Annotated in this window: 37 protein-coding genes, 1 pseudogene and 1 riboswitch; of the genes and pseudogenes, 17 read left to right on the plus strand and 21 right to left on the minus strand. The window is 46.6% G+C overall.

The window, feature by feature from the left end; all coding sequences use genetic code 11:
- On the plus strand, nt 1-535 hold a 535-nt coding region (locus NC796_RS21250), incomplete at its 5' end, for a histidine kinase dimerization/phosphoacceptor domain -containing protein (RefSeq protein WP_310687553.1).
- 360 nt (nt 536-895) lie between these two features.
- Here the strand turns inward: NC796_RS21250 and NC796_RS21255 are convergent.
- Nucleotides 896-1195 (minus strand): SOS response-associated peptidase family protein, encoded by a 300-nt coding sequence (locus NC796_RS21255; protein ID WP_310687554.1) that lies wholly within the window; start codon nt 1193-1195, stop codon nt 896-898.
- A gap of 624 nt (nt 1196-1819) precedes the next feature.
- Between NC796_RS21255 and NC796_RS21260 the strand changes: the two genes are divergently transcribed.
- Nucleotides 1820-2260 carry a response regulator gene (locus tag NC796_RS21260; RefSeq protein WP_310687555.1) on the plus strand — a complete coding sequence of 147 codons (441 nt, stop codon included), beginning with the start codon at nt 1820-1822 and terminating at the stop codon, nt 2258-2260.
- A gap of 13 nt (nt 2261-2273) precedes the next feature.
- Here NC796_RS21260 and NC796_RS21265 read toward each other — a convergent pair whose 3' ends face one another.
- Nucleotides 2274-3287, minus strand: coding sequence for a YhdH/YhfP family quinone oxidoreductase (locus NC796_RS21265; protein WP_310687557.1), 1014 nt, complete (start codon nt 3285-3287; stop codon nt 2274-2276).
- Nucleotides 3288-3619: 332 nt separating this feature from the next.
- Between NC796_RS21265 and NC796_RS21270 the strand changes: the two genes are divergently transcribed.
- Complete coding sequence (locus NC796_RS21270) at nt 3620-5383, plus strand: DUF2339 domain-containing protein (RefSeq protein ID WP_310687558.1); 1764 nt, start codon at nt 3620-3622, stop codon at nt 5381-5383.
- Nucleotides 5384-5898: 515 nt separating this feature from the next.
- Here the strand turns inward: NC796_RS21270 and NC796_RS21275 are convergent.
- The 5 genes from NC796_RS21275 to NC796_RS21295 form a co-directional block, all read right to left on the minus strand.
- On the minus strand, nt 5899-6288 hold the full coding sequence (locus NC796_RS21275) for a type II toxin-antitoxin system death-on-curing family toxin (RefSeq protein ID WP_310687559.1): 390 nt from the start codon (nt 6286-6288) through the stop codon (nt 5899-5901).
- Nucleotides 6285-6506 (minus strand): AbrB/MazE/SpoVT family DNA-binding domain-containing protein, encoded by a 222-nt coding sequence (locus tag NC796_RS21280; RefSeq protein WP_310687560.1) that lies wholly within the window; start codon nt 6504-6506, stop codon nt 6285-6287. The genes NC796_RS21275 and NC796_RS21280 overlap by 4 nt, the downstream gene beginning before the upstream one ends.
- 434 nt (nt 6507-6940) lie before the next feature.
- Nucleotides 6941-8983: a hypothetical protein gene (locus tag NC796_RS21285; RefSeq protein ID WP_310687562.1), complete on the minus strand. Its 2043-nt coding sequence runs from the start codon at nt 8981-8983 to the stop codon at nt 6941-6943.
- 286 nt (nt 8984-9269) lie between these two features.
- The gene (locus NC796_RS21290; protein ID WP_310687563.1) at nt 9270-10730 is read right to left on the minus strand and encodes a SusD/RagB family nutrient-binding outer membrane lipoprotein; all 1461 of its coding nucleotides are present in this window, start codon (nt 10728-10730) and stop codon (nt 9270-9272) included.
- 32 nt (nt 10731-10762) lie between these two features.
- Complete coding sequence (locus tag NC796_RS21295; protein WP_310687565.1) at nt 10763-13957, minus strand: SusC/RagA family TonB-linked outer membrane protein; 3195 nt, start codon at nt 13955-13957, stop codon at nt 10763-10765.
- 592 nt (nt 13958-14549) lie between these two features.
- Here NC796_RS21295 and NC796_RS21300 point away from each other — a divergent pair.
- Nucleotides 14550-15749 carry a hypothetical protein gene (locus tag NC796_RS21300; RefSeq protein WP_310687566.1) on the plus strand — a complete coding sequence of 400 codons (1200 nt, stop codon included), beginning with the start codon at nt 14550-14552 and terminating at the stop codon, nt 15747-15749.
- Nucleotides 15750-15967: 218 nt separating this feature from the next.
- Here NC796_RS21300 and NC796_RS21305 read toward each other — a convergent pair whose 3' ends face one another.
- The 3 genes from NC796_RS21305 to nadC form a co-directional block, all read right to left on the minus strand.
- Nucleotides 15968-16849: a YihY/virulence factor BrkB family protein gene (locus tag NC796_RS21305; RefSeq protein WP_310687568.1), complete on the minus strand. Its 882-nt coding sequence runs from the start codon at nt 16847-16849 to the stop codon at nt 15968-15970.
- Between the two features lie 14 nt (nt 16850-16863).
- Nucleotides 16864-17973, minus strand: coding sequence for a quinolinate synthase NadA (gene nadA, locus NC796_RS21310; RefSeq protein ID WP_310687569.1), 1110 nt, complete (start codon nt 17971-17973; stop codon nt 16864-16866).
- Nucleotides 17974-18099: 126 nt separating this feature from the next.
- On the minus strand, nt 18100-18930 hold the full coding sequence (gene nadC, locus NC796_RS21315) for a carboxylating nicotinate-nucleotide diphosphorylase (RefSeq protein ID WP_310687570.1): 831 nt from the start codon (nt 18928-18930) through the stop codon (nt 18100-18102).
- A 113-nt stretch (nt 18931-19043) separates the two neighbouring features.
- Here nadC and NC796_RS21320 point away from each other — a divergent pair, with 113 nt between their 5' ends.
- The 9 genes from NC796_RS21320 to thiE (NC796_RS21360) all read left to right on the plus strand — a co-directional run bounded on the left by NC796_RS21320 (nt 19044) and on the right by thiE (NC796_RS21360) (nt 26764).
- A complete protein-coding gene (locus NC796_RS21320) occupies nt 19044-20186 on the plus strand; it encodes an IscS subfamily cysteine desulfurase (protein ID WP_310687571.1) in 1143 nt (380 codons plus the stop codon).
- 26 nt (nt 20187-20212) lie between these two features.
- Nucleotides 20213-20800, plus strand: coding sequence for a thioredoxin domain-containing protein (locus NC796_RS21325; protein WP_310687572.1), 588 nt, complete (start codon nt 20213-20215; stop codon nt 20798-20800).
- Nucleotides 20801-20937: 137 nt separating this feature from the next.
- Nucleotides 20938-21039, plus strand: a riboswitch (TPP riboswitch).
- A 50-nt stretch (nt 21040-21089) separates the two neighbouring features.
- On the plus strand, nt 21090-21923 hold the full coding sequence (thiD, locus tag NC796_RS21330; protein ID WP_310687574.1) for a bifunctional hydroxymethylpyrimidine kinase/phosphomethylpyrimidine kinase: 834 nt from the start codon (nt 21090-21092) through the stop codon (nt 21921-21923).
- Between the two features lie 76 nt (nt 21924-21999).
- Nucleotides 22000-22671: a thiaminase II gene (tenA, locus tag NC796_RS21335; RefSeq protein WP_310687575.1), complete on the plus strand. Its 672-nt coding sequence runs from the start codon at nt 22000-22002 to the stop codon at nt 22669-22671.
- 62 nt (nt 22672-22733) lie between these two features.
- Nucleotides 22734-23858 (plus strand): glycine oxidase ThiO, encoded by a 1125-nt coding sequence (thiO, locus tag NC796_RS21340; RefSeq protein WP_310687577.1) that lies wholly within the window; start codon nt 22734-22736, stop codon nt 23856-23858.
- 14 nt (nt 23859-23872) lie between these two features.
- A complete protein-coding gene (thiS, locus tag NC796_RS21345) occupies nt 23873-24076 on the plus strand; it encodes a sulfur carrier protein ThiS (protein WP_310687579.1) in 204 nt (67 codons plus the stop codon).
- Nucleotides 24077-24742: 666 nt separating this feature from the next.
- Entirely contained in the window at nt 24743-25531 is a 789-nt protein-coding gene (locus tag NC796_RS21350; protein ID WP_310687580.1) for a thiazole synthase, read from the plus strand.
- Entirely contained in the window at nt 25524-26150 is a 627-nt protein-coding gene (thiE, locus tag NC796_RS21355; RefSeq protein WP_310687582.1) for a thiamine phosphate synthase, read from the plus strand. Before NC796_RS21350 ends, thiE (NC796_RS21355) begins: the two co-directional genes overlap by 8 nt.
- Nucleotides 26123-26764: a thiamine phosphate synthase gene (gene thiE, locus NC796_RS21360; RefSeq protein WP_310687584.1), complete on the plus strand. Its 642-nt coding sequence runs from the start codon at nt 26123-26125 to the stop codon at nt 26762-26764. The genes thiE (NC796_RS21355) and thiE (NC796_RS21360) overlap by 28 nt, the downstream gene beginning before the upstream one ends.
- 180 nt (nt 26765-26944) lie before the next feature.
- Here thiE (NC796_RS21360) and NC796_RS21365 read toward each other — a convergent pair whose 3' ends face one another.
- Nucleotides 26945-27187, minus strand: a complete 243-nt coding sequence (locus NC796_RS21365; RefSeq protein WP_310687585.1) for a hypothetical protein — start codon at nt 27185-27187, stop codon at nt 26945-26947.
- Nucleotides 27188-27568: 381 nt separating this feature from the next.
- Here NC796_RS21365 and NC796_RS21370 point away from each other — a divergent pair, with 381 nt between their 5' ends.
- Together NC796_RS21370 and hemW are read left to right on the plus strand one after the other, a co-directional pair.
- Nucleotides 27569-28117, plus strand: coding sequence for a gamma carbonic anhydrase family protein (locus NC796_RS21370; protein ID WP_310687586.1), 549 nt, complete (start codon nt 27569-27571; stop codon nt 28115-28117).
- A gap of 68 nt (nt 28118-28185) precedes the next feature.
- Complete coding sequence (hemW, locus tag NC796_RS21375) at nt 28186-29325, plus strand: radical SAM family heme chaperone HemW (RefSeq protein ID WP_310687588.1); 1140 nt, start codon at nt 28186-28188, stop codon at nt 29323-29325.
- A gap of 522 nt (nt 29326-29847) precedes the next feature.
- Here hemW and NC796_RS21380 read toward each other — a convergent pair.
- Together NC796_RS21380 and NC796_RS21385 are read right to left on the minus strand one after the other, a co-directional pair.
- Nucleotides 29848-30480 carry a sterol desaturase family protein gene (locus NC796_RS21380; RefSeq protein ID WP_310687590.1) on the minus strand — a complete coding sequence of 211 codons (633 nt, stop codon included), beginning with the start codon at nt 30478-30480 and terminating at the stop codon, nt 29848-29850.
- Between the two features lie 193 nt (nt 30481-30673).
- Nucleotides 30674-31738 carry a serine hydrolase gene (locus NC796_RS21385; RefSeq protein WP_310687591.1) on the minus strand — a complete coding sequence of 355 codons (1065 nt, stop codon included), beginning with the start codon at nt 31736-31738 and terminating at the stop codon, nt 30674-30676.
- Nucleotides 31739-31900: 162 nt separating this feature from the next.
- Between NC796_RS21385 and NC796_RS21390 the strand changes: the two genes are divergently transcribed.
- Nucleotides 31901-32302, plus strand: coding sequence for a hypothetical protein (locus NC796_RS21390; protein ID WP_310687593.1), 402 nt, complete (start codon nt 31901-31903; stop codon nt 32300-32302).
- Nucleotides 32303-32326: 24 nt separating this feature from the next.
- Here NC796_RS21390 and NC796_RS21395 read toward each other — a convergent pair whose 3' ends face one another.
- The 4 genes from NC796_RS21395 to NC796_RS21410 all read right to left on the minus strand — a co-directional run bounded on the left by NC796_RS21395 (nt 32327) and on the right by NC796_RS21410 (nt 39197).
- Nucleotides 32327-32737 carry a hypothetical protein gene (locus tag NC796_RS21395; protein ID WP_310687594.1) on the minus strand — a complete coding sequence of 137 codons (411 nt, stop codon included), beginning with the start codon at nt 32735-32737 and terminating at the stop codon, nt 32327-32329.
- A 969-nt stretch (nt 32738-33706) separates the two neighbouring features.
- A complete protein-coding gene (locus NC796_RS21400; protein WP_310687595.1) occupies nt 33707-34393 on the minus strand; it encodes an ABC transporter ATP-binding protein in 687 nt (228 codons plus the stop codon).
- Between the two features lie 185 nt (nt 34394-34578).
- Nucleotides 34579-37011, minus strand: a complete 2433-nt coding sequence (locus NC796_RS21405) for an ABC transporter permease (RefSeq protein ID WP_310687597.1) — start codon at nt 37009-37011, stop codon at nt 34579-34581.
- Between the two features lie 1025 nt (nt 37012-38036).
- The gene (locus NC796_RS21410; protein ID WP_310687599.1) at nt 38037-39197 is read right to left on the minus strand and encodes a hypothetical protein; all 1161 of its coding nucleotides are present in this window, start codon (nt 39195-39197) and stop codon (nt 38037-38039) included.
- Between the two features lie 607 nt (nt 39198-39804).
- On the opposite strand from NC796_RS21410, the pseudogene NC796_RS26890 reads away from it, so the two are divergent.
- Nucleotides 39805-39849: pseudogene (locus NC796_RS26890) on the plus strand (hypothetical protein); the annotation flags it as partial.
- Here NC796_RS26890 and NC796_RS21415 read toward each other — a convergent pair.
- The 4 genes from NC796_RS21415 to NC796_RS21430 form a co-directional block, all read right to left on the minus strand.
- A complete protein-coding gene (locus NC796_RS21415) occupies nt 39831-42179 on the minus strand; it encodes an ABC transporter permease (RefSeq protein ID WP_310687601.1) in 2349 nt (782 codons plus the stop codon). The pseudogene NC796_RS26890 and the gene NC796_RS21415 sit on opposite strands and share 19 nt — an antisense overlap.
- Before the next feature lie 60 nt (nt 42180-42239).
- Nucleotides 42240-44624 (minus strand): ABC transporter permease, encoded by a 2385-nt coding sequence (locus NC796_RS21420; protein WP_310687603.1) that lies wholly within the window; start codon nt 44622-44624, stop codon nt 42240-42242.
- Nucleotides 44625-44695: 71 nt separating this feature from the next.
- Nucleotides 44696-47095, minus strand: a complete 2400-nt coding sequence (locus NC796_RS21425) for an ABC transporter permease (RefSeq protein ID WP_310687605.1) — start codon at nt 47093-47095, stop codon at nt 44696-44698.
- A gap of 191 nt (nt 47096-47286) precedes the next feature.
- A partial coding sequence (locus tag NC796_RS21430; protein WP_310687606.1) for a hypothetical protein occupies nt 47287-47545 on the minus strand: 259 nt, incomplete at its 5' end.

Genomic DNA, 47545 nt, shown 5'->3' on the forward strand with positions numbered 1-47545 from the left:
TCATCTGGAGATCACTTCACTCGAAACAACCCGAAACCGAATTTTTACTATTGCTGAAATTCACGAGATACTCTATCAGCAGCAAAGCCTAAAAAAAATTCCGTTCCATGAGTTTGTCAAACGACTGCTTGGTATTTTGTCCTCCAATAAGGATCAGAATGGCCACCCTAAAGTCAAACTTCAACTTAATTCATTGGATCTTAATATTAACCAGGCGGTACCGCTGGGCTTAATGCTCAACGAAATATTATCGAGATTACGAAATGGAAATGGACATATTACCTGTGAAAGTGTGAAGCTATCACTTGAGATGGATAAACAAAATGAGGTGAAATTTAAATTTTATATTCATCAATTCAATGAGGCAGTAAAGGATAAGATTACACAGAAAGAGAAGCATTTACCAGCAACACTTATCGAAGTACTTAGCAGGCAGCTTGGAGCTACCGTGAAATTCGACAAACTAGATAAAACCGATTTGATCAATATCCAATTCAAAAAGAAGAAAAAACTAGGTTCATCAAGCAATATTTGACCCAAACTTAGGCTTCAACATGAAATTATTACTTGAAAAACCATAAGTGTATAGCATAGCCATTATGCTCATGATGAACAACTGGCTCCGTTTCGTTTAGTGTTATATCCACCCCTTCTAGATTAACACTGTTTTTATTCATCAAGGAACTCGTTTTCCACAATTTACATTTAAATATTAATGGGTCCTTTATTAAGGACTAATCCCTCCCATTATAATCCCTATATTCAAGCCTCGATCGCTTGATAGGGTCGGGGCTTTTACCTGCCTTCCATGACTATTAAAAGATTGTTTATAATAATTTATCTTGAGAGTACATGAATTAAATCGAGAGGTGGTATTGCTGGGGAAAGGAATTGATCACTCCGGGAGTATGGTTGCCATACGTTGTTTAGAGTTGTGGATTTTTCCCACTGATTTATTGGGATCTGTGGTAATGATCGCATGGCTTAAGATTACCTCTCTCGTCTCTGGATCGGTCCACTTGTTCCACATTCCAGCAAAACCAAATACTTCTGCAGATTTCAGACTAATGCGGTAAGGGACTTTATTGGTTGGTTTCTTACCCCCTTCAATTGAAATATCGTCTTTCAGAGTATGGTGTTCATAAAAGCCTGCAACAGGAATGATGCACCGCTGAGTCTCAAAATAATTTTCCACATTCCCCTTTTACTTAAGAGTTTATCATCCCGGGCATCTTAGCTCATCCACTACAAATCCCACCATTAGAACTCACCTAAGTTCATTAGGTCTCTCTAATAATCAAGCAGGTTATTGTCGGAGTTAACATATTGCCATTGTATTATCTACAGACGACACAAATAACGGTCGGTTAGACGATCCAAAAATAAAAGAGAGATGGAACTAACCCCGCTACAATACTTTTGGCTTTCCATCTGCCTGATCATATTAATTTATGCTCTGTCCATTTGGGGTGTAAGCAAAAGATTTCAATAAGATTATATTCATCTGATGAGAGTGTGCCCCGGCCACTTGTCTGTGGCCGGGTTTTTTAATTCTGTACATGCCAATCTACCTCTTTTTTGAGTTTACCCTTTCCACTCAATTTTAAGGATTCCAAGAACTAAGCTGCATTGGAGCCTCAAGATATAACACCGCAAGGCCATCTCGATCCGCTTTTTTAATAAATCTGCACAATTTTAACAAGAAGTTTCGCAATGGGCTTTGTAACATTAATTTTTTTTAATACTTTAAAATTAAGAAGATTTAACGGATGCAAAGTTGGTTGCAGGCTGGCAGGTACAATCTAAAAGTGTTATTGATATGAAGGATACCCCAAAAAAGATTCTCATTGTTGAAGACGATATGCTGCTTTCACTGGTGGAAGAGCGACTCATCGAAAAATTAGGTCATCAGGTAGTGGGCAAGACAGGCACTGGTGAAGAGGCAGTAGAAAAGTTCATGGAATTAAAACCTGATCTTATTCTGATGGACATTGTATTAAAAGGTGAAATGGATGGCATACAGGCCATGCAGGAGATCAGGGAAATATCAGATGTGCCGGTCATTTATTTGTCGGGTAATTCAGACAGGTATAATTATGAGCGAGCGAAGCAAACACAGTTCACGGATTACCTGGTAAAACCGGTCTCCAGCAGTGATCTGGCAGCGCCTCTTGATCGGGTATTTAGCAAGAACAACAAGAATTCAAAGACCCCAAAAAGAAGCATCAAAAACCTAAATACACATAAATTAGCCAACTAATCTACTACACGGCTTAAGATTGTGCATTTATGTTAAGGTTTACCACAATCCTTCCGGCTTGATCGCCGCGAAGGATTTTTTTTATCTCTCCATCCAATTCTGAAAGGGAAACCTCCTGTGCTATCTGTTCCAGCATGGTAGGCTTCCATTCATTGGCCAATAGCCTCCAGATTCTTTTGCGCAACGGCATCAGGCAGCGCCCGGAATCCAGCCCTATCAGGCTTACACCACGAAGAATAAACGGGTAGATATTCGTATTCAGCTCTGCCCCCAGTATGTTCCCGCAGCAGGTTACAGCGCCGTTTGGCTTGGTCTGCCTGATGGCGGTGTCAAGTATGGAACCGCCCACCGTATCCACCACGCCGGCCCACCGGCTCTGAAGCAGCGGCTTTGAGGATTGTCCCTTAACCTTGTCACGATGGATAACATCCCGGGCTCCAAGCATCATCAAATAATCTTTCTTTTGAAGCTTGCCCGTTGCCGCTGTTATGTTATATCCCAGGCGTCCCAAAATTGCCACGGCCAGGCTCCCCACCCCGCCGGTTGCCCCAGTCACAAGAATTGGTCCGTCCTCGGGGAAGACATCATTCTGCCGTAACTTGTAAACGCCCAGTGCTGCAGTAAACCCTGCCGTGCCAATAACCATGCTTTCAAATGGTGTCAGCCCCTCAGGCATCGGGACCAACCAGTCGCCCGGCACGCGGATATACTGCCCATATCCACCGGGTGTGTTTTCTCCCAGGCCAAAACTTGTCACAATTACGTTTTGCCCCTCCTTAAACCGGCGATCGTCACTGTGCTCAATGACGCCCGCCGCATCGATGCCAGGGATATGGGGATAAGAGTTGGTGATGCCCTTGTGACCGGTGGCAGACAGGGCATCTTTATAATTCAGAGAAGAGTAAAAAACACGGATCAACACCCCATGTTTGGGCAGATCATCCACGCGTTTCTTTTCAATATTACCCTTGTACTTTCCCTGGTCATTCTCATGCACTACATACGCCTCATAAATACGATTACTCATCGACTTAATGATTTAATTGGCTTTATAATTAATCATAAGCTGTCTCATAACCCGGAATTAGTGGTCACGGCAGAATCTTTTCCCTATACCGATTTCAAGTCACCTATGCTCAATAAAACAACATTTTGTCCATAAATTAACAACTTGTCATATGAATTCTTATCCCAATTACACTAAAACAAGGAATCCATGCTGTGGTATCAACCAGCCAGAAACATTTCTTATATTCCTGTTTTTCTAGAAAAGATGGCTGCAGATGTTATATTTGTTAGGCTATTGGGATAGCGGTTGATAAAGGAGTGTGTCGTTTTAAAAAATTATAAGCCCCTTTCATGGCAAAGGAGAATCAACAAGAAAACCTGGAAAAGCGTATTGCCCGTCTGGAGCAGAAAGTTGCAGCCCTGGAACGCCTGCTGTCCCATAATAAAACAGCACCGGGCCGCAGCGATAACTCCACTCCAGAGCCGGGGGAACATGCTGAAGAACCGAAAGTCCATATAAAAGAGGATCCTGCATCTTCTGAAAAACCGAGCCGATGGCTACCCGATGAAACAACACTCGGGAAAAACTGGCTCAATTGGCTGGGCATTTCCCTCCTGCTCTTGGGGGTGGCTTTCTTGTTCAAGTATTCTATCGACCAGGGCTGGCTGATTCCACCCATACGAAGTGCTTTTGGACTGGCGATCGGGTTTGGTCTGCTTGGTAGTGGATTCGCTTCTGTAAAAGGGACCACCCAGCGCCAAATTCTGTTGGGCGGGGGAATCGCATCATTTTACATCACCGGGTTTGCCACGTTCCAGCTCTATTCCTTCATCTCCCCACAGATAGTTTGGATTTTCATGGTTGGGGTTACGTTGCTGTCCCTCTACCTGGCATCACAGCACAATGAAATGATACTTTCCGTACTCGGCACAGCCGGGGGACTCGGCACTCCATTCATGCTTTATTCCGGTGACGGCTCCTTGCAAATGCTCATTCTTTATACCTGCCTTATTTTAAGTGGCTCCGGGGCGCTATACCTCTTAAAAGCGTGGAAACCGCTGCTTTGGACCACCATCATCGGCGGCTGGCTGGTATTGATGGTGGGGTGGGCAAATAATATTTATAATGTGCTGGAGCCTACACTGGCCGACAAGTGGACACTCCAGCTGGGCGCCCTGTTTTCTGCCGGCATTTTCTGGATCATCCCCGTTGTTCGCGAGGTACTGACGGCTAAAAACCCTTCCCGCTGGTCCGACGGTCCCCGGCATAAACCTGGAACTGAACCAAAGAAATTTGTGGCCCACGTCCACGTGCAGCTGCTCTCCGTAGTCATCCCCGTACTATTGCTTTTCTACTCATATTCCGTCTGGTCAATTGGAAACCGGGTTTGGGGGGTCATAGCTTTGATCAGCTCCCTTATCCTGGGGTACAGCTACCTGCCACTACGCAAAGAAGGCCTGCAAAAACTATCGCTGGTGCACGGGTTCTCGGCTCTTATCATGATCACCATCTCTCTTTTCCTGCTGCTGGAAGGAGAAGTACTTCTGATCTCCCTAACGCTGGAGGCGCTCTGCCTGCGCATCATCTCAGCCAAAACCGGCGACCAGAATATCGCCCTCTCTTCACACGTCCTGTTCGGGTTCCTGGCACTCTGGATGCTGGATCGATTGATGACGCCCTCCACCGCCGATCTCGCCCTCCTGAACCTGGATGCACTCACAGAACTCTTTATTATCGGGATAGCCGGCATCATGGTTCCCCGCTATCTTGATTCCCGGGACCGCAATATCATCGCCATCTACCGACTGGCGGCACATATCGGTCTGCTCGGCTGGTTTTTGAATGAACTTCTGATCCTGCAGGACGGCCAGGCCTATGTTACCATAGCATGGGGCATCTATGCGCTCTTGATCTTATTTCTCGGATTTTACCGCAATAGCAGCCGCATCAGGTTCTTGGGGATGCTCACAATACTACTTGTGGTAGGCAAGCTCTTTTTGGTTGACCTTTCACAGATCAGCACGCTGCTGCGAATTCTGCTGTTCATAGGTTTTGGAGTGGTATTCCTGGTGGTGAGCTATCTGCTGCATCAAAAATGGGGCGACACAGATTAGTTATGATACGATCATTACTATAGTTATCGCGTTTCCGGTTAGTCATCTTCACAGGCGTCCTATAAAGATGGATGTACCAGATAATCTGCGGGGCCTGTCGTTCTCCCGCTGATTACGCAGATCGCGCAGAGACCGTATAGCAGCTCTAAAATTCAACCGGTAAATACGTTATAGCCTCTTATCCCTATAGGGCTAAGAGGATTAACCCTGTAGGGTTGATTGAATTAACCCCATAGGATTTTGATGTTTAGCCCTATAGGGTCCGGACAATAAACCCTATGGAGTTCAGATGTTTAACCCTATAGGGTTTCTTCGCTGAACCCTGTAGGATTTTAAACATATACCTTTTAGAGGCTTTAAACGGTGATTTAGTCAGATTCCTCCAAGGTGGTAGCTCACCGTTTGGCTCCACTTTCTATTTTAAGTTATCGTAGTACATTTTATAGCAAGTCTAACACAATTTTGCATACCCCTTAAGCACCAAGTCGTTAGGAAAACGAAGCTACAAACTCCCGCTACTTTCTCTCTTTGGTATTTTCTTCCAAGAATTCAGCTAACTCCTCTTTTTCAAAATTCCCACCTGCTAAATCAATGATCACAGCATAAAGGTTTTTTTTGTCTGCTTGTAAACGATAGCCATTTACGTAAAGAAAGGTATAAACCGCAACCAATGCTGTTCTTTTGTTTCCATCAAAGAATGGATGATTCTTACAAATATGAAATCCATAGGCAGCAGCCATCTCAAAAATACTGCTATGGACATATTCTCCTTCAAAACTTGCTTGTGGTTGAGCAAGTGCTGATTCTAATAATGCTTCATCCCGAACTCCTTGTTTGCCGCCATAAATTTTTACTTGATCCTGATGAAAAGCCAGAATAGTCTTTTTATCTAAGAACTTTATCATTTCGCCAGTTCTTTCAATACCTCCTTATAATCTGTATTTGCCTGACGATATGCTTCTGCCCATTCTTCGAACTCTGGATCCACAGGCTTGAGTACTAAATTAGGTCCATTTTTTTCAATGGTTAATTTATCTCCACTTTTGAGGTGAAGTTCTTCAATCAATTGCTTCGGAAGAGTAACTCCTAAGCTATTTCCAATCTTCCTAATTTTTGTTTCCATGGCAGGTTCTTTTCTAAATTATTGTTATAACAATGTTATAATTAATTATTCAATTTTCCAACGCCAAAGTTCACAAAATATTACTGTTTACCCAAGGCCGCGCATTAAAGTAGGACGAATTTCGCAATGCAAATTTTTACCTCGGCTTTCTGATTCGATTACGTTTTCGGTGGTTGCACCTGAGGGCAGTATTCAACCATGTGTGGCATCCGCCGGCTGATAGCTGCACCAATCACATATCAAGAAAATCCGCCGGTAGGCGGATTAAAGCATACCTTTAACTTTTGACTTTTTATTCAATAATTCAGCAACTCAACACCTTTCAACCTTCTGACCTTTGACTTTCAGAACCTTCGACCTTTTGACCAACACTTCAACATCTATCACACGGGAGGAGTAAGTCCCCTGCCACTAAACGCAGGGGACGAATAAATTTATTTATTCTGTGAGGCCTGCAGGTCTTCTTTCTTTGGCTTCATCTTTTCCAGGATTTTTTCATGAACCGGTGGTTTGCCCCACACGGGATTTGATTCAAAAAACGCCCACGGGGTCAGCTTGAATGACATCGACGCGTGGTTCATGATCGGCCAGTCCTCGGGACGCACGATGTGGGATTTGCCCATGACGTACCAGAGCACAACATCCTTGTCCTTGATATCACGATTGCCCTTCGTCCACTCCGGGAGGCCGGCAAACTGCTGGTCGCTCGGCGGGTACATGCCGGCCGGGTAGATCTCATCCTTTTGGTAAGGCGTTACCCACAAATGATGCCATAACACCTGTGCCCGGTTGGAAAGCGAAGAACCTTCGAGAGCGAGGGGCACCGTCCCTTTCTTGGGTATGAGCACGTAACTGGGATTGTGACCGTACTTTCCGCCCTCCTTGTCGTCATTCAATACCTTCCAGCGCCTGCTGCTCGGTGCGTAGGAATCCCGCATCGCCTCATGCTCGGTTTCAAAAATCTCTTTTTGAGCAACAACCGCATTGCGATATGGGTTTTTGGGGCCCGGTGGTACAGCGATGTTATTTAATTCAGCCACCGTATTATTGAGACCGTCCACATCCAGGTCAAGGCGCCACACGTGCCAGTGCTGGTGGTTGTTTGCCTCCACATTGGGATGCACCATCACGCCGTAGGGAGAACCGTTATAATGCTCGTCCTCCGGGAACGACCGGTCGTCCTTGCGGTCCACACTGTGGATATGCACGATCCCCTGCAGTTCATTATTCACCTGGATAGTGCCGTCCTCCTTAAAGATCCACTCGAATCCATAATCGTAGTTGCCGGCCTTGATGTAGTATTTAATCGATAGATCAGTCGCTCTTCGGCCCACTTTCCCGTGTCGCCAGAGCGCCCCGCCGTACCCTTCAAAGATAGCCACTGCACTGTCTATCACCACGGGATTTGCCTTATCATCATGCACTACCGCATCTATGTACGTAGCATTTTCAGGAGCATCGGCACCGGCATTGAGCGGTCTGTTTTTCTCCTGGAAGAACCGGAATTCACCCTGGTCAAAGTAGTTGTTTGAGGCTTCTTCCAGTTCCGGGGAACCGTAGTTCACCACCATTTCAGCGATGGAGCCGCGATACATGATGTAGCGCCAATCCTTCTTGAAGGGATCAAAATACTGCACATCATAGATGACCAACCCCTCCCGGTTATGGATACCGTACCTGAATTTCCAGTACGGGGTAGACACCTGGTGGCCCCGTATAGTATAGTTCATACCGTAGGGTTGATCAATGATAACGGGGTTCAATACGGGCAGCGAGGATTCCAGGCTGTCCGGATCAAAATACTTCAGGTCAGACTCTTCGCTGAAACCTTCGCCCTCATCGACAACTTTCAGGACTCTTCGATCAGTCAGGTCCACATGGGCGTATAATCCGCGAATGCCTACCCGTGTATCCTTGAAGGAGACGGATACAATTTCCTCTCGATTGCCTTTCCTGTTAATGCTCATGTCAGCAGCATTGTTGCCACCGAACTCAACCTTGTCGATGTCGACGCCCCGCCTTTTCAGAGCCCGCTGGATTCGAGGGTCCCGTTTGGCTATCTCGGTTGAGATGGAGTCCATCTCAAAGGTACCTACCGGTTGCTTCCCGGGCACCGGCGTATATGAAACCAGCTCTTCATTAGTCACATCGACGATTGCCTCATAGATCCTGTTCTCCGGGTAATCATAAATGGAAGCAAAGGCCTCTCGGGTGAAATCATCGCCCTCCTCGTAGGCCAGGACTTCCTGTTTATCCGGTTCATTTAGAAAGATCATGCCAAAGGCCACCTCGTGGTTCTCTATTCGTTCGGAATCTACCTTGCCAGCGTCCTCAAGGACCGAACGGACGATGTTAAGCTCTTCAGCATTGAGCGGGTCAAGCGGATGTTTATAGGTTTCTTGTGCATAGGTATAATTAACACTGATTAAAATGAGAAGGATTGTGATTACGGGATGATAAATCGTGCTTTTTTTCATGGTATGCATTGGTTGTTAGGCGTTTGATTGGTTGAAAAATGTTGGCGGTTAAAGAGTAGAATCGATCGTGCCTGTCCATAGCGCGGGCATTAATTCTCCCGCAAGTGATTAAGCTTCTCTATTACGTTCAATTCTATATCTAACCACATCAGTTTTGTTGTAAGTTTGAATCTTTGCCCCCCGTATTTCTCACCGGGTATTAATTTCACATTGAGATATTGGTTTAACCTATGATTAACAGTAGCTTACGCTTACATGTCACGAAATATTTGTGAGAAATGCGGGGTTATTCCACGTCCCACCACATGCGGGTAGACATCTCGTCAGGCCCCTGCCGTTCGACAGCGGCGTTATAGTTTTCCATGTTCAGGTCGCTCTCGCTATTGGGATACCCTCTTCTGCGGGGAATATCTCGATCGCGGAATGCATCTGGTGCCGGTTGCAGGTCGGGATAGTCCAGTCGCCTCCACTGTGCCCACGTTTCCAGTGGCTGCATGTAGAGGGCGAACCACAGCTGGTTCCCAATTTTTTCGCGGTAAGCACCCGGGTCATAAGCCACCATTTCCTGCTGCAGGTAGGCATCGACATCGAGGGTGTCCGGCACATTCCACTCCTCCATGCTGGCCCGGATGCCATCCTCATATAGCGTTGCCGGATCACCGCTGATCCAGTTGCGTTCGGCCGCTTCGGCCTGCAGGAGCAGCACTTCGGAGTATGTCATGATTCGGCCGGGTGAATAATACACCTCGTCTGTGTGGAAGGAGACTTCGGCATTATCGTACGCAGAGGCGACCCCCGACTCCACCCCATAGGGAATGCCGGTATATTCTCCCCCATCAACAGAGGGAGCGGCATACACATACAGGCGCGGATCGTTGTATGTTTTGAGCTTATCGATAGCGGTATTGGTCATAGCCAGGTTAAAGCTTCCACCTTCGACATACGCCTCGTGAAACCAGGGATTGAAGTTGGGCGCTGATTGCAGGTAGGGGAAGTACACATTCTCATCAATTGAACCAATGACTCCGCCACTTACAGCTTCACTTACGATGTTCTCAGCTTTTGTCGGATTTACCTCCGACAGCCGCATGCCGATACGCAGCTTCAGCGAGTTGGCAAATATTTTCCACTTCGTCATATCGCCCGAAAAGATGAGATCACCCTCAGGTGATCTTCCCTCCTCTTCTACCTTAGAGAGTGCATCATTAAGCTGGGCGATGAGTCCATCGTAGACGAGCTCCTGCGGATCGTATGCGGGAGAAAAGTTCTCACTAGCCTTCAAAGCCTCGGTAAAGGGAATGTCTCCCCATATATCCGTGACATTTTGAAATCCCCAGACCTGCAGTATCTCGGCAACTGCAATTTGATTATTGTTACTGCCGTACTGACTGGCTTCCACCTGGGTCTCTGGATTGGAATTGAGCCTGATGATCTCCTCGAGGTCGGCCAGGCCGCCGTTGTAGAAATCACTCCAGTCTTCTTCCACATCCTGGTAGCGGGTTGTCTGTGTATACAGCGTATTTGACCAATACTGTACGTATTGTATGGCCCACCCCGTGTGACCGGAGCTTGCATCGAGGCCGAGGATTTCCTCCACCAGTTCTCGTTCTGCATTAGACAGCAGGTACGATGTCGGCACCTGCGTCGGGTTGTTGGGGTCAGTGTTTATCTCCTCAAATTGGTCATAACAACCAACGAAGAGTAGCGTAGCTACAATAAAAGACAGAGCTTTGGTTGGTTTCTTCATAGTTTCAGATTCTTGTACTATCGATTAGCGATTTAAAATGAGGCTTCAAGGTTGAAACCGATGGAACGGGGAGTCGGCAGTTGTGCTGCTTCATAACCCTGGATATTGCCGGATCCCATCGCTGTTTCGGGATCGACATGCGGGATATTTTTGTGAATAATCCACAGGTTTCTGCCAACCACACCCAGTGAAAGGTTTTGAACAGGAAGATTATTGAACCACGTTTGGGGCAGGTCATAACTTATGCTTACCTGCCGCAGCTTGACGAAGCTTGCATCGTAGATATGCTCTCCGTCAAACATGTTCTTAAAGTAATCGATCGCTTCGACGTAGATATCATTGGCTTCGCCATTCTGTTTGACGCCCTCCAGCTTCATACCTCCGCCTTCACTAACCGGGTTCCTGATGGGATTTCCCTTATCGTTTAAGCCCACAGTCTCCTGTAGCAGGCCGGCATACATACCCGTGGCACTAGTTACGGAAAATATGTCCCCACCCACCTGGTAATCGACCAAAGCGCCTATACTCAGGCCCTTATACCTGAAGGTGTTCTGGATGCCCCCGGTAAAGTCGGCCAGAACATTACCGAGGACCTTGTTTGGCTCTCGCACGTATAACCCGTTTTCATCAACCAACTTCTGGCCATTTTCGTCCGTGGCAATTCCATCGCCGATGAGCGTGCCGTATGGTTCGCCAACGCGTGCATTAAGTGAGACGCCATTACCAGAACTTGCATCCACAAGCTGGTAGTTGTCTTGTCCCTGGGCAAGTTCAACAACTTTGTTCTGGTTTTTCGCCCAGTTCAATCCCAGGTTCCAGCTGAACCCGTTGGGATTACTTATAACGAATCCATCCAGGGATACCTCAATACCTTCATTCCTTATTTCCCCGGCATTGATAATAGCAGCGGAGTATCCACTGGTGCTGGAAACCGCCAGGTCAACAATCTGGTTGGTCGATTTCATCCGGTAGACCGTTGCATCCAGCCCAACGAGTCCATTGAAAAACTGCAGGCTTGCTCCCAATTCAATGGAAGTGGTAATCTCAGGTTTCAGCTCGGAGTTGTTAAGGATATTGGGAACGTTGAATGTAGGCGTGCTTCCATACCCAGTTTGGGGTTCGTAATAACCAGCCAGTCTGTAGGGACCAGTGGCGTTACCGACCTGTGCCCAGCCAACACGCAGCTTACCATAACTCAGGAAGTTGTTGGCCGGGAGTAACTCTGTGAATACAAGGCTGGAGGAAACTGATGGATACAGGTAAGAGTTGTTGTTGACCGGAAGGGTTGACGACCAGTCGTTTCTCAGGGAAGCGTCCAGGAATATAGTCTCTTTATATCCCAGGTTGGCACTTCCAAAAATCCCGTAAACCAAGACCTCTTCCTCGTAATCATCAAGGATGGGACGATCTACAGATGCTTCACCGTTGTAATAATTTGGGACGGTCAGCCCACCAACGGTTTCCAATTGTTCGTGGAGCAAACGTTCGTTTCGAACGTTGCTGCCAAATGTTGCACCAACTGTAAAGTCGCCAAAATCATCGTTGTATTCCGCCAAAAGCTGGAAATTATCTTCCCTTTTGGAGATGATATCCTGGCTGTACATACTGGTGTTTACGTGTCCCTCAGCCACACGTCGCTCACGGCGATCGTTGTAAAAATCGGAGCGTGCCCAACCGGTAACGGTTAAGTTCTCGAGGATGTTATATGATACAGAGAGAAAACCATACACTCGCTCTCGGCTGTCGTTGTTTGTATTTTCATAAACCTCGAAATATGGACTCACCCAGTAGAATGGATCAAGGTTCGTGGGACTGGAAATATTCCAGTGTTTAAAGGAGCCATCCTCCGCCTTATAGTCCCTCAGGCGATTCATATCGAGCTGGCGTTCAAACCAGGTATTAAAGGAGGACATCACGCCCATTCGTCCTGTGCTGGTGTAATCACCAACCGAAGCACGGCCGTGCGCATTGTTGTTAATGTAGTTGATCTTGGAAGAGATCTGCAGCTTTTCCGTCAAATCAAGTGTTCCGGTCAGACCAATATTGTGCCTGGTCATTCCGCTGTTTGGGAGCGTTCCCCGCTGGTCAAGATTTGAGTAGGTAGCACGATAAGTTGCCTTTTCATTGCCACCATAAAATGAGATGCTGTTTGAAAGTTTAGCTGCATTCTGGAAAAAGTTTTCCACGTTATCTGGATGTGCAACAAATGGTCTCAGCTCACCAAAGCTTTCATCGTCTGGATACCAGCTGTCCCAGTGGCGTACCATCTGCCCCTCCATTCGGGGGCCCCAGCTCTCATCAGAGGAATAGTCCACCATTAGATCCCCGTCAAACTCCGCATAACTGGCCGGGTGAATACTGGGATCATAAGAAAACACGTCAAACTCCTGGACGTACCCCCCGCCGTACTGGTTTTGGTAGTCCGGGAACAGGTACGGCATCTCAACCGTTATGCCCGACCTGAAGTCGATGCCGATGCCCTCGCGCGACTCACCGCCTTTTGTGGTAATCAGGATAGCACCATTTGCTGCTCTCGATCCATACAAGGCTGCAGCATTGGGCCCTTTCAATACCGAGATCGACTCGATATCATTTGGGTTGATATCCTGGGCGGCATTGCCATAGTCAGGGGCTCCACCTTCGCCCGCCTGCGTCGTTTCGGTATTGAAGTTGGAGTTATCTATCGGGACACCGTCGACAATGAACAGGGGCTGGTTATTTCCTGAAATGGAGTTTATCCCGCGAAGCAGTATCCTGGAAGAACCGCCCATGGTGCCGGGAGAACTTGCCATTTGAGCCCCGGAAATGGAACCCTGCAGGCTGTTGACAAAGTTCGTTTCCCGGGCGGCCGCCATGTCGGCAGGTTCCACCTTTTGGACGGAATAGCCCAGTGACTTTTCCTGGCGCTCAACACCGAGTGCGGTTACCACAACACCTGACAACTGCTGCTCGCTGAGTTCCATGACCACATCTATCGATGCCTGTGAACCTACTGGAATTTCTTGCCGTACATAGCCAATAAAGGAGAAAACCAGAACCGCACCGTCACTTGAAACCGTAATGGAGTAAGCGCCGTCTCCATCAGTTGTTGTGCCCTGCATAGTGCCCTGAATCGTGATATTGACACCCGGCAGGGGTTCTTCAGTATCTGCGGAAACAACATTTCCGGTAATAGTGCGTTCCTCAGAACTCGATTGTGCCTGAGCCTCCAAGGAGGTAAATGCCATACAGCATAACGTTCCAATTAAACAGAAAAGAGATTTGAGAGATTGGGATGGGAGAATCGTATTTATTTTCATAACAAAAAGTGTTAGATTTTAGAAATGCAGAAAGGGCACAATCTTCTGTGAAGAAGATCAATACATACCTTGTATAAGTGACCATACTGCTAATTAAGCTGGAAGTGCTGCAACACTTCCAGCTTTTTATTTTTCCTACCTGTTTTATTTAATCGTTTACATATCCTTCCATTAATTTTTATGTCCTAGTTTTGTTAACGCCTCAAATATAGAGTATTCTCTTTCAAATAATCAAAATTAATTAGTCATAAATATTAAATAGACTAAATTTTTAAAGTATTTTACGTAAAATTGGTAAATAAGGCGTGTTTTAATCCCTATATTTTCTAAATAATTTAACACAAAATAATATTTCTCCTGTGAATACTGGCTCAGATAAAGGTTCTCAATGAAAGTAGGTTAAATAGAAATAACGATTTACGAAGAGAAAAAGAGCGGGCAATTTAATTTTCCTGAGTGTTTATTTGAGCAATGGATTTTGTTTATTGATATAAACAGTTTTCAAATAAATATTCAGAATATGGATTTAATACCCTGGACCATACTGCTTTTATGCCTGTTTTCCGCCCAGCTTGCCCATGCCCAGGAAAATACAAACTATGATGAATCAAACGTTCCGAACTATACCCTGCCGGATCCGTTGCAGACGGTCGAAGGAACGGCCGTGGAGTCGATCAGTGAGTGGAAGTTTCAGCGTCGACCTGAAATTTTGCACTTGTTTTCAGAGAATGTATATGGCAACATGCAGCATCATTTTGATACAATTTCATTTACGGAAATAAGTGAAGAAAGCGCTCTGAATGGAGCAGCTACCGCTCGGCAGGTAGAAATTGCCATTAGCCGTGATGGGCAAAAGCTAAATCTCGTCTTAAACCTTCTAATCCCGAATAATGTCTCTTCTCCTGCCCCTGTTACCCTTCTCATCAACCATCGGGGGCCTGATAACATGGATATCAGCCGGGAGATCAAAAAAGAGTTCTGGCCCGCTGAATACATCGTAGACCGGGGGTATGTTGCTGCGGTTTTTGATGTTGAAGACCTGGCCGATGATAACAAAGAGACCTATACCGAGGATCTGTTGGAGCAACTCTATCCCGAAGAACTGGATAAACCGGATGGCATGCGAACTATCTCTGCGTGGGCATGGGGTGCCATGCGGGCAATGGACTATTTTGAACGGGCTCCCGATATAGATGAAAATCGATCGATTGTGATCGGTCATTCGCGCGGTGGGAAAACCGCTTTGTGGACAGGGGCGCAGGACCAGCGGTGGGCTATCACCATATCCAATGAATCGGGAGCGGGTGGAGCAGCCCTGTCACGCCGCAGGTTTGGGGAAACCGTCCAGCAGATCAACAGCTCATTCCCCTACTGGTTTACCCCCAATTTTGAAAAGTACAACAACAATGAGTCTGCATTGCCGGTAGACCAGCACATGCTCATCGCCTGCATTGCTCCACGTGCGGTGTATGTGGCCAGTGCCGCAGAAGACCAGTGGGCCGATCCCCGGGGTGAATATCTATCGCTCTATCACGGTGCCACCGTTTTCGATGAGATTTTTGGTATTCCAATCCCTTTGGATGAAGAAATGCCTGAGGTTAACAGCCCGGTTCATACTTCCCACGTTGGATATCATATACGTGAGGGAGAGCACGATTTGACACGGTACGACTGGGAGCAATTCCTGAACTTTGCCGATCAATATTTTGGGCTGGAGTAATTGAATTAAGGTGTGCCGGATTAAACAAACTGTTGTGTCATCCTGTTCCGAAAGCCTTCGGGATCAGGATCTGGCAAGGTCATATGACCTTCATAATTAACCCAGCCTTACCAGCGTTCGGTTCCCCGCGAGATCCCGGATCAGAATCCGAAATGACACTTGAAATATGTTTGAATTCGAGTTCCAATATCCAATTTCCAACTTCCAGCCCATAACCTCTAATCCTCAACGGCCACCGCATACGGCTTCGGCTCTATCGGATATCCGCGGTAATGACCGAACTGCTGCGTAACTTCGGCTCCATAAAAGAGGATCAGTGCTGAGTAATACACCCACAGCAGAACGACCAGTATTGATCCCGCGACCCCGTACAGGCTGTAGAGATTGCTTTGACTAAGTACAAAACCGATCACCAATTTCCCCAGGCTAAACAACAGAGAGGTAAAAGCAGCACCTGCCCATACGATACGCCATCGTATTTTCACATCTGGCAGCAACTTATAAATGGTGGCCAATATCAGGGTTATCAACAGAAATGAGGTGACCAGGCCTGTAGCAGCAAACAGCGGCGTGTTAATTTGCGGGATTATGATGCTGATTTTTTCTCTCAGTATGATTAGCACAGATTCCAACATGACAGAAACCAGCTGCAAAAAAACAAGCAAAATAATCAGCAGAAAGGACAGGGCCCGGATTTTCACGAGGTGAAAGAGATTGCTCTCAGGAATAGGCTTGACTCTCCAAATGCGGTTCAGGGAGTGCTGTATAACCGCAAAAAAGCTGCTTGAAGCGACAAGAAAAATGCCGATACCCAAAAGGGAGGTAATAAACCCCTGCTGAAGCAACTGATAATTGTCGACGGCCATTCGTATTGTCTGTGCTGCCCGCGATCCCCACAGCTTGGTAATCTGCTCGTACATATCTGCGGTAACGGCATAACCCCCTGATATATACCCCAGCAGAGTAATTATGATCAGCAACACCGGGGGGATGGCGAAAAGCGTAGTAAAAGCCAGTGCACCCGCCAGCGTGGTCGCATCATCCTCAAAAAAACGCGTTGCCGCCTTCCAGAATATTGCAAGAAAAGGAGGTATGTTCATGCAATTTTTTTAGCTCATGAAAGCTCAAGCATACGGTTCAGAGCCTGCAGCGCCGGCTTTGTCGTCTCTTCATCAACAGTAATCTGGTTCACCACTTCGCCCTCTTCAAGCTTTTCGAGCGACCAGAGCAAGTGTGCCATGTCGATGCGATTCATCGTCAGGCAGGGACACATAAATGGATTTACCGACACGATCTCCTTGTCCTGGTACTCATTGGCAAGACGGTTGACCAGGTTCATCTCCGTACCGATCGCCCACTTGCTCCCGGCGGGCGCGTTTTCAATGGTGTTGATAATAAAGCTTGTGGAGCCGTTGTAATCGGACGCCTGCACCACATCAAATGTGCACTCAGGATGCACCAGGATATTGATATCGGGATCTTTCTTTCGCAGATTTTCGATATGCTTCACATTGAACTTCTCGTGAACAGAGCAATGCCCTTTCCAGAGTATCACCTGTGCTTCCTCAATGGGACCTTCGCATTCAAACTCCTCTTCCTGGGGATCCCAAACGGCCATCTGCTCAAGCGGGATGCCGAGGTCATATGCAGTATTTCGGCCCAGGTGCTGATCGGGCAGGAACAAAATACGTTCTTTCTGTTTGAACGCCCACTGGATAATATTTTTAGCGTTGGATGATGTAGTAGTAGATCCACCATGTCGACCGACAAACGCTTTAATAGCTGCTGTGGAATTCACATAGGTCAGCGGCAGGATCGTGTCTCCGAATGTCTCCTGCATCACTTTCCAGCCACGCTCGGTCTGGTCGATATCGGCCATATCAGCCATGGAACAACCCGCCCGCATATCCGGCAAAATAACTTTTTGGTGATCATCGGTTAACATATCGGCGGTTTCGGCCATAAAATGCACGCCACAAAAGATGATGTACTCCGCCTCTTTGTTTTGGGCCGAAATTTGAGCCAGCTTGAGCGAATCGCCCCGCGCATCGGCAAATTGCATTACCTCATCTTTCTGGTAATGGTGGCCGGGCATAAAAAGACGATTGCCAAACTTCTCTTTGATCTCCCAGATGCGTTCTACCATGAGCGATTCCTCCATCTCACGATAGCGTTCGGGAAGGGTTACCTGTTCATCTTGTTTTAAAAAGTCTAGCGTTTCCATGGTGCTGATCGTTTTATCTGATCTTTTGTGTCTTAATCCCAAGTGTAACGGGTTGGTGTGAGAGATATCATCCCTCCAACCAAAAATATTAAACTCTTTCCTCTCTCAGGATATAAACAATATTTTCTACTGGTTTAAATTAAAACTAATATCGAGTGCAGTTACCGTATGAGTCAGCGAACCCATCGAAATATAATCTACACCGCTGTCACGATAATCTCCGATGGTATCGATGGTGATACCGCCCGAGACTTCCGTGATAACGTGGTCAGGAACGAGTTCTACAAATTCCGCCACCTCTTCCGGACTTCTATTATCAAACATAACGATCTCAGCGCCCGATTCAACAGCCTGTAACACCTGATCCCGGGTTTCCGTTTCCACTTCAATGGAGACCATATGTCCCAATTGACTGCGCAATTTCTTAACAGCATTTCCAATACTTCCAGCCGCCTTGATATGGTTATCTTTTAGCATTACGCCGTCATCCAGCCGATACCGATGGTTGTATCCACCGCCACAGCGCACGGCATATTTTTGCAGCATCCGCAGGCCCGGCAGCGTTTTACGCGTATCACAGATCCTGGTATGAGCACTGTGTAACGCTTCCACCGCCTGTTTCGTGCCCGTGGCAATTCCACTCATATGCTGCAGCAGGTTTAAAATCACGCGTTCGCCATTCAGCAGTGCGGCTGTCGGGCCTTCCGCCCGGGCAATCTCCTCCCCTTTTTGGATGATATCTCCATCGTCTTTATAAAGATCGACGTTCACACTGTCATCCAGCTGGCGGTACACTTCCGTAATCACATCGAGGCCGGCAAGCACCCCCTCTGCCTTGGCAGTAAAAATACCGGTTGAGTTGTGATCACCCGGAAAAAAATCACTGGTCAGGTCACCAAACCCGAGGTCTTCAGCAAGTGCTTCTCGAATAATGTCCTGGAGCTTTAGTTTATTCACGCAAAAATATATGGCTTTTTCGTAAGCCTGCCGGCTCACTTGTTTCTTTCTGAGGTTAATTCCCTATATTTAAGCCTTAATAATAAGCATTTTCAACGAGTTAACTAAGCCCGATGATTTATTTGGATTATGCGGCCACGACCCCGATGAGTGATCACGCACTTGAAGTGTACGGCGAGGTGGCCCGGAAACATTTCGGCAATGCCAGCAGCCTGCATGATTATGGCTCTACCGCCCAGCAGATCCTGGAACAGGCGCGGCAAACCATTGGCAACATAATCAATGCCGAATCTCGCGGGATCTATTTTACCGCCGGTGGCAGTGATGCCAATGAATTGGTGATTCAATCCCTCGTTAAAGGCAATTCCAGTGGTTCAGGTCACCTGCTCACAACGCGCGGCGAACACTCCTCAGTACGAAATGTATTCACAATGCTGAAGGAGCAGGGATATGAAGTGGAGTACATCCCGGTGGATCAAAAAGGGCGGGTCAAACTGGATGCTCTTGAGAATATGATTCGGGGAGATACGATCCTGGCATCGGTGCACCACGGCAACTCCGAAATCGGAACCATACAGGATTTGAGAACGATTGGGGAGCTGCTGAATAAGCATGAGATCCTCTTTCACAGTGATTGCGTGCAAACTTTCGGCAAAATTCCGGTGGATGTAAAAAAAGCAGGCCTTGATGCGATCTCTATTTCAGCCCACAAAATTTATGGTCCCAAAGGGGTGGGCGCTGCCTACATCAATCCATCACTGAGCTGGAAGTCCGTCATCCCCGGCACCACCCAGGAAAAAGGATTTGCTTCCGGAACGGTGAATGTACCCGGCGTGGGTGCGTTTATGGCAGCTGCCAACGATATTGTTAAAATCCGGGAAGAAGAGCTGCAGCGCGAACGAGAACTGCGCAACCAGTTTATAAAACTGATGGCCGACAGTGAATTTGATGTTGCTATAGAGGGCGACTCTGAAGGGCTTCCCAATATTATTGGACTTCGGGTCCACGGTATGGAGGGGCAGTATGCCATGATTGAGTGCAACAGGCATGGATTGGCTATTTCAACAGGTAGTGCATGCTCGGTGGGTTCCGAGAAACCGGCGTCCAGCATGGTGGCACTGGGTCGCGATGAACAGGAGGTACGAGAATTCATCCGTGTTTCGTTAGGTAAAGAGACGACGAAACAGGAAATACAAGAAGCTGTTAAAATCTTGAAAAAAGTGTTGACCAAGCATTTTAGTATGATTAAGCTTTAACGAATCTAAACACCAGATACAGGTCCATGCATACATTTTTACGAGTTCTTTCACTCAGTATCGTTATTCTTTCTGCTTCTGTGATGGGAGCATATGCCCAAAGCAGTAATAGCAGCAGTAAAGCCGATGTGGTAATAACTGAATTCAGCGATTATCAATGTCCGGCTTGCGCATATTACCACCCCATTGTTGAAAAATTGAAACAAGAACTGGGAAGTAAAGTTGCCGTTGAATACCGCTATTTCCCACTGAACAGCCACCAGTTTGCGGCATTAGCTGCCCGGGCTGCAGAGGCTGCCCGCAACCAGGGAAAGTTCAAGGCGATGCACGATATGTTATTCGAAAATCAAGACAGCTGGTCCAGTTCGGGGAACCCACAGTCAGTTTTCGTCGGGTATGCCAAGGAACTGGGACTTGACCTCGATCAGTTCAAAAACGACCTGAACTCCGGTGAGACGCAAAAAACTGTTATGGAGCAAAAACAGGAAGGCGTCAACATGGGGGTTAATTCTACTCCAAGTTTCTTTATCAACGGTATCCAGGTGCAACAGCTGCCTCGCAACTATGAGCAGTTTAAGTCCCTTGTAGAAAGCCAGATGCCGGAAGACACGTAGTGATGCGTGAGGTTCTCGTTATTCCGTTTAATAGCTAGTAAAAAATTACTCATTACGCATTACGAATTACGCTTTTTCAAAAGCTTGCAAAGCCCTGAGTTTTTAGGTAACATCATTTCGTTCATTTAATGACTGCTGTTTGTCGTTAGGAGTGCTTTCCATTATTTCGGAAGGCTGAGATAACATCCTCAACACTTGACCTGGTTAGCACCAGCGGAGGGAAACGACAGAATTACTCTCCCCTTCTATCGGTAAACAGCAAATAATCAAATCCACTGCTGTTTGACCTATGAGTAAGCCATCAAAACAATATGCCCGAGCGCTAACGATCGCTACATCCGACAGCGGTGGGGGTGCCGGCGTGCAGGCCGACCTCAAAGCTTTTTCGGCCATGGGTTGCTATGGAATGTCTGTTTTTGCAGCATTGACGGCACAGAACACTACTGATGTAACCGGAATCCACGCCCTGCCGCCTGACTTCGTCTCACTGCAGATCGATACCGTTATTGAGGATCTCGGAGTAGACGCAGTCAAAATCGGCATGCTGTTCAACAGTGAAATTATGGAGGCCGTTGCCGACCGATTGGCTGCACATAATGTGGGAAACGTAGTGCTGGACCCCGTAATGGTGGCCAAAAGCGGGGCCAAACTGATCCAGGACGATGCGATTGAAACCCTGAAGACCCAGCTTTTCCCACTTAGTACCAATATCACTCCAAACCTTCCGGAAGCGGAAACACTGCTGGATATTAAAATCGACGACCGGACGCAGATGGAGGGGGCTGCCCGTAAATTGCTTGATTTTGGGCCCGATTCAGTGCTGCTGAAAGGCGGGCATTTTAGTGATAAAAAAAGCATAGACTGCCTGGTGCTTGGGGAAAAGGATGTGAACGGTAAGGATGTCTATTGGTATGAAGCTGAGCGAATTCACACAAAAAACACACACGGAACCGGTTGCACATTGTCCTCCGCTATTGCTGCAGGACTAGCAAAAGGTGAACCATTACCAGAGGCAGTCCAATCCGCAAAAAAATATATCTCCGGGGCCATAGAGTCAGGCAGCGAGTACTCCATTGGCAACGGACACGGTCCCCTGCACCATTTCTACCAGTGGTGGGAGTAAACAAACACTATGTGCGACGCACTTCGGAAGTGCGTCGCACATGGCCACATAATTTATAATTTGAAAAAGTTCATAAATGAAATTCACCGACGAACTCTGGGCTAGTATCGAACATATTTATGATGCCATTCTTGAGCTCCCGTTTATCAAGGAGCTGACCAATGGCACGCTACCCGAAGATGTATTTATTTTTTATCTAAAACAGGATACGCTCTATTTAGCCGAATTCTCCAGGGCGTTATCGCTGGCCGGAATCCGGTCCGACTCCACAAAGCAGATGTACGACTTCCTCCATTTTGCCAGCCGAGCAGTGGTTGTGGAGCAACAGCTGCACCAGAATTTTTACGAGGAATACGGCACGGAAATGAATCCCGAAAAATCACCCTCCTGTTTTGCATATACCAATTTTCTGCTTTCCACGGCAGCTACCAAAGATAATGCGGTTAATATCGCCGCCCTGTTGCCCTGCTTCTGGATTTACCGCAAAGTGGGCATGGAAATTTATAAAAATGCCGCTGATGACAACCCCTACCAGGATTGGATCGATACCTACGCGGGGGAAGAGTTCGAGGAGAGCGTCAACAGGGCTATAGCGATAACGAATGATGTGGCGGCCGACGAGTCGGAAGAACGGCTCCAGGAGATGAAACAGGCATTCATAAAAGCCACCGAGCTGGAGTGGATGTTCTGGAACAGTGCGTACCAAAAAGAGCAGTGGCCACTGCAGGAAGTATTGGAAGGTAGTTAGTAGAAGGTAGATAAATGTAGAGACACGATGCTCGTGTCTTCAAGAATAAGGATCCTCAAAACATGAAAATCGGTATCATCGGTGGAGGTATTATCGGCCTCGGCATTGGCTGGCAGCTGTTACGGCGTGGTGCGGAAGTGACACTATTTGAGAAAGGCACCATCGGCCAGGAATCCAGCTACGCCGCCGCAGGTATGCTGGCCCCGTACGCCGAAGTCGGGTTTGAGGAGATCGAGCTGATGAAACTTGGCCAGGAGAGTCTGCGCTTATACCCGAAATTTATTAATGAGCTTGCCGAAGATACCGAAAACGTCCCCGAAATCGACCGTTGTGGTACCATGCTGGTAGGCGTTGACCGCGATGATACCGAACACCTCAGACGCCTTTACGATTTCAGGGAAAAATTATCACTCACTGTGGAGATGATCACCGGTACCGAGGCCCGTGAGCGCGAGCCCCTGCTTTCTCCAAAAGTGGTCTCTGCGGTATGGCTGCCGGATGACGCCCAGATCGATAATCGTGCACTTGTGCAGTGCCTGAAAGAGGCCTTTACTTCGTGCGGCGGTTTGTTGCTGGAGCAAAACAAAGTGACACAGATTCACCGGTCGGGTGGTGCTGTTAAAGGCGTATCCACCCCCTCATCCAACTTTCAGTTCGACAAAGTTGTACTGGCGGCTGGCTGCTGGTCGCGACAGGTATCAGGGATTCCCGATAAGCTCAAGCCGCCCATCCGGCCGGTTAAGGGGCAAATTATAACAATGCAAAAGACACCGGATTGCGAGCTGAAAGGCATTGTTCGCTCTCCGCGGTTCTACCTGGTTCCGAAAGAGGATGGTACGATCCGTTTGGGAGCGACCAGTGAAGAGAAGGGATTTGACAAAATGCCCACGGCTGGAGGACAAAAGGAGCTTTTGGAAGAAGCCTGGGAAGCGGTTCCTTCAATATATGATCTGCCGCTAATTGAGACCATCGCCGGACTCCGCCCCGCCAGTCGCGACCATGCTCCCATTATCGGGCAAACCAGAATGAAAGGACTATATTACGCCACGGGGCACTACCGGCACGGAATCCTGTTGACGCCTGTGACTGTTTATTCTATAGTGGAGGAGATATTGAATGACAGTATTGCCGAGGCTGTAAAATCATTTCGGCCGGGACGATTTTCAAAAACTGGACAGGAAGCATAAAAGATTACAACATTATGAAATTGCACGTGAATGGAGATAAAATTGACACCGAAGCTAAAACCGTTAAAGAACTGCTCCGGCAATTCGAAGTTGAAGAAGAAGGGAAAGGAACAGCTGTAGCCCTCAATGATTCTGTTGTCCCCAAAACAAAATGGGATAAGCAGGAGCTGGAAGAAGACGACCGGGTGGAGATCATTCGTGCCACGCAAGGCGGTTGATGAATAAAGAATTAAGAATTAGGAATAAAGAATTAAGAATTAGGAATGAAGAATTAAGAATTCAGGATCATTAGTGTCTGGGAAAATTACTCCATCTTGGGGAAAATGGCATTTAAGTTCACTACATACCGTTTTTAGATAAGCAATTAAATATGATCCTTCGCTATAAACAAGCCATATACGAATAAACCTGCCTCCGCCTTCCGGCCTTGGTAAAGTTGACCGCCCGGAAGGGATCGGTGCAGAGCGTAAAGAAAAAATCTGTGATTCCCGAGATATTGAATTGTTGAACCGTTAATTGAAGTTAGAAGGTCTAAGGTCTGAAGGTGGGCTAATAGTCTGCCTTTCCTAGTTTCTCGTCAGGCAAAAATGATTCGTTTTTTCTTGTTGCTACAATGAGTTTATTTGATGGGCCTTTAAAAGTAAGAAATTAACAAGGTCTTCTGAGTCCAGAGAATCCCTGCAGCCAGCTGTTGGAAAGCTGAGTGATGTTCCAAAGCAACAAGCTACGGATAGGCAGGATAGAACAACATCTGGGATTCTTTGGCGGCTTTTTGGGTTCGTTTTTTGGCCGTACAAAAAATGAATAGCAGGAATGAGAAATAGGGCAACACCAAAAGTTTTTTACTGGACAACAGTGATTTACAATTCATAATTGAGAATACCATGAGCAAACTAACCATAGCCGACAAAGAATTTGATTCCCGCCTGATTGTGGGGAGCGCGCGATTTCCCGATCCCGACACCATGCGACGGGCCCTGCAAGCAAGTGGCACCGAAATTGTGACCGTAGCCCTGCGTCGGGCCGACCTGGATCGTGAAGATGGGGAGGATATCCTCAGCTACCTTGACCATGACAACTATTTCATCCTGCCAAACACAGCGGGATGCTACACAGCTAAAGAAGCAGTGTTAACAGCACAGTTGGGTCGTGAAGCACTGGAAACCGACTGGGTGAAGCTGGAGGTCATCGGGGATGATGAGACACTCTTCCCCGATGTTTCGGAACTGCTGAAAGCCGCCGAACAGCTCATTATGGAGGGTTTTACCGTGTTACCCTACGCTAATGACGACCCTATCACCTGCAAGAAGCTGGCCGATATGGGGTGTGCCGCCGTTATGCCGCTGGGGGCGCCCATCGGTTCGGGTATGGGCATCCGGAACCCGTACAACCTGCAAATTATTCGGGAGCAGGTGGATGTGCCGGTGATCGTGGATGCCGGCGTAGGAACGGCTTCTGATGCCGCTATCGCGATGGAGCTGGGCATGGACGCAGTGCTGATGAACTCCGCTATTTCCCAGGCCAAGCACCCGGTAAAGATGGCCGAAGCGATGAAGCTGGCTATCAAATCCGGGCGACTGGCATACGAGTCGGGTCGCATGCCGCGCAGGCTCTACGCCAAGGCTTCCAGCCCGATGGAGGGGCGAATGGAGATCTCCGGTACGGATGAGTAACCTCCCCTTCCGATACTATTTGATCACCGATCGTACGCAATGTGCCCCCCGCCCGCTCCCGGAGGTGGTAGAAGAGGCCTGCCAAAACGGGATTCGAGCAATACAACTGCGTGAAAAAGATCTTTCAGCAAAAGAACTTTACAGGCTGGCAAAAAAACTGCGGGAGACCACCTCAAGATATGGTGCTAGATTATTCATTAATGACCGGGCCGATATCGCACTGGCGGTGGAAGCTGATGGCGTGCACTGCCGGGAAACGAGTATGCGCCCTGGTGATATCAAACAATTCAACTCCTCCCTGGTAGTCGGTGCCAGCGTGCACTCGATTGATTCTGCTCTTAAAGCCGAAACAGATGGGGCTGACTTCCTGCTCTTTGGACCTGTATTCTATACGGCTTCCAAAGCAAAGTACGGTGATCCGCAGGGACTTGAAAAGTTAAAGAAAGTGGTTTCGAATGTCAGGATACCTCTTTATGCCGTTGGAGGAATTACTCCTGCCAGAGCAGTGCAGTGCCTAGAGGCAGGAGCACACGGCGTGGCCGGGATTTCGTCAATTATGACAGCGGATTCCATCCCACAGAAAATTGAAGAATGGAAAACAAGATTACAGCATTTATGAGCAATTTGAGTGGAGTTTACTTAATCACAGATACCACGATCCAAAAACAATATTCGCACCAGGAGTTGGCCGAAATAGCTGTGGAAACTGGAATCAGCATGATCCAGTATCGTGATAAAAATGCATCTGCCCGGGAATCGCTGGAGACAATCAAGGAGATATCACAAATTACCACCGGAACCGATACCACATTCATTGTCAATGATCGCGCAGACCTGGCTTTGGCTGGCGATGCTGACGGCGTTCACCTGGGACAGGATGACCTGCCGATCCCTGCAGCGCGTACACTTTTGGAGGATGAGAAAATCATTGGCGGTACCTCATCGAACCTGGAAGAAGCGCTGCAGGTGGAAGAGGCTGGCGCTGATTATGTAGCACTGGGACATATTTTTGAGACCACCACAAAACAAAAATCTTATGCTCCGCGGGGACTCGGCACGCTTCGAGAAGTGGCTGAAGCGGTCTCTATTCCGCTGGTGGCAATCGGTGGCATTACGCTGAACAATGCGCCGCAGGTTATCGAAGCCGGTGCTGATGTCATCGCGCTATCCTCTGCCATCTGTGCCGCCGAAGATCCGCGGGCGGCCGCACAAACATTTGTCGACCTGTTTTAGTTTTAATGAGTCGTGGCTCATAGGTAGCAGAGCTACCTTCTTTGCGTTCCGTACCGGAGGTACGGAACGAGATAAAAACTCATTGCGAGCTCCGCTTGTTGCTAAGGCATTATTCTGAGTGGGAGATTGCCGCACTCCATTCACTTCGCACACCTTTGCCAAAGCTACGGTGCACTCCGTTCATTCCGCAATGACACCATCGTATTCCAAGCCCACCAATTGCTCGCTTCCGTCCGCTCGGCGGCAGAAGCCCCTCATAAAGCTCCGCGTCTCTGTAGCACCATAGGTTATACTGGACGCGGAGCGCCCTAACAGGTCCCAACGCAGAGCATTGGGACCGAGCGGATAAGCGCTGCGTTGTTGACCGAGGACTACTCTGACGCTGCAAGTAGACCACTCAAACTCCTCTGGCAGGCTACCCAAACCTCTTTGGTGGACTACTCAAACCCCTTGAGTAAACTACCCAAGCCTCTTGGGCAGACTACCCGGACATCTTGAGTGGACTACTCAAACTCCTTGAGCGGACTACCCAAGACCCTTTGGTAGACTACTCAGGCCTGTTGAGCAGCTACTCCGTCTCCCGTAGCAAGAAGTAGACCACTACTTTCCTCGGAGTAGTAAGGGGCCACCCTTTTATTAGTGGAAACTCCTTAGCCCGGATTTCTCAGTGTTTATGATTTCATTCAAAAGGAAGCACAAGAAAATACGCAATTCGCAGTACGCAATATCGAGCCCCAGTTCATTATCGAAGCAGAAAATGTTATTATTGATACCAACAGAAATTAAAGCAGCAAAAGCGTAGCCATGATTTACGAATTTCTTGACAGGTCTCCTCAATTTGACGATACCGTGTTTGTAGCTCCCAGTGCCGACATCATCGGAGATGTGGCTATTGGCAGCCAGAGCAGTGTCTGGTTTAACGTGACGATCCGGGGTGATGTCAACTGGATAGAGATCGGGGAGCGCAGCAACGTGCAGGACAACGTCTGCATTCACGTGATGAATCAAACGGGTCCCACAAGCATCGGTGACGAGGTGACGATCGGTCACAGCGCCATGATCCACGGCTGCACGATCCAAGACCGGGTGCTGGTTGGCATCAATACGACGGTGCTGGATGAGGCCGTTATAGAATCGGATGTAATTGTGGCGGCGGGAAGCCTGGTACCACCGGGCGAGCGACTGGAATCAGGATACCTCTTTATGGGATCCCCGGTCCAGCAGAAACGGAAACTAACTGATGACGAGATCGCATCCATAAAGAAGCACTCCGAGAACTACATCAAATACTCCCGCGCATACCAGAAAAAAGATAACTACGAGCAAAACCCATTTTACACTCCTAAAGGTTGAATGTTGAAGGTTAAAAGTTACAGATTAACTCACCTTCAACATGCAACCTGTAACCTTCGACAAATAGAATGTCCGGCATATACATCCATATCCCGTTTTGTAAGCAGGCGTGCTCCTACTGCGATTTCTATTTCATAACCCAAACGGGGTATCGCAATGAATTCGTGGACAGTTTAATTAGTGAGATCAAATCCTATTCCAACACACAGTATGTGCAAGAACTGGTAAAATCGGTCTATTTTGGCGGCGGCACCCCCTCCCTGCTGAAGCCTTCCGACCTTGAACGAGTTATGGGAGCGCTCCACGAGGTTTTCCGGCTGGATACGGAAGAGATTACCCTGGAAATGAACCCGGACGATGTGAACAAAGATTACCTCAAAGAGTTGCTGAATTTGGGAATCACCCGTTCCAGCATGGGCGTGCAGTCGTTTAAGCCTGAGCTATTGGAATTTATGAACCGGGCCCATACGCGGGAACACGCACTAAAATGCCTTGAACTGCTGCAATCGACAGGCTTCCGCACGTTTACGGTGGACCTGATCTATGGCAACCCGGGACAAGACCTGCAAGACCTTGAGGAGGACCTGGAAACGCTGATCGACTTTGATCCCCCACATGTGTCGGCCTATTCACTGACGGTGGAGCCCAAAACTAAGCTGGGAAAACAGGTGGAACTGGGGCGCATCGATCCGCCGGGCGATGAGGTGGTCTCCGATCACTACGACATGGTCGTGGAAAAGCTGGCGGATGCTGGAATTCAGCAGTATGAAGTTAGTAACTACAGCAAACCGGGGCATGAGGCGATACACAACAGCAGCTACTGGCGTCATGAAAACTACCTGGGGCTGGGACCGGCGGCACATTCATTTTGGTGGGATAATGAAGAGGCCCGGCGCTGGAGCAACCGATCGGATCTAAAAGCATATCTCGAGGAGGGGAAACCGGCAACACTGGATGAAAAAGAAACATTGACACTGCTGCAACTGGCCGAGGAGCGGTTGATGCTCGGGCTCAGAACACGTGAAGGCGTGCCCCGGAAAGAACTCAATGAACGATATAATTACCGATTAAATAGTCGACAACTAGAGTATATCCACCAGAAAGAAAAGGAGAATAAATTCATCATTGATTCTGAAACTCTTCGGCTAACTGCCCAAGGTCGCAAAATAGCAGATTCTATTTTGCTGGATATTGTGACGATGCACTGAATTAAAGCTGTCTAAAAAGACTCAGAAAACTACGTTCCTAACCTCAACATTTTGTATGTCTTATTCTCGTTGTAGTATTCATTTTTTTAGTGATAAAAAAACGAATCAAAAAAATCACCGCCTGGAGTAAATTGTCGCTGCGTTCACTCCGCCTCCGCTAAAACCATTTAAACTCGATCCGCTGAAAAACGCGGATCTCAAACAAAAATGGTTTCTTAACGCTTCGGCTTTGCTCTCTTTTCCAGCGAAATTTACCTTAGGGCGGGGAGCGTTTTTACCTTATGATCTTGGACTTTTAGACCTTCGACCTTTTAATCAACAATTCAACGTCTCAACTACTCAACATTTCAACATTTTAAGACCACAGATTTTTTCTTTACGCTTCTCTACATTTCCTTCCGGGCGGTCACCTTTACAAGGCCGGCAGAGGAGGCTTGAGAATGGGGATCAAGTGAATCGCGTGGTTCAAATGCAAGGGAAATGGTACTTTTGGAAGCCTCTTCTCATCATACCGTTTCATCCTCACCCATCCTCCGGCGGCATGGTACCAAAAACCCGGTCCCACAGCGTGGTGGAAACCCCGAATGCTTTTTCAGGATATTTGTAATGATGAAGGGCATGGTGCCGGTAAAGGTGCTTTAAATACCCGGGGACATTAGATTTATGAGTACTGGTGTGGATGTATGTGTAAATGAGATAGCCGGTCATAAATCCCGGCATAAAAATGTATACAAGCGGTCCCAAAAGAAGCCTGAAAACCAGGTACAGCATAACAATAATAAAGAGTCCCGGTACCGGAGGCATCACCAGCCGCTGCTTGTCTCGGGGATACTCGTGGTGATTACCATGCAGGGTGTAGGCGACCTTTCGAGCCAGTTCCGAGTTTGGAAAATACTCGTCGACATGGTTGATATATCGGTGGAAAAAGTACTCGAAAAAGGTCCAAAAGAACATGGCACCCACAAAAAGAAGTACTCCAGAGAAAACGGAATCGACCACCTGTAGCCTCAACCCAATATAGATCAACAACACGTTGATTATGATATATAAGGTTGCTGAGACCGAGGCGGGAGCCTTTGTTAAAAACTCAAGAAAACTGTTCTCAAACAGTGTAGCCTGCCCACTATTCTTAATTTTTGGCTTTTTTCTTCTCATGACTACTCTCTTTTTATGCGGTTTACAAATAGCAGAAAACCTACTCTTGAAACTCGAAAACCCTCCTCTAAACTTTAAAAGAATCAGACACAAAAATTAAACCTGTTGATAATGATTACTCTCTGTAATCTGCTTATTGCTATTCAGACAACAAACTGATAGTAAAAAATGTTCTTTTATTTACTAAAATTAATCATGCCTCAGTCCTTCCAATATCCTCCAGATAGGGAATAATGGAAGTGCGAAGAAGGTTAAAAACCGGCCTTTTATAACTACGCGATTGATTCGCATTTTGCAGTGAAGAGGTTATTACCACCACCGAGTCAAGTTCCGGTATGATGAAAATGTATTGTCCGCCAAAACCCCAGGCAAAGTAGACCTTACGGCCTGCCACCATTCGGTTCCACCACATGTAGCCGTAATCATACGGATTATAATTGCTGCGCGTATAGGTTTGAAACGATTGACTGAGCCACTCTTTTGAGATGATGCGCTGGTCACCATAGGTTCCGCCGTTTAACACCATCTGCCCAATCTTCAACATATCGGCCGGCCTTAGCGCCAGGTTATTCCCACCAAAATAATAGCCATGTGGATCCTGCTGCCAGCCGCCGGCCTCAATATCCATCGGATCAAACAGGTATTTTTGTGCAAACGCTCGAGTACTCATCCCCGAGGTTTTTTCAATGATTACCGACAACAGGTGCGAGCTGCCGGTGCTGTATTCCATATCGTCGCCGGGCGTGTCCACCATAGGCTGATTGAGCGTAAACTCCACCCAGTCGTCACTTACCACCCAGCGCCCATAGTTATGGAAACTGGTCGTTTCCAGTCCTGATCGCATAGTGAGCAAATCTTCAACAGTAATAGTTCTTTTTTGGGGATCGGTTATCTCCTTAAAATATTCCGGGAAATACTGGTGGATCTGTTGTTCTTTATTTTCTATAAAACCTTGGTCGATCGCGATACCCACCAGCAGAGAAATAATGCTTTTAGAGGCCGATTTTGTATTCATTGCCCTGCTCGCTGGTTGACCGTCAAAATATTCCTCAAAAAGAAGTTCGCCATTTTTTTGAATCAGTAAGCTACGCACGGAGGAGATATCATCCGCTGCCTGCCGAATCTCCTTGGTTTCATTTCGGCTGCTGTCTTTATCGGCAGCCGTATTTTCCGCAATTTTTGCTATTGAATTAGAGATCTCAAAAAACAACAATCCGAAAGCTATAATCAGAACCTGGTATTTAATGACACTATTCATAATTCCGCCAATATTTACTGTTTATCTACCATCCTAATTAAGAAAAACCTCAAATACAACGTTCCAGCTACTCGTTAATGTAGTTAATATGCAAACATTTTGTGTATTACAGATAACTGACCAAGCGTACTACAACTTACAATCTTTTAAAAGCATCCTGAGATGTGTGATATACGCCACGTGATAACTTCCATTCTGCTAATAACACTTATGGCAGGGTGTGATACCACCTCATCCATTGAGAGTGATGTTTTAATTCGCATACAAAACAACAGCAGTTATACATTGAACGACCTCAAAGTGGTATTTCCAGAAGATGAAGTTGCATATGGGGATGTTTCAGGTGGTAAAAAGTCTGGCTACGAGCAGGTTATTAAAGCCTATCGCTACGCTTATATAGAAACGGTAGTTAGGGAAAAAAAGCTTGTCCTTCAGCCGATCGACTACGTGGGGGAGTCACTGCTCGATCACGGGCGATACACCTATGAGCTGTCCATCCATGAGGAGACTTACAATTCGGAGAATTATCGCTACTCCCTTTCTCTACAGTTGACTGAGGATTAAAACCCAGTCTAAAAACCGGATCTTTTACCGATCTTTTCTGCGATACATAAATTTGAGGCCCGACCAGTCCTCATCTACAGCACAAATCTTCACATCCACCAGGCCGAGTTCCAGTCCCAGCTTACGAACATCATTTTCACTGATATCGGTCTCCAGTTTAGAGGATTTCTTGATCCATGAGACCCATAACATACCTGTTTTGTTGAGCTGTGATTTCAAGGGTGGGAATTCGTTATGTAGGATCGCCTCCTTTTTGGCAAAAAGATGGATAAAATCGACAGGATCGGGATTTCCCATCCGCACCAGCTTGACTTCGCCGGGCAGCTCGCCGAGGAGATCAAAGTAATGGTCCGGTTCATGTACTGGCATCATCGTCATGCCCGGCTTGATACCAAGCTTTTTAAGAAGTGGCGTTCCAGAATATCCGGTTTGCATTTTTATAGTATTTAATACTTGTAGCTCGAAGCGCCGCTTCGAGAAATTTTATAGTTAAACGCGTTTAGCGGTTAAATTACAAAACCATAATTCACAATAGAATATCTCAGTCATTTTCTAACCGCTTAACGCGTTAGTTAAAGAAAATTGTATTGCACACGGAGCAGCGCTCCGTGTTACGTGCCACTACGAAAAGTAGGTAAAAATTCGGGTTTACAGTAGCTGTGGTGCCAATCTTCCCAAGTGTCCACCATTCCTGATTTGACGGGATTGTTTAAGGATAAGCTACTGTGTTCTGTAACTCGTCTGAATTCCGTATGACTCGATCATAGCTTTCATTATGCCAAAACTTGCCTGATCTTTGCAGAATCTTGTTTGCTTTTACTGCTGTATAGGATTTCAGTTCTTTCAAAATTTTGGTAATAGGATATTTCTCGTCTGGCTTTTCGCGAAGCGGCGCTTCGCGGTACGTAGACTCTCTATTTTTCATAAGGTGCTTGAAAACCAAATGTACATGATTTGGCATGATGCAATACGCATAGAGATCGTATTGCTCAGAGTCTCTGTAATGAATTGATTCCTTCACGATGTCTGCGATCTTTTCTTGTCGCAACCAGGTAGGCCCGTTGTTCTCATTATCGAGTAACTTCTCATACTTCTGAAAAATTTTTCTTTGGATGTTCTTACGTAGCTCGGGTTGGCAACCCGAGTTACATTGCTTCAATTTATCTCTCTATTCCTGAAGATTAGCAATAACCTGTTCCGGCAAGGTTCCCTGCAAGCGGAACGTGATAAAATATTCAGCTCCCTCCGGCTGCCAGTGCGGCAAGTTGCGCCTGTAAAAATCCATAGCGTCTCTTTTTTTATCTAATTTTGATGAACTGTGTAACTCGAAGCGCTGCTTCGAGCATGTTTACAAACAACAAAAAATATGAGCTTTTCTAAAACCTCACGGAGCAGCGCTCCGTGTTACGTCAGCTCGTACGGATTTTCTTCAATAATGGCACCATCTTTCAGGTTGATGATACGGTTGCCGTAGGAGGCCATCTTTTCGGAGTGCGTAACCTGGATAATGGTAACTCCATCATCTTGATTGAGCTTTTGAAACAGCTCCATAATCTGCTCACTTTGCTCAGAGTGGAGGTTCCCGGTGGGCTCATCGGCCAGTATCAATTTGGGACTGCCTATAATGGCCCGCGCCACACCCACGACCTGCTGCTGCCCGCCGGAAAGCTGGGGCGGAAACAGGTCTTTCTTGGCTACGATGTTAAAGCGATCCAGCATGTCAGCCACCAGGCTTTTGCGCTGCTTGCTCTTCACTTTACGATAGAGCAGGGGCATCTCAATGTTTTCGTACACGGTCATCTCATCGATCAAGTGATAGGCCTGGAATACAAACCCGATATGCGACTTGTGATACTCCGACTTCTGTTTTTCACTAAGATCATGCACCGGGTCGTCATAAAAATGGTACTCGCCCTCCGAGGGATCATCCAAAAATCCGAGGATATTGAGCAGGGTGGTTTTGCCCGCACCGCTGGGTCCCATGATGGTGACAAACTCTCCCTCTTCGATATCCAGATCAATCCCTTTTAAAATGAAGGTTCGCTGAAATCGCTTGTCAACGTATTTGTCTATGTCTCTAAGTTTGATCATAAAGTGTTAAAGTGCTTATGTGTTAATGTATCCACCTCTTTAGCACACTTATTCCTTACATCAGCTGAGTGGGAGTTGTTCTCCCGAGCTTTTTCCGTCGTCTAAACGTTTTCTTTTAAATAGCATAATGCTGGGCAAGCATTTCTTTGATATCGCTCTTTGTGCCATCCCCGTGCGCTTTGCCACTATTCACTACGCAAACTATTTACCGGGTTTGTCATGGCTGCCTTCACCGATTGGTAACTTATCGTCAACCAAGCAACCATTATCGCTCCGCCACCCGCCAGCAGGAACGACGTGGGCGAAATATCCATCTGGTAGGCAAACCCCCGAAGCCACTGCTGCATCGCAATGTACGCGATTGGGATGGCAATGACGAATGCCAGCAGCACCAGCATCGTAAATCGCTTCGACAAATTCAGCACAATACTGCCAACACTCGCTCCCAGCACCTTGCGGATGCCGATCTCCTTGACGCGTTGTTGGGCCGTAAATGACGCAAGGCCAAACAGGCCGAGCGCCGCAATGATAATGGCCAGCAGCGAGAAGTAACCGAACACCTCGCCCAGTCGCTCTTCCGTAGCATACTGCTCGTCAAAGCTGTCGCCCACAAAGAAGTAGCTAAATGGGAATCCCGCGCGCCAATACGACCACTGTTCCTCCAGGTAGGCCAGCGTTTCTGCACGCATTCCATCCTTTATTTTTACCGATACGTTGTTGATACGGTCCTGTGGAATCAAGAATACGATGGGAGCAATAGACTGATGCAAAGATTCAAAGTTAAAATCCCTGACTACGCCAATTATTCGACCACTGCGACCTCCGTATTGAAACTGCTTGTCTAGCGCCTCTTCCGATGAGGACCAACCCACAGCCTGAACCGCCGATTCATTCAAGATGAACGCCTCGGCGGAGTCGCTTGCCAGTTCAAAATTAAAATCACGTCCCGCCACCAACTCAATGCCATAAGTATCCATAAAGTTATGGCTCACATGGATATCAGCGATACGGGTATTTATCTGCTGGAGCTCGCCGTTGACCTCGGCTGTTGTCCCTTGGGAGTCGAGCAGCCGACCGGAGGGCACCCGGCTGGAAAGCGAAACGTTAATGATTCCCGGCTGTTCAAGCATCTGTCTCCGGATATTCTCATAATTTGAGCGGATCTGCGGGCTGGACGGCAAAACCACAATATCATCCTGATTAAATCCCAGGTCTTTACTGCGCAAAAAATCAAGCTGGTTTTGCACCACAATCATGCATACGATCAGGGCGATGGAGATGGTGAATTGGGCTACCACCAGCACCGAACGGAACCGCTCATGAACGCCCGCTGCTTTAAATGAACCTTTGAGAACTGTAGCAGGCTGGAATGCCGAAAGAAAAAAAGCGGGATAGCTGCCTGCTACCATTCCCACAAAAAGAACGATGCCCAGCAGTCCCAACAGGTGACTCCAATTCTGGGTTAACTCCAGCGTCAACGGCTTATCCACAAAATTATTGAACCATGGAAGAATCAGCTCCACCAAAATGACGGCCCCGACCAGGGAAAGGAGGGCCAACAAAATCGATTCGCCCACAAACTGGCGCATCAACGCACCACGGTCGGCACCAACGGCTTTACGCAGGCCCACCTCAATGGCCCGTTTAGCCGATCGCGCCGTGGAAAGATTCATGAAATTAATACACGCGATGAGCAGGATAAAAAAGGCGATCGCGGTATAAATGTAGATATATTCGATATGGCCATTGGCTTCAATCTCGGAGTCGAGATGCGAGTACAGGTGGATGTCGGTAAGCGGCCAAAGATTAAGCTGGGTACCCTTTGAAGCGGAACCGGTTATGCCCTGGCTGCCCGGACTTAAATGCCGATCAATAAAGTCAGGCAACTGCGCCTGCAGCTGGTGGTGATCATAGCCCTCCGGTAGAAGCAGGTAAGTGGCAAAATTGTTACTTCCATAGTTCTGCATCATTGCTTCCACCCCGCCATAGTACTGTGTAACGGGCTCCATGGAAGCCAGAAAATCGAACTGGAAATGGGAGTTTTCCGGGATGTCTTTGAGCACACCGCGCACCTGGAACTGGAACACATTTCCCTCAAACTGGAACTCGATATTCTTGCCCATCGGATCTTCACTGCCAAAATACTTTTTGGCAGCACTTTGTGTAATAACCATACCATCAGGGTAGGTAAGCGCCGTCACCGGGTCGCCCTGGAGCATCTCCCAAGAAAACACTTCGAAAATGTCGGGATCGACAAAGAAAAATCGTTGTTCTACAAATGATTCGTCCTGGTAGGTCAGTAAGGGAGAAATCTGAAAAAAACGAACAGCCTCCTGAACAATGCCATCGAAATCTTCCTCCAGCAATGGAGCAAAAGGTGGTGCCACATGTCCCAAGTGCAGACTGGATTCTCCATCTTGATTGAACCACTGGCGCGAAACCCGCACGATGCGGTCAGATTTTTCGTGGTAAGTATCGTAGCTCAGCTCATATTGTATGAAGAGCAGGATCAGAATACATATTCCCATCCCCAGGGCCAACCCAAAGATATTGATAAATGAATACCCGGGATATTTTCGCAGGTTGCGTAAAGCAATTTTGAAATAATTTTTCAGCATATCTACCGGCTATTGGAATTGTTCTTTCAGGATCTTATAAAATATAATCCAACAACCGTACCAAACTCTTAATGAATCTTTAAAGTAACGTTGAGTGGTAATTTTTGATTGACCGATGTACGATTATAAACAGGTTATGTTCGATATCGAACAGGTGCAAGTGTTATAATTACAGTGTGTATTCAGGCCTGATACCCTTGTACACCTGCAAAAGACTTCCTCCCGGATTGGCATGCTCATTTTTTCAGTGATAAAATCCGCCGGTAGGCGGACAAGCGAACTGTCTGTGAAAAAGTCGCCGGCACTACTTCGCACAAGGCTTCGTACTACAAGCTGAGAAAAACCTGATCTGAAGGGCACTCCGTTTTCCTCCAAGGCCGGGGAATTAGGAATTGTTCGTCTGGCTTGTTGCCCTCTGTTAACCCACCTTTGTTTCCTCCCTAATAATCAGGGAGGAAGACACCTTGAATCCTAATGAAGCTTTTCCCAATAGTAAGAGCGTCACGGCAGGTTATGGTTGAGACACTCAGGTTTTATTTCTTGCATATAAACACTACCAACGCGTTTCTCACTGGTTCAAGTTTGTAACTTGTACCACCAACACATAGCTGATACAATGGCACAAGTTGCAAACTTGCGCCAGTTTAAAGATTATTTATCGACATAGGATGTCCATTTTTTAACGACAAAAAAATGGACGAAAAAAGTCGCCGGCACTACTACGCAAAAGGCTTCGTACCACAAGCTGAGGAAAACCTGACCTGAAGGGCACTCCGTTCCACTAAAAAAATCTCAGATTTTTTCTTTACGCTTCACTCCGTTTCCTTCCGGGCGGTCAGCTTTTCCAAGGCCGGGGAAATTAGCAAGTAAAGGATTAGAAAACATAGATTTGAAGCACCGGTTGTAAAACCGAAACATTTCTATTTGTAGATAGACTGGCTAACAACTCATAACAATTCAACAGCTCAACGTTTCAACATCTTAACACTTCAACAACTTTCGACCTTCGCCTTTTAAGAAACTCCCTAATTGGCCAGCAGATCCCTGTTTCGGTAGATAATCGATTTTGCGTGATCTTTTAGTTTTAGGGCCGCATCCATCAACATCGCTTCATTGGAGGGGAATGGTGCCGGGCGGCTGCCTATTTTCTTGCGCGTCTCTGCAGAAAGGGCCTCCTCGTTACCGGAAGCTAACGCAGAAAAATGCTCAAACACCGCTTCCACCGATAACTTTTCCGTTTTCACCAGCTGATTCGTTTGAAGATCGATATAATCAATAGACCCTCCCACCAAGGCGCTCTTCCGCTGAATGGATTCGGTTACATCCGCAGAAACGGTTACCATATTAGGCTCCCTAATATCATTACCCTCGGAATCCTTTTTAACATTTCCATTCTCGTCCAATACGTATTTCATTCCATCCTGAATCTCTTTTCGCTCGGTATACTTCCTGGTTTCGACCTGCTCTGGGGAAACTGCAATTTCCTGGATATCCAGTACAATATTATAATCGTAATAAATGGAAGAATCCGGGTAGGTCTCATATTGCAACCATTGGGAGTTAAGGTCGCCCAGACCAATTTTCCGCAGTTCCGTATCAAAATCTTCTGGCAGTACTTTGTCTGAATTATTCTCAATTCTCAGGAGCACAAAATTGGTTCCAAGATACTGTGCTTCCTCTAATCGCTGGTTAACGTCTTTGTAATCGGTGTAGATATTCTTTACTTCTTGGAATTCCCGGTATGCAAGTCGTGCACTCTGGCGATCTCCTCGGTCCAGGTACTCCATCCCCTGCTGATACATCGCTTCTGCCGCACTTCCCTTGGAATGGATGATCTCGTCGTCATAATCAACAAGGGTAAACTGGCTCCTCACGCTGGTTGGGAGTGAACGGATCACATCCTGCCTTTGCTCTAACTGTGAGTAGAGAAAATAGATCTCCAGCCAGTTCTCATCACGATTTTCAGCTTCCAGAAAGTCAATCCGCTCCTTGTCAAAGGTATTGGCCTGACCATATGCCTCCTGGAGCACATACAGTTCGTCAGAATCATTGGGATTTTTCCGTAATTTTTTGGCCGCCTTTTCTATCGCCTGGTCATAGCGACCCTTTTCAAGAAGTTTTTCGGAAGACGCGCACGCCGAAGTCCCAAAAAGCACAATTATAAACAGATAAGCTACTTTTTTCATAAAGATCAATTTTTACTGTAGATGGATATTGATAAAAAAGAACAAATTAGGACAAACTTACAACTTGGGTTGTTAAACTTTCTTGAGGATGATCAACTCGTCAATTGAAATTTAGGTAACTCGGAGGGACACAAAGGAGTCACAGAGAGCCACAGGGTTAGTGCAATGTTTGTTTGAGATACCTTTCATCGAAACTGGGCTTGTTTCTTTTAGGTTATTATCCAACGATCAGGAATTTTCCTTACTATATGGATCCAATGCATATAGTAATATGGATTCAATTAAGACGTAAGCTCAAGATGATTCAGATAGTTAGTGGAACTCATTACTCCGACCTCGGGGTTGAGGGGCACTCCCGACTAAAGGGCTTCACACCCTCGCAGCAGAGAGGAAAGATGTATTTGGTTAACAACTTCTGAGAGATTTCTCATCGGTAATTGTAATTCCCGGCCTGTAGAATTAAATAACCGCAGAGTACGCAGAGAAGGTGTAAAGAGTGAACAAGCTCCTAACAACCTTTTACGTGGACTTTGCGCTCTTTACGGTTAAAATTAAACGCGGAGATAGTGCCTAAACCTAAAATGACTTAGGTCAGCGTTTCTACGCTATGCACTCTGCTCCACGCGCTTTGCACTATTCACTCCGTAAACTTTCCACCGGATTCGCCAGCGCCGCCCGGATGCTTTGCCAGCTTACGGTTGCCAGGGCGATCAAAAAGGCTGCCGCCCCGGCGAGAAGGAAAGGCTCAAAGCCTATATCGATGCGATAGGCGTAACCTTGCAGCCACTTGTTAGCGGCATACCAGCCAATGGGAATAGCAATAACAAATCCCAGCATCACCAGTTGTATGAAATCTGAGGATAACAACTTGACGATGTTGCTGGCCGTAGCTCCCAGCACCTTACGGATTCCAATCTCCTTCGTTCTCTCTTGCGCCATAAACATAGCCAGTCCAAATAGTCCCAGGCAGGAGATAAAGATAGCCAGGAATGTAGCCAGCCGGGCAAGAGTGCCAACCAACATCTCACTCCGGTACTGCTGCTCGTACAAGGTATCCATAAAATGATACTCGAACGGCGAGGCAGGACTGAGTTGCTCCACAGCCCGCTCAAGTTCGGCCACGGCCTGTTGGGTTTGACCGGGTGCGGTGCGAACGACAATACCTTGAGCATTTTCCGGCATCGCCATAAGAATCAATGGCTTGATTTTTTCATGCAGGGAAGCGATATGAAAATCCTCAATAACCCCGATTATCGTGCCGGTTCCCAGCCAGAAATCAATTTGTTTGCCAACAGGTTCATCCATATCCATCAGTCTTGCAGCCGTTTCGTTGATGATGTAAGCTGCGCTGTCTGATGCCATTTCCGGCGAAAAATCTCTACCCTCTTTCAGGGAAATATTCATCGTTTCCAGGAAATCATATCCCACGGATAACGGTGCCACTTCCACCGTTTGACCGGCTGGCTTTCCGTCCCAGCTTAAATCACCAGATGACCCTTCAATGTTATGGGGATAATCGCTGACAAATGTTGCTGATACAATGCTTGATGATTGCAAAACAAGCTCCTTCAGCGTTTCCCTGCTGCCGTACAAATCACCAGAAAATGGGGACAGAATCAGGTTTTCTTTTTCATACCCGAGATTTTTTTGTTGAATGAATTGCACCTGTTGATACACAACCATTGTTGCTATCATCAGAATAATGGAGAGTGCGAACTGAAAAACAACCAAGATCTTTCTAAAACGTATATTCGCAGGTCCTAATTTCAGGCTCCCCTTTAGGGTATTAACCGGGTTTAGAGATGAAAGAAAGAACGCAGGATAGCTGCCTGCCAACAGTCCAGCTACAAGTGTTATACCGAGCAAGCTTACAAGCAGGGAAGGTTCCTGAAATGAAAGCTCCAGGCTTTTACCGGTCAGATTATTAAAGGATGGCTGTAATAATTCGAACAGCAGGAGGGCGACCAGCATAGACAAACCAGCCGTAACAACAGCTTCACCGATAAACTGGCCGGCCAGGTCGAACCGTCCGGCACCGCTTGTTTTTCGGATTCCCACTTCCCTGGCTCGCCGCGCCGATCGTGCAGTCGCCAGATTCATAAAGTTAATGCAGGCAATAATCAGTATGAACAACGCTATCGCCACGAACAGGTAAATAAACGTCATTCTCCCACCTACAGGCTGACCGTTCACATAATGATCGTAGAGATGCATGTTGGTTACCGGCTCTAAAAACAGGTGATGGGTCGACTCTTCTGCTGTCTGCTCTCCGATAAGATTCTCGATTTTTTGATCGACAACTCCTTTCTCGACTCCCGGCTTCAACTCCACAAATGTGAAGAATGAAAACACACCCCAGCGCTGCACCCACTCTTTCCCCTGCTCAAATTGTACCTGTGGAAGAATAAAGTCGAACTGAAGCGTGGAGTTGGCGGGAACATTCTCCATAACCCCCGTAACCTGGAAATCCTGGCCCTCCATTCGTACCACTTGCCCAATCGGATTTACTCCATGAAAATACCGCTCGGCAAAATCTCTTGAAATAACAATTCTGTTGGGACTGTTCAATGCCGCCTTGGTATCTCCCTGCAGCAGTGGAAACGTAAACATGTTCAGAAAATCCGGCTCTGCATTCATCCCCTTCTCTTTCCCAGTCTCGCCGTTCACCTCCACAAGCAACTCTCGCGGATAGGTAATTTTGGCAACGCTTTTAATTTCAGGAATCTCCTCCCGCAGCACATCGGCCAGGCGCGCCGGGGTTGTCTTCCAGACCTGGGTTACATCCCACCGCACCTCCGATATCACCCTGTGCAGGCGATCGCTTTTCTCATGAAAGCGGTCGAAGCTAAGTTCGTCCCACACCCACAGTGTAATAAACAGCACACAGACCATCCCCAGGGCCAGGCCCATGATATTAATAAACGTATATCCTTTGCTGCGGATTAAATTCCGCCAAGCGATTTTAAAGTAGTTTTTCAGCATAACAATGTGTTTAGGTGTTGACGTGTTAACTTCGCACTTCGGCACGTTAACACGTTTATCTCATTCACTTCTTAGACTTTCTACGGGGTTGGCCACTGCCGCACGAATCGACTGCCAACTGACCGTTGCCAATGCAATCAATAAAATGGCTCCGGTCGCCAAGAGAAATATACCCAGCCCTATTTCGATACGATACGCGAACCTTTGTAACCATTCATGTATCAGGTACCAGGTAATCGGAACAGCAATTACGGACGCTAATGACACCAGTTTTAGAAAATTCCAGGATAATAAACGGGTAATTCCTATAACGGAGGCCCCCAAAACCTTTCTGATGCTGATCTCTTTTTGGCGACGCTCAGCAGTAAAAATGGAGAGCCCTAATAATCCCATGCAAGAAATCAGAATCGCAAAACCGGCAAAATATTTTGAAAGAATCGATACCCGCTGTTCAGCCACATAGAGAGCCTGGTAATCTTCATCCAAAAAGGCATAGTCAAATGTCAGTCCCAGGTTATATTCGTTATAAAAATCCGCCAGTTGCTGAAGTGTTTCCTGCTCTTTACCCCCTTTTATTTTAACCAGGATATTCTCACCGGAGGGAGTCCATTGGAAAAACAACGGTTTTATCGGCTCATAAAGCGATTCAAAATGGAAATCCTTTACCACTCCAATAATTTGTTTTTCCTCCCCCCATAGGGTAACAACTTTCCCCACGGGATCTTTGATTCCCATTCGTTCAATAGCCGTTTCATTAAATATCACTTTTGAATCCTCCGTATTGAAATCTCTGGAGAATCCTCTCCCCTCCTTTAGCTCAATTCCAAGAGTTTCGATTACATCGTAACCAATCCCTAAACTTTCAAAATCAACCGTCTGATCCGGATCTTTCCCCTCCCAGCTAACAGCGCTTGTTCCGCTATGCAATCCCGTGAGAGTCCCATGCATATAGGATGCATCCGAGATTCCCGGAATTTTTCTGATTTCTGACAAGAAGCTATTCACATTATTGGTTAATTTTCCTTCGGCTGTAAAATGAATAACCTGATCTTTATCCAACCCGAGATTCCTGGATTGAATGAATTCCATTTGCTGATAACCCGCCAAAACCGAAACAATAAGTACAAAGGAAATAACAAACTGAAAAACCACCAGTCCTTTTCGTATTTGTCTTTCGGCTTTTGGATGTTGAATATTCCCGGACACAACACCTCCCTTCAAAATATTTGCCGGATTAAAACCTGAAAGATAGAGCGCCGGATAACTACCTGCGATCAGTCCGGTAATTGTTGTAATTGCTACTGCCGTAAATAAAAAATTAGTATTCCAAGGAAGAGTAAGTTGCTTGCCGGTAATTGCATTAAATTGCGGCATAAAAAGCTCTGCAAATAGCATAGCAAGTAAAAGAGACATAAAAGCCATCCATAAAGATTCTCCAAGATATTGGAGTATCAGTGTGCTTCGTCCTGCTCCCAATGCTTTTTTTACACCAATCTCTTTAAATCTGTGGGAGGCCTTCGCCGTGGCAAGATTCATAAAATTGATACAGGCTATAATCAGAATAAAAATACCGATTACTGTAAACAGCCGTATATACTCAATTCTGCCGCCGGCCAATACTCCATTTTCATATTTTCCATACAGATATCGATCAGAATACGGACGGGTAAATAATGTTATCGGAGATTCCTGAGATTTGGTCTGAACGAATTTTTCAATTTTCTGATCAAAGTTGTTGATATCCGTATTCTCTTTCAAAATTACATACGTACTTGGGCCGCTGCTGGTCCATTTTGAGAATTGCGGAAATTGATCCAGCAAATAATTGAAACTGAATACGATATCAAATTGAATGGTAGCATCTGCCGGAGGAAATTGAAAAACTCCCCCCACGGTGAATAAACCATGAACTCTTTCACCCTCCCAGTCTATGGTTTTACCAACAACTTCTGTGGACGATTGGAACAATTTAGTTGCCAATTCTTCTGAAATGGCTACTGCTGTGGGATCAGCTAAAACTGTACTGCCATTCCCTTCAAGTAGAGGATAAGAAAATACATTAAAGAATTCCCGACCGGCAAATTTTGAGTTTGCTTTTACATGAGTATCCCCAAAAGTTAATATCCCGTTAAACGTATAATCGGCCGGCGGAAAAACAGAAACAGATTGTTCTACTTCCGGCATTTCATTGGCCAAAGCATCTGCCAAACGGCCGGGAGTATCTTCTCCAGTATTGATCCCGTCAGGCTCAGCATAATTTTTCATAACCTGAAAAAGCTGATCGTCCTTCTCATTGAACTTGTCTACTTGGTATTCACTGTTGATCCAAAGATAAATTAATAATGAGCACGCAAGTCCAATGGAAAGCCCAAGGATATTGATGACAAAGAATCCCTTCCTTCTTCTAAAGCTTCGAAAAGTTATTTTGATGTAGTTTTTCAGCATAACAATGTGTTTAGGTGTTGAAGTGTTAACGTCGATATACACATTCACACGTTAACACCTAAACACGTTGATTATTCACTTTGTAAACTTTCTACCGGGTTTGCGAATGCGGCCTTTAGCGATCGATAACCGACAGTCAATACAGCCAATCCCAATGTTGCCAATAATGACACTATAAAGAACCAGGCACTCAGATCGATTTTATAAGCAAAATCCGTTAGCCAGCTGCTCATCAAAAAGTACGCGAGCGGCGCTGCCAGGATAAACGCCACTAAAATCAAAAGGGTAATTTCTTTTGAAAAAATCTGGATGATGTCGCTCGTCGCAGCACCCAGCACTTTGCGGATACCGATCTCTTTGGTCCTCGTAGAGGCCATGTACGAAATCAGGCCAAACAATCCCAGGCACCCGATAATAATGGCGATTACTGTAAACGCATTGACCAGCTGCACGCCTTTCTGCTCATCCTCATAAAACTCTCGCACGACATCATCAAGGAACTGATATTCAAACACATATTGTGGAAATGCGGCCGTCCAGGCCTCTTCGATTTGTTGCAACGCCTGGCTTGTATTTGCCGTGTTAATTCGAATCCCGGAGATTGAATAGCGATCATCAACAACCATTACAACCGGCTGGATCGGGGCATGTAGCGACTGTGTATTAAAATTTTTGACTATGCCTGTAATCGGAGCGCGATAAGACCAAAGTGCAATCTCTTTCCCTAACAATCGATGATATTCCTCACCGAATCCGCTGCTTTTGGCAAACGCCTCGTTAACCAGGAATTGCGTTACAGAATCACTGCCTGTCGGTCTTAAATTTTCGCCGGCCACTATTTCCAATTCATATGTTTTAGTAAAATGTTCATCTACAAATTTAATCTGGGTTTGTCCTTCCTGAATCTGATCGTCACTATACAACTCGTAACCACTCGACCATACATTTTGGGATGCCGTACCGGTATTCGAATAGGTGATCTCCAAAATGGAGGCCTGCTGCATCAACTGCTGGCGGAACTGCTCCCGGGTCGTCTCATCCGGCTCATGCACCGGCACTTCCACAACCGCCTCTTTGTTGAAACCCATATCTACCTGAGTGAAATAATCCATCTGATTCCACATCACGATCATGGAAATAATGAGCACCTGCGAGATGGCAAATTGGAATACCACCAAACCCTTTCGTAATGAGGCCCCTCGTCCATAACTGGCTCTTATCGTATTTCGTATGGCTTCGGTAGGACCGTATCCCGACAGAACAAAAGCAGGATACAAACCGGCGGTAAAGGTTACTGCAATCAATAATAATGTCAGAAAGATGAACAGATCACCAGCCAGCTTGCTGAGCGCTAGTTCATATCCTAAAAAAGATTCAACGAATCCCGAACTAAGCTCGACAAATAACAGCGAGCATAAAATGGCAATCAATGTTATGACGGCTGTTTCCACCAGAAAGTATGCGATCAACTGTAATCGCGTGCCGCCCAAAACTTTACGAACGCCCACTTCTTTTGACCGCTGCACGGCCACGGCCGTATTCAGATTGATAAAATTGATGCAGGCGGTCACCAACAGGAAAAGGCCAATCAATCCCAGGGCCCAAAGTCCAGCAGAAGTAACGACTCTGTGACTAAAATTCCCGTATTTATTCCCAAAATGAATTTCGCCTAAGGGCTGAAGAGAATATGACAGCTCTTCATCTGGTTCCTCAAGTCCGTATTTATCAACGAATCCGGGTAAGCCCGCTTCTATTGTCGCCGGTTGTGTACCCGGTTTTAGGGTGAAATAAACTTGCGTAGAGGAAGATACGCTTCCCCAATTGTCAACTGCCCACTCAGGTATTTCAAAATATGCCATCATACTAAACGGCAGATCGGTGTTCTCGGGAATCTTTCCGACAATCCCTGTTATTTCCATCTCCCTGGATCCGTCCAACACGATTGTTTTTCCCAGTGGATTTTGATTACCGAACAGGATATCTGCAACGGGTTTAGAAAGTACAATTGTACCGGGGCGATTCAACGCTGTTTGGGGATTGCCGTGCAGCCAATTCAGATCAAAAATATTAAAGTAATCCTGCCGGACAGCGCCATATTCTCCGGGGAGGTTGCCAATATTAAATTTTTGACGCCCGGTAGGAGTCTCAACCGCAATAACTGATGGTGTATTGTTGTTATCCACAACCGATAGATATTCGATGCCGGGAAATTCCACCCGCAATGCTTCCGGTAAGGGATAAGGAACGCCTTCCCCAAAAGAGGTCTCACCGAACCGGTTTTGCTCGTAAACCAGTCGATAGGTGTTGCCTGCATTCTGATGATAAGTATCAAAACTCAGATCAAACCGGATAATCATAAATATCAGCATCGCACATACAATGCCCAGCGATAACCCAGCAATATTTATCGCCGAATAGCTCTTGTTTTTGATCAGATTCCGGATGGCAATTTTGATGTAGTTTTTTAGCATAGGGTTCTCCGTACAGTCGAAGGTATAGTACCTAGTGTATAGCACATAGGGCATGGCGTCGAGCATTATTTCCGATTACGCCATACGCTCTACTCTGTCTACTTTATAATTGTTCAACAACCGTACCAAAAACAGAGAAGTTTTCTTTTTTAAAGGATAAAGACTTTCCCCGCAACATGCCTGTACGGAGGTCAACAGTGGTGTTCGGATATGAACAGCGAAATGTCCCTTTTTGTCTTGGAAAAAAGAGACGAAAAATTTTCTAAACTGGCGCAAGTTTGCAACTCGTGCCATTGAATCTCTCTTCTCATAATTGATGATTTAGGGGCCTTTGCAGAACCCCTTGTTTTGGGGATTTTTCCCAAAACCGATAGGTTTAATCGAACATCGCCAATTTTTAACTCAAATGGAATCTTTTTATGTCGGATAAGCGCCATCAGCTCAGTATTT

The sequence above is a fragment of the Aliifodinibius sp. S!AR15-10 genome, from assembly GCF_031569985.1.
Taxonomy (GTDB): Bacteria; Bacteroidota; Rhodothermia; order Balneolales; family Balneolaceae; genus JAMQKA01.

What these genes read in the sequence shown, in the direction of transcription:
- NC796_RS21260 (WP_310687555.1), top strand. Translation starts at nt 1,820, where the DNA reads ATGAAGGATACCCCAAAAAAGATTCTCATTGTTGAAGACGATATGCTG.
- NC796_RS21265 (WP_310687557.1), bottom strand. Translation starts at nt 3,287, where the DNA reads ATGAGTAATCGTATTTATGAGGCGTATGTAGTGCATGAGAATGACCAG.
- NC796_RS21270 (WP_310687558.1), top strand. Translation starts at nt 3,620, where the DNA reads ATGGCAAAGGAGAATCAACAAGAAAACCTGGAAAAGCGTATTGCCCGT.
- NC796_RS21275 (WP_310687559.1), bottom strand. Translation starts at nt 6,288, where the DNA reads ATGATAAAGTTCTTAGATAAAAAGACTATTCTGGCTTTTCATCAGGAT.
- NC796_RS21280 (WP_310687560.1), bottom strand. Translation starts at nt 6,506, where the DNA reads ATGGAAACAAAAATTAGGAAGATTGGAAATAGCTTAGGAGTTACTCTT.
- NC796_RS21285 (WP_310687562.1), bottom strand. Translation starts at nt 8,983, where the DNA reads ATGAAAAAAAGCACGATTTATCATCCCGTAATCACAATCCTTCTCATT.
- NC796_RS21290 (WP_310687563.1), bottom strand. Translation starts at nt 10,730, where the DNA reads ATGAAGAAACCAACCAAAGCTCTGTCTTTTATTGTAGCTACGCTACTC.
- NC796_RS21295 (WP_310687565.1), bottom strand. Translation starts at nt 13,957, where the DNA reads ATGGCATTTACCTCCTTGGAGGCTCAGGCACAATCGAGTTCTGAGGAA.
- NC796_RS21300 (WP_310687566.1), top strand. Translation starts at nt 14,550, where the DNA reads ATGGATTTAATACCCTGGACCATACTGCTTTTATGCCTGTTTTCCGCC.
- NC796_RS21305 (WP_310687568.1), bottom strand. Translation starts at nt 16,849, where the DNA reads ATGAACATACCTCCTTTTCTTGCAATATTCTGGAAGGCGGCAACGCGT.
- nadA (WP_310687569.1), bottom strand. Translation starts at nt 17,973, where the DNA reads ATGGAAACGCTAGACTTTTTAAAACAAGATGAACAGGTAACCCTTCCC.
- NC796_RS21320 (WP_310687571.1), top strand. Translation starts at nt 19,044, where the DNA reads ATGATTTATTTGGATTATGCGGCCACGACCCCGATGAGTGATCACGCA.
- NC796_RS21325 (WP_310687572.1), top strand. Translation starts at nt 20,213, where the DNA reads ATGCATACATTTTTACGAGTTCTTTCACTCAGTATCGTTATTCTTTCT.
- thiD (WP_310687574.1), top strand. Translation starts at nt 21,090, where the DNA reads ATGAGTAAGCCATCAAAACAATATGCCCGAGCGCTAACGATCGCTACA.
- tenA (WP_310687575.1), top strand. Translation starts at nt 22,000, where the DNA reads ATGAAATTCACCGACGAACTCTGGGCTAGTATCGAACATATTTATGAT.
- thiO (WP_310687577.1), top strand. Translation starts at nt 22,734, where the DNA reads ATGAAAATCGGTATCATCGGTGGAGGTATTATCGGCCTCGGCATTGGC.
- thiS (WP_310687579.1), top strand. Translation starts at nt 23,873, where the DNA reads ATGAAATTGCACGTGAATGGAGATAAAATTGACACCGAAGCTAAAACC.
- NC796_RS21350 (WP_310687580.1), top strand. Translation starts at nt 24,743, where the DNA reads ATGAGCAAACTAACCATAGCCGACAAAGAATTTGATTCCCGCCTGATT.
- thiE (WP_310687582.1), top strand. Translation starts at nt 25,524, where the DNA reads ATGAGTAACCTCCCCTTCCGATACTATTTGATCACCGATCGTACGCAA.
- thiE (WP_310687584.1), top strand. Translation starts at nt 26,123, where the DNA reads ATGGAAAACAAGATTACAGCATTTATGAGCAATTTGAGTGGAGTTTAC.
- NC796_RS21370 (WP_310687586.1), top strand. Translation starts at nt 27,569, where the DNA reads ATGATTTACGAATTTCTTGACAGGTCTCCTCAATTTGACGATACCGTG.
- hemW (WP_310687588.1), top strand. Translation starts at nt 28,186, where the DNA reads ATGTCCGGCATATACATCCATATCCCGTTTTGTAAGCAGGCGTGCTCC.
- NC796_RS21380 (WP_310687590.1), bottom strand. Translation starts at nt 30,480, where the DNA reads ATGAGAAGAAAAAAGCCAAAAATTAAGAATAGTGGGCAGGCTACACTG.
- NC796_RS21385 (WP_310687591.1), bottom strand. Translation starts at nt 31,738, where the DNA reads ATGAATAGTGTCATTAAATACCAGGTTCTGATTATAGCTTTCGGATTG.
- NC796_RS21390 (WP_310687593.1), top strand. Translation starts at nt 31,901, where the DNA reads ATGTGTGATATACGCCACGTGATAACTTCCATTCTGCTAATAACACTT.
- NC796_RS21395 (WP_310687594.1), bottom strand. Translation starts at nt 32,737, where the DNA reads ATGCAAACCGGATATTCTGGAACGCCACTTCTTAAAAAGCTTGGTATC.
- NC796_RS21400 (WP_310687595.1), bottom strand. Translation starts at nt 34,393, where the DNA reads ATGATCAAACTTAGAGACATAGACAAATACGTTGACAAGCGATTTCAG.
- NC796_RS21405 (WP_310687597.1), bottom strand. Translation starts at nt 37,011, where the DNA reads ATGCTGAAAAATTATTTCAAAATTGCTTTACGCAACCTGCGAAAATAT.
- NC796_RS21410 (WP_310687599.1), bottom strand. Translation starts at nt 39,197, where the DNA reads ATGAAAAAAGTAGCTTATCTGTTTATAATTGTGCTTTTTGGGACTTCG.
- NC796_RS21415 (WP_310687601.1), bottom strand. Translation starts at nt 42,179, where the DNA reads ATGCTGAAAAACTACTTTAAAATCGCTTGGCGGAATTTAATCCGCAGC.
- NC796_RS21420 (WP_310687603.1), bottom strand. Translation starts at nt 44,624, where the DNA reads ATGCTGAAAAACTACATCAAAATAACTTTTCGAAGCTTTAGAAGAAGG.
- NC796_RS21425 (WP_310687605.1), bottom strand. Translation starts at nt 47,095, where the DNA reads ATGCTAAAAAACTACATCAAAATTGCCATCCGGAATCTGATCAAAAAC.